Genomic DNA, 43,491 nt, shown 5'->3' on the forward strand with positions numbered 1-43,491 from the left:
CGGGCCTTGCGGGAGCCGTAGTTCGTGTAGAAGACGAACCCCTGCTCGTCGAAGTGCTTCAGCAGCACCGTGCGCGCGCTGGGCCGCCCCTCGGCGTCGGCGGTGGAGACGACCATCGCGTTCGGCTCGAACAGGTGCGCCTCGGAGGCGGCCTGCTTGAACCAGCGGGCGAACTGCTCCACCGGGGTCGCGGCAAGGGCGTCCTCGGCAAGGCCCTCCGCCCGGTACTGCGTACGCATCGCGGCGGGATCGGGGGAAGCGGCGTCGTGGTCGTTCACGCGGTCATCCTGCCGCATCCGCGGGCGCGCGCGGGGTGGTCTGCCGGAACGCGCACGCGCGCGGGACCGCCGGACGGCCCAGGCATGCCCCGGCGTTCCGCCGGGCACCCTTTGGGTGGCACTCAGTGCCGTACGACCTCCCCAAGGGTGACACCCGGGGATATGGTGCTGATGCCGCACAGCGGGAGCCGCAACCGGCTGTGCGCGCCCGGAACCAGCAGCACACAAACAACGGCACGCGAACAGCAGCACGCGAGAACGACTCACCCCGCGCGCGCCCGCGAGGACGATCGCTCCCCGCGCGCGGACCACCGCCGCCCACCGACCCGGCCCGCCCGCGAACGCCGGCCGCACCCCGGAACGACCCGTACCCGCCCGCCCCACACATCGAGGAGCCGCCTGATGTCCGACTTCGTACCCGGTCTCGAAGGAGTCGTCGCGTTCGAGACGGAGATCGCCGAACCGGACAAGGAGGGCGGCGCCCTGCGGTACCGGGGCGTCGACATCGAGGACCTGGTGGGGCACGTCTCGTTCGGCAACGTCTGGGGCCTGCTGGTCGACGGCGCGTTCGACCCCGGCCTGCCGGCCGCCGAGCCGTTCCCGATCCCGGTGCACTCCGGGGACATCAGGGTCGACGTGCAGTCCGCGCTGGCCATGCTGGCCCCTGTGTGGGGCCTGAAGCCCCTCCTGGACATCGACGAGGGCCAGGCCCGCGACGACCTCGCGCGGGCCGCTGTGATGGCCCTCTCGTACGTCGCGCAGTCCGCGCGCGGACAGGGGCGGCCGATGGTGCCGCAGCGGGAGATCGACAAGGCGCGCTCCGTCGTCGAGCGGTTCATGATCCGCTGGCGCGGCGAGCCGGACCCCCGGCACGTCGCCGCCGTCGACGCGTACTGGACGTCCGCCGCCGAGCACGGCATGAACGCCTCGACGTTCACCGCGCGCGTGATCGCCTCCACCGGCGCGGACGTCGCCGCCGCGCTCTCCGGCGCCGTCGGGGCCATGTCCGGCCCGCTGCACGGGGGCGCGCCCTCGCGCGTGCTGGGCATGATCGAGGAGATCGAGCGCACGGGGGACGCCGACGCGTACGTCCGCCAGGCGCTCGACCGGGGTGAGCGGCTGATGGGCTTCGGCCACCGCGTCTACCGCGCCGAGGACCCTCGCGCGCGCGTGCTGCGCCGCACCGCGCGGGAACTCGGCGCGCCCCGGTTCGAGGTCGCCGAGGCCCTGGAGAAGGCCGCCCTCGCCGAACTGCACGCCCGCCGGCCCGACCGGGTGCTCGCCACCAACGTCGAGTTCTGGGCGGCGATCGTCCTCGACTTCGCGGAGGTCCCGGCGCACATGTTCACGTCGATGTTCACGTGCGCGCGTACAGCGGGCTGGTCGGCGCACATCCTGGAGCAGAAGCGGACGGGACGGCTGGTGCGGCCCTCCGCGCGGTACGTCGGTCCGGCGGGCCGCGACCCGCGCGAGATCGACGGGTACGACGGCCTCACCGGCTGACGCCGACCGGAGCACGCGCGCGCGACGCCGACGGGAAGGCACGCGCGCGCGAGGCGTTACGCCGGGGACAGCAGGTCCGCGTGGTGCCGCTCCGCCACCAGCGGGTGCGCGCGCAGCTTGCCCTTCAGCTCGTTGAACCCGTACTCCGCGAACAAGGGGTTAGCCGGGTCCGTCGTCACCCCGCGCGCGGACGTCGCGTGCGGGAACACCAGCGGCTCCACGCGCGCGTCCAGGCGCGGGTTGTAGAAGAACGGCACGGAGAAACGTTCCACGGCCGTCGGCGGGGAGACGACGCGGTGGTTGGTGGCGAGCAGGTAGCCGTTGGTCGCGACCTCCAGCAGCTCGCCCAGGTTGACGACGAACGCGCCCTCCAGGGGCGGCACGTCGTGGAAGAGGCCGTCCTCGCGCTGGACCTGGAGACCGCCCACCTGGTCCTGGAGGAGCAGCGTGAGGAAGCCGTAGTCCTTGTGCGCGCCGACGCCCTGGTCGGCGCCGTTCCCGGCGTTCCCGGGGTAGCGGACGAGCTTCAGGTGCGGGTGCGCGTGCGCGCCGAACGCGGAGTCGTAGAAGCCGGGATCGGCGCCTATGGACGCCAGCAGCTCGCGCAGGAGCTTCGCGGAGACGGCGCTGAGGCGGTCGATCCAGCGCAGTGCCGCGGTACGCAGCTCGGGCAGTGCGGCGGGCCACTGGTTGGGGCCCTCCAGCCACCAGTACGGCGCCTCGCCGGGGCCCGGCACGCGCGCGGGGCGTTCGGCGCCGATGTCGAGCTGGTCGCGCCAGTCCTGGCGGCCGGCGGTGCGCTCGTCGCCCGTGCGCGTGTAGCCGCGGAAGTGCGGCGAGTTCACGTTGTCCAGGGCCAGGCGCTCGGCCTCCGGCAGCGCGAAGAAGCGGCGCATCGCCGTCAGCAGGGCGGCCGTCTCGCCGTCCGGCACGCCGTGGCCCACGAGCTGGAAGAAGCCGACGTCGTGCGCGGCGCTGTGCAGGCGCTCGTGCAGCCGCGCACGCGCGCGGGGGCCCGCGTCCGCCGCGGAGAGGTCGATGATCGGGAGCTGCTGGTACGACGGGTTCGTCATGGTGCGTCCGTAGGTGTACGGGGGCCGGCCCGCCGCCGTGGGTGGGGCGCGGGCACGGGTGCCGGGTGAGCAGGAGGCGACAGCCGAACGGGGCGGCCGGGAATGCGGGGCTGGAGGCTCAGACGGAGCGTCGACAGCCCATGCTCGTGACGCGGACGTAGTCCACGTGGCGGCGTCGGACGAGCGGAAGCATGAAGCCGAGGTTACCGCTCGGCGAAAGATTCGTGCGTGGCGCAGGTCACTCCCCGGAAATCCTCCGGGAACGCAGGCGACCCGCGAGTCGGGTTCCTCCGTGGAGGAGCCGGCCGGACGTACCGGCGACTCGCGGGTCGGGTGACTGCTTTGGGACTGGGCCGGCGGCGCGCAACGCTCACGCGCGAGTCCGGCACCGCACTGCGGGTGACGGGCGCTAGCCCGCAGTCACCTCACGCGTCCGGTTTCCATACATCTGCCGAACCACCTCCCTTCTCGTGTGCCTCACACCCTAGGAACCACCTCCGGGACACCTCAACCGGTTTTTTTCTGTACGCCGATGAGGCACGCGGCTGAGGCACCCGGGGTCACAGCGCGTGCCCGCCCGCGACCTGGACCACCTGCCCGGTGATCCACCGCGCCTGGTGCGAGGCGAGGAACACCACCGCGTCCGCGATGTCGCCCGGCTCCCCGACCCGCCCGAGCGGCACCAGTGCCGCGACCTCCGCCGCGAGCGCCTCGTCCATCCAGCCCGTCTGCACGGGCCCAGGAGCGACCGCGTTGACCCGGATGCCCCGCGGCCCCAGATCGAGCGCCAGAGCCCGTGTGAGGGCCTCCAGGGCCGCCTTGGAGCTGCCGTAGCCGAGCTGGCCGGGGAAGGCGCGGGCGGCGTCCGTGGAGACGTTCACGACGACCGGCGGGGGGCCGCCGGCGTGCCGTCGGGCCACCTCGGCGATCAGCAGTGCCGGGGCGATCGTGTTGACCCGGTAGTGCCGTTCCAGGGATGCGGCGGTCAGGGTTCCGGCGTCGTCCGGGGTTTCGCAGTGGGCCGCGTTGTTGACCAGGACGTCGACCGGGCCGGTGGCGTCGAGCAGGCGGGGCAGGTCGTCGGGGTGTGACAGGTCCGCGCCGGTTGCGAAGGAGCCGTTGCCCAGTTCCCGCGCCAGCGCCTCGGCCGCCGCCGCGCCCGGTGTGACGTGGGCCCAGGAGACGCCGTCCGGCGCGGGCGGGTCCTCGGGGAGGTGGTGGACCGCCACGCGCGCGCCCTGTGCGGCGAACGCGCGGCTGATGGCGGCGCCGATGTTGCCCGCGCCCCCGGTCACCAGGACGTTCTTTCCGGTCAGGCGTGTGTCGATCATGTGGGGCTCCTCGATGCGGTGGGCGTCTCACGTTGACACGCGCGCGGGTGCGTGTTCGGCTCTGAGGGTGATCGGCTTCCGTATCGAACCAGCCGTCGGCGAGCAGCAGTTGGAACAGTGGCGGCACGTCCACAACACCGTCGTGCCGCCCGCCGCGCTGTCCCTGGCCGAGGTCGAGGAGCGCGCGGGACGCTACCGGCTGGAGAACGCGTACGCCGACGGCGTGCTCGTCGGCTGCTCGACCGTCAGGCCCCCGCGCGAAGGGACCGCGACCGTCATCGCGCGCGTGCTGCCCGAGTTCCGCGGGCGCGGGTACGGCGGCACGCTGTACCGGCACGCCCTCGCGCACGCGCGCGAGCTGGGCGCCGAGGTGATCGAGACGTGCGTGCTGGCCGTGAACACCGACGGCCTGGACTTCGCCCGCGCGCGGGGCTTCGCCGAGGTCGAGCGGTACACCCTGGAGGACGATGGCGACGACTGGTGGGTCGATCTGAGGATCACGAATCTCGCACCGGCTTCCGGGAACACAGTGTGGGCTGAGTCACGTTCCAGTTGAATGAAGGGCGAGTGAGCGAACCGACGCTGGCAGGGGGTCCAGGTGAGCGCTTCCCGGCGTAGGGGGACCACCGACGAGCTGGGCCCGGACGAGCCCGGCAGGGACGGGCCGTACGGGTTCGACCTGCTCGCCGCGCTGCTGGACGGCATGGACGCGGCACTGTGCGCGTTCGACGCCGACGGGGTCGTCACGCACTGGAACCGCGAGGCGGAGCGCATCCTCGGGTGGAGCGCCGAGGAGGCGGTGGGCCGGCACGGCTTCGCGGGCTGGGCGGTGCGCAGCGCGGACGCCGAGGAGGTCGAGGGCCGCCTGATGGCCGCCATGCACGCGGCCGGGCGCCAGGTGCACGAGTTCGCGCTCCTCACCAAGGACGGCGGCCGGGTCCTCGTACGCACCCAGTCGTCCGCCGTACGCGGGCCCGACGGCAAGCCCGCCGGGCTGTACTGCGCCTTCAGCGAGGTGCACGCGCAGATCGACCTGGAACGGTCCATCGCGCTCAGCGAGGCCCTGTTCGAGGACGCCTCCTGGGGCGTCGTCCTGATCGACGCCGACCTGCGCCCCGCCGTCGTCAACACGCACGCCGCGCGGGCGCTCGGCACGGGCCGTACGGCCGTCCTGGGCCGCCCGCTGGGCGAGCTGCTCACCTACGGCGTCCAGGAGCTGGAGAGCGCCCTCACGCACGTCCTCGCCGAGGGCGCCCCGCCCGCGCCCGCCGAGATGTGGATCGGCGTGCGCACCCCCGACGGCGAGAAGCGGCGCTGCTGGCGCAGCGGCTTCGTACGGCTCTCCTCGCCGCTCGCGGAGGAGCCCGTGCCGCTCGGCGTCGGCTGGCTCTTCCAGGACGTCACCGAGGCCAAGCAGGGCGAGCAGGAGGCGGCCCTGCTGCGCTTCCGCGCCAACCAGCTGCACCGCGCCGCGCGCGCTGCGGCCGAGTGCGAGGACCCCGCCGAGGCCGCGAGCGTCCACCTCGACTTCGCGCTCGCCGGCTTCGCCGACCACGCCTTCCTGGACCGCGTCCACGGCAGCCCGCGCGCGGACGGCGACCTCGTCACGCCCGTACGGCTCGTGCGCGTCGCCGCCACCCCCGCGGGCGGCCCCGGGCCGAGCGCCCTGAGCGCCCACCCCGGGCTCCCCGTCGGCTACCCCGAGGGCCACCCGGCGCTCCAGTGCGTCGCCCGCGCGGGCACCGTCCGCGCCGGAGCCGCCGGCCTCCCCGCCGACCAGGCCCGCGTCTGGGCGCGCACGCGCCAGTGGCCCGAGGACACCGTCCACGCCCTGTCCACCGTCTTGCGCAGCCGGGGCCGCACGCTCGGCGCGGTCACCTTCCTGCGCGGGCGCGGGCGTACGGCCTTCGAGCGCACCGACACGACATACGCGGAGGACGTCGCCGTACGGATCGCGGCGGCGCTGGACCTGGCGGGAGTGACGGGGGAGGGGCCGAGCTAGCGGGTGCAGTGGGGTCCGCCGCTCAGCTCCGGTAGAAGATCCGGTCGCCGTACTCCTCCAGCACGCGCGCGTTCCACTCGTGGCCGCCGTCGACGTTGCCCGAGCGCAGGAGGGGCGGTTCCACGCCGCGTGCGGCCAGCGCGGCGGCCGTCGTCGCCGCCACCGCCTGGAGGAGGGCCGAGGTGACGGCCGTGGAGGCGGGCGCGAAGGGGGCGGGGACGCCGGCGAGGGTCAACTCGGCGTCGCCGACCGGGATCTTGGAGTCGAGGACCAGGTCGCAGTGGTCCTTCAGGAACGTCCCCGAGGAGTGGCGGGAGGCCGTCTCGGCCGCGTACGCGAGCGACGTGACGCCGATGACCTTCACCCCGCGTGCGCGCGCGTGGAGGGCCATCTCCACGGGGAGCGGGTTGCGGCCCGACAGGGACACGACGATCAGCGCGTCGCCCGCGCGCAGGGGCGAGGTCTCCAGGACGACCTGGGCGAGGCCGTCCACGCGCTCCAGCGCGGAGCCGAGCGTCGCGGGCCGGACGTCCACGCCGACCAGGCCCGGCACGGACAGCAGGTTCATCACCGCGAGGCCGCCCGCGCGGTAGACGAGGTCCTGCGCGGCGAGCGAGGAGTGGCCCGCGCCGAAGGCGAACAGGCGGCCTCCCTCGACGACGGTGTCCGCGAGCAGCTCGCCCGCCGCCTCGACCGCGCCGGCCTCCTCCGCGCGCACGCGCTCCAGCAGTGCGAGGGCGGCCTCGAAGAACCGCTCACCGACCCCTGACCCACCCATCCCCGAGCCCCTTCGCGCCGTACCCGCCGTTCCGCGGATCACCGTGCGGTCTGGACCAGTGCGGTGTCAATACGGGGGCGAGCGGACCGGGGACCGGCCGAGGAGTGCGCGGAGGGTCGGCGGACGGCCGGGATGGGGTGTTCGAGGGGCTGCGCCCCTCCTCGGAGGTGTCTCGTGGGAAGGGGTTTCGCCGGCGCGGCACGGTTGTCAGTGGTATCCGGCAGAATTGGGGACAGGGCCAGCGCACGCGCCGAGAGCCGTCGAGCCTTCGGCAGAGCAAATCGAGGGGCACGAATGTCCGGACTGATCGACACCACGGAGATGTATCTCCGCACCATCCTCGAGCTGGAGGAGGAAGGTGTGGTCCCCATGCGCGCCCGGATCGCCGAGCGCCTCGACCAGAGCGGACCGACGGTGAGCCAGACGGTCGCGCGCATGGAGCGCGACGGCCTCGTCTCCGTGGCCACGGACCGGCACCTGGAGCTGACCGACGAGGGACGCCGTCTCGCCACGCGCGTGATGCGCAAGCACCGCCTCGCCGAGTGCCTCCTCGTCGACGTCATCGGCCTGGAGTGGGAGCAGGTCCACGCGGAGGCGTGCCGCTGGGAGCACGTGATGAGCGAGGCCGTCGAGCGTCGCGTCCTGGAGCTCCTGCGCCACCCCACCGAGTCGCCCTACGGCAACCCCATCCCCGGCCTGGAGGAGCTCGGCGAGAAGGACGGCGCCGACCCGTTCCTCGACGAGGGCATGGTCTCCCTCGCCGACCTCGACCCCGGCACGGAGGGCAAGACCGTCGTCGTACGCCGCATCGGCGAGCCCATCCAGACGGACGCGCAGCTCATGTACACGCTCCGGCGCGCGGGCGTCCAGCCCGGTTCCGTCGTCAGCGTGACCGAGTCCGCAGGCGGGGTCCTGGTCGGCAGCGGCGGCGAGGCGGCGGAGCTGGAGTCGGACGTCGCGTCCCACGTGTTCGTGGCCAAGCGCTGAACCGACGGGGGCGACGGGGTTCGGCCGAGGCCGAGGCCGAGTGCGTGGGCCGAGGCCGGGCTCCGGTGAGGCGAGGGCCGGTCCGGGGGGCGGGTGCCGTCGCCGGGGGCGCGCGCGGGGCTTCGGGATGGTGTCGTGCGCCGGGTCGAGGGCGGGGCCGGTGCTGAGTGGGCGGGTGTCCGCGGCGGGCCCGGTGTGCCGTGCCGGGGCTCTGCGAGCGCCGCGTACCTGCGGGCGTGCGGGGCTCGATCGTGGGGCATGGTCAACTCCTGAGCCGCTCGCGGCGGTTGGGTTCCCTTCGGGGGGCTCGAAGCCGAAGATTCCCTGTGCCGAATCGCAGCGCTCGGGCGCCGCGCGTGCGAGGCTGTCGCGTGAGGCATATGACCGGAGGGGGCGGGAAGATGTGCCGCAGACGTGAGAAGGGCCCCGGTGCCGTGAAGCACCGGGGCCTGTCCTCCCCTGTACCGACCCGGAGCCCCGAGCTCCCAGGGTCGTTCCCCTCGGACCGGTTTCCCCGGCCGGTCCGCCTCCCGCTGAAGATCTCCCCTCGGCAGCGGCGATCATTCCTTGAGCACTGTCACTCGAACGAGCGGTGTTGCCGCCGGAGACTCCGTTTCTCGAATGTGCATTCGATACGCTGCGGGTGAGGGGCCGCACAAGCGGAGGCCGCGCTTCGGGCGGGAGGGGGCGGGGCGGTCCGGTGGCGGGAGCAGGACACGGCGGTAGTGGTACGACGGCAGACACGAAGCGGTTGACTCGGACCGGTGGGCTCGAGCGGGAGCGGGCGGGCCGAGCGGAGCCAGGGGGGTGCCAGATCGATGGCGCGACGCATCGAGGTGACCGGGGCCGGTGGGGTACGTCTCGCGGCCTGGGAGTTCGGTGACCCGCCCAAGCCGATTCCGGACCAGCCGGGGGCGCGGGGCCCTTCGGGGAACGGGCGGGGGGCATCGCCGGCCGAGGGGTCGCCGGGGGCGGGCGGTTCAGGGAGCGGCTCCGCGCGGGGCGCTCTTTCGGGTGGTTCTCACGAGGGCGGCGGCTTCGGGGGCATGGGCCCTGAGGGCGTGGGCCTGCCAGAGGGCGTGGGCCTGGAGGGCGGCGGCGGGCCGGAGGACGGCTCCCGCCAGGACGGCTCCCGCCAGGACGGCGTACTCAGGGACGGCGCTCGCGAGGGCGGCGTACCCCGTGCCGGTGCCCCCGAGGGCGGCGTACCCCGTGCCGGTGCCCCCGAGGGCGGCGTACCCCAGGATGGCGCTCGCGGCGGCCGGGAAGGCGCCGGTGCCCGTCCGGGTGGCGCGTCCCGGGGCGATGCCGGTGAGTCCCGGACCGGTGTGCTCTTACTCCACGGCCTCATGGGCCGCGCTTCGCACTGGGCGTCCACCGCCCGCTGGCTCTCCGAGCGGCATCGCGCGGTGGCGCTGGACCAGCGGGGGCACGGGCAGAGCGAGAAGCCTCCGGAGGCCGCGTTCACGCGTGAGGCGTACGTCGAGGACGCCGAGGCGGCGCTGGAGCAGCTCGGGCTCGGGCCCGCCGTACTCATCGGGCACGCGATGGGGGCGCTCACCGGGTGGCAGCTCGCCGCGAAGCGGCCCGATCTCGTGCGGGGGCTGATCGTCTGTGACATGCGGGCGTCCGCGCTGGGGGCGGCGTCGCAGCGGGAGTGGGCGGATTGGTTCAGGTCGTGGCCCGTGCCGTTCGCGACGCTCGCGGACGTCCGCAAGTGGTTCGGTGAGGACGATCCCTGGGTCGAGCGGCCCAATCCCGCGCGCGGGGCGTTCTACGCGGAGGTCATGCACGAGTCCGCGGACGGCTGGCGGCCCGTCTTCGAGCCCGAGCAGATGCTCAAGTCCCGGGAGACGTGGGTGTACGACGCTCACTGGGAGGAACTCGCGCAGGTCCAGTGTCCGTCCCTCGTGGTCCGCGGCCTCGACGGCGAACTCGGCCGCGCGGAGGCCCAGGAGATGGTCCGCGTCCTTCCCCGGGGGCAGTACGCGGAAGTCTCCGACGCCGGTCACCTCGTCCACTACGACCAGCCGGAGGCGTGGCGGGCGGCGATCGAACCGTTCCTGGAGGGGGCGTTCGCGGAGTGAGGGCAACCGTCCGGGAACAGGATCGGGGGCGGTGGGGCTGAGGCGACTGCCCGCAGCTACGGCAGGCGCGCAGAACAACCACTCAAGCCCTCGGCCCCCATACACCCCTCGGTCGGGCCCCGCCCCAGGTCCCCGCGTCGGCGTGGACCTCCGGCCCGTCGGGCCCGACCAGTTCGAATGAACACCCTGGTGAACAGACCGGAGTTACCGGTCCCGGCCGCACGCGTAGGCAAGCGGTGAGATCAGCTCCTCCGCGTCGGGGAGCCAACGGTTCGCGGCGGTGGGACGGCAGGCCCACTGGACGGCGCGGGAGCCGAGACGCGTCGGCGGAGCGGCGACGTACGAGCCCTCCCCGAGGACGTCGAGGTCGAGCGCGCCGATCGACCAGCCGATGCGCCGCAGCAGGTCGGGAACCTTGGCCGAGGCCCCGGGAAGGACGAAGAACTGCATGCGTCCGTCGGGCGAGAGGGTCACGGGCCCCAGAGTCAGCTCCATCCGCTCCATCCGCGCGAGCGCGAGGAACCCCGCGGTCTCGGGCACGGAGATCGCGTCGAAGGTGCGCCCGGTCGGCAGCAGGATGGACGCCGAGGGCTGCTTCTGCCACATCCTGCGGGCGACGGTCGCACTCCCCGTCGCCTGGGACGCCCAGTCGGGGCGCACGGGATGTGCGCCGGGAGCGGCACACTTGGCGTCACCGCAGGAGCAGCGCTGCACTCCGTCGACGGCTTCCAGCCAGGTGCCGGAGAACACGTCCCAATGGCGCTCCTCGGCATAGCGGACGGCGGTTTCCAGCAGCGTTTCCCCGCGCTGCTTCGGGATTTGGGTGGCTTCGGCGACGCCGGCAATGGTCTCTTCCACGGTGAGCACAACTCTAGCGGTCACGAGGGGTTACGCGTGCCCGAAAGCTCGGGCGGAAGCGGGGTCCAGGACGGCTCTGACGGATGTTCAAGTGCGCGGGGGAGAGCACCGCTTCGGCCTTCGGGGCGCATGGGTGCACGTCCGGGGGCGCGGGGCAGGAAAGCGCCGCGGAACGGGTAGTCACAAATCGGGGGGAACGGGGAGTCACGTCCAGGGCAGCGCTCTGTCCAGGTCCGGCCCGCCACCCCGGCAATCCTCGCAAGTCCCGCATTTTCGTCAGGTCAGCGGGGCACTGATCTTCACGGCCGGATTTTTTCGGTTACGGGTCCGGATCCTGAACAGCCGGACCCGAGGACGACCAACCCGGAGCCGACCGGTGGAAGACACGTCAACTCGGTGCGTGGCAGGCACCGCAGCCACAGGGGGTTACGCCATGGCCGCAAGGCCGCTTGTCGCGCGGCAGCCGAACGAACGGTTGCAGGCGCTCATCCAGGAGGCGGGGTGCTCGAACGCCGGGCTCGCCCGCCGGGTCAACATGTGCGGGGCGGAGCACGGCCTCGACCTGCGCTACGACAAGACGTCCGTCGCCCGCTGGCTGCGCGGACAGCAACCGCGGGGCCGCGCACCGGCGATCATCGCCGAGGCGCTGGGCCGCAAACTCGGCCGTACGGTCACGATCGACGAGATCGGCATGGCCAACGGCAAGAACCTCGCCTCGGGCGTCGGCCTCCAGTTCTCCCCGACGGTCCTCGGCGCGATCGAGCAGGTCTGCGAGCTGTGGCGCAGCGACGTGGGCCGGCGCGACTTCCTCTCGGGCTCCTCGGTCGCCGCCTCGGCGCTCGTCGAACCCAGCCGCGACTGGCTGATCTCCGCGCCGGACGCGCAGGTCGCCCGTACCGCCGGCCCGCGCGTGGGCCAGTCCGACGTCGCCGCCGTCCGCGCGATGACGCAGGCCCTCGTCGACCTCGACCACCAGTACGGCAGCGGGCACGTGCGCCCCGTCGTCGTCCACTACCTCAACAGCGTCGTCTCCGGACTGCTCGCCGGCTCCTACCGGGAGGCGGTGGGGCGGGACTTGTTCGCTGCGGTCGCCCGACTCACCGAACTGGCCGGTTACATGGCCGTCGACACGGGCCAACCGGGCCTCGCGCAGCGGTACTACATCCAGTCGCTGCGGCTCGCGCAGGCGGCGGGGGACAGAGGCTACGGCGGGTACGTCCTGGCCGCGTCCATGAGCCACCTCGCCGCCCAGCTCGGAAACCCGCGCGAGATCGCCCAGTTGGCGCGCGCCGCGCAGGAAGGGGCGCGCGGGCGCGTCACCCCGCGCGCGGAGTCGATGTTCCACGCCGCCGAGGCCCGCGGCCACGCCCTCCTCGGCGACGTCCGCGCCGCCCAGCTCTCCTCCTCCCGTGCCCTGTCCGCGCTGGAGGCCGCCGACACCGACACCGGGGACGACCCGCCCTGGATCGCCCACTTCGACGAGGCGTACCTCGCCGACGAACTCGCCCACTGCCACCGCGACCTCGGCCAGGCGGACGCCGCCGCCCGCTGCGCCGAACAGTCCCTCGCCGGCCACCCCGCCACGCGCGCGCGCCGGCGCGCCATCGGGTACGTCCTGCTCGCCACCGCGCAGGTCCAGCAGCGCGAGATCGAGCAGGCCTGCCACACCGGCCTCAAGGCGGTCGACCTGCTGGAGACCCTCCGCTCCAACCGGGGCGCGGAGTACCTCGACGACCTCCAGCAGCGCCTGGAGCCCTACCGGGACGAGCCCGTCGTCCGGGAGTTCGGGGCCCGCCTCGACCTCCAGACGGCGGCCTGAGCACGCGCACCGGACCGCCGTACCCACCAGTACGGCGGTCGGCGCTGTTAGCGACGTCACAGGACGCCAGGTCACGGCCTGAGCTGTGTGGTACGGGATTCCGGGGACCCGGTAGCGTGAGCCGACGACTGTCGTGAAGTCCCCCGTTCGGAGGAGTCCCCGTGGCGCAGAGTGGACAGGGCGAGGAGCCCTCGGCGCGGCCCGCGCGCGAAGGCATCGTGCTGCCCTCCGACGGCGGTGAGCCGCTGCTGCCGGGCATGACGGGCGCGGCGGCGCTCCCTCCGCCTCCCCGCTACGCCCCCCAGCCGGACCCCGCCGCGCCGGTCGCCGGCCAGGGCTGGACCCAGCCCCCGGCCCAGCCGTCCCACCCGACCACCCAGAGCTGGCCCCTGCCCCCCGAGGGCGGCGACTCCCCGGTGACGTACGGCGGCCAGGGCGCGCCGACGTACGACCAGACCCCCTACCAGCAGCCGTACGAGCCCCCCGCCGCCTACGGCCAGAGCGCGCCGCTGCCGCCGATGGACGAGGGGGCGACCCAGTACATCCCGCCGGTGACGGACGGCGGCTACCCGGGCCAGGCCCCGAACGCGGGCGCCCTGCCGGGCCAGAACCCGGGCATGGGCGGGGGCCCGGGCGTCGGTGGATATCCCGGCCAGGCCCCCGGATTCCAGGGCTCCGAGGGCGCCACGCAGTACCTGCCCCCGGTCGTCGACGGCCCGAACCCGGCCGCCGGGGCCGGGTACGCGCCGGACGGCGCGACGCAGTACCTCCCGCCCGTCCCGCCCGTAGAGGAGGGCGCGACGCAGGTCCTGCCGCCGGTCACGCCGGGCGCGTTGCCGCCGGAGATGGGCGGCTACCCGGGCGCGATGCCGTCCCCCGGCGACTCCGAGGCCACGCAGGTCATCCCGCCCGTGCCCGCGGGCGGCGGCGCCCCCGCCGGGTTCGAGAACCTGTTCCGCGACGGCCCCGGGGCGGCCCCGTCCGGGGGAATCCCGCCGCAGCAGGGTTACGGATACCCCCAGCAGGGGTACGCCCGTCCGCCGCAGCCCGCCCCGTACGGCGGGCAGCAGCCCCCCGCGCCGCACGCCCGGCAGCCCTCGCACGACTACGACTACGACGACGACGCGCGCGGCCGGGGTGGCCGCAGCCGCTCCAAGGTGCCGTTGATCATCGCGGCGGGCGTCGCGCTCGCGGCCGTCGGGATAGGCGCCGGGGCCCTGATGGGCAGCGGCGGGAACGACGACAAGGCGGGCAGCACGAACGTCGCCGCGTCCGCCGACCCGGGCGAGGGCGCCGGCACGAAGGCCGGGGACGGCGCCGAGGCGCAGGCCGCCGCGCTGGACAAGCTGCTCGCGGACAGCGGCAGCAGCCGCGCGACGGTGATCGGCGCGGTCGCCGACGTCAAGGCGTGCGACAACCTGGACAAGGCCGCCGCCGACCTGCGCGCCGCGGCCGGGCAGCGCAACGACCTGGTGACCAGGCTGTCCGCCCTGTCCGTCGACAAGCTCCCCGACCACGAGGCCCTCACCGGCGCCCTCACCAAGGCGTGGCAGGCCTCCGCCGCCGCCGACGACCACTACGCAGCCTGGGCCGACCAGGTCGCCGGCGACAAGAAGGGCTGCCGCAAGGGCCAGGCCCGTACGACGCCCGAGACGGCCGCCGGGAACCGGGAGAGCGGTACGGCGACGCAGCAGAAGGCGAAGGCGGCGGCGCTGTGGAACGTCATCGCGAAGAAGTACGGGCTGACGGAGCGCCAGCCGACGCAGCTCTGAGGTTCTCGGGAGCTACCGCAGGCTCGCCGCCTGGAGCGACTTCGTCACGTCCACGAAGTCGTCGCGGGCGGCCACCAGCCGTCCCCCGCGCACCACTTGCAGCGTCACCGCCGCGTTGACCATCCGGGGGAAGCCGACCGACCCGAGGCGCCCGGAGAACTCCCAGTCGAGGGTGGGAGTGAGCCCGCCCGTGCCGGCCTTCAGCCCGTCGTCGAGAGCGCTCCGCAGCGAACTGGCCGTCACATCTTCACCCTTGAGGGACTCGACGGCCTGTTTGAGGACCGTGAACGCGAGGTATGTCGTCTGCACTCCCGTGTCCTCCGCGTCGATCCGCGTGTCGGAGAACGCCTCCTCCTTGATGATCTTCTTCATCTCGTCCCACCGCCTGTCGCTCGCGACGGGATACCAGCCGGTGACGTACGCCCCCTCGTACGGCCCGTCCGCCCCGCCCGTCGAGTCGATCTCCGGCTGGTCGACGCTGCCGAGCACCGACGCCGTCCGCACCTCGGGGTACTCGTCGCGGACCCGGCGGAAGGAGTCCATGAAGATGCTCGTCCGGTCGCCGAGCGCCGGTACGACACACCCCTCCTTCGCCTTCTTCGCCGCGGACCCGCCGGTCGCCACCTTGAGCGCGGCCTCGGCCGCCGTACCGTACTCGGCCGCGTCCTCGGCGGCCCGCTGGTCGTCCGCCGCGGCGTGGCCCCCCGTCTCCAGGCCCGCGTCCAGCATCACCGGCTGCGAGTCGCCCGCGATCGTGTCCGGCCGGACCAGCGCGATCCGCCCGCAGGACCTCGCCAGTTCCTCGCCGAGCCCCGCGAGCAGGGCCGGCTGGCCGCCGTTCACCGGGTACGACAGGGGGCTCTTGAACTCGTCCTCGGTGACGCCGTAGCCGCCTATGTACGGGACGCCCGCGCCCTCCAGCGGCGGGAAGAACGACTTCGAGTACTGGCTGTACGAGCCGACGACCGCGACCGCGCCCTCCTTGACCGCCCGCCGCGCGCACTGCGCCGCGCCCACCGTGTCGTTGTGGTCGTTGCAGGTCAGGATCTTGAGGTCACGGCCGCCCAGGCCGCCGTGGTCGTTCACCCAGCGCGCGTACGCCTGCGCGAAGGCCGGCATCCCCGGCTTGTTCGTCGCGCCGGTGTCCTGCGGGGCCCACGTCATCACCACGACGGGCCCGTCCCCGGCACCCCCCGTGGTACCGGGGACGACCCCGCATCCGGCGACCAGCGACGCGCCGGCCACCAGCGTCGCCGTTCTCGTTCTGACAGACCTGGTGAAGCGGCCGGTCCCGGGGAGGAAGGTGCTGCGCGTGCGTCGCCTGCCGGTCATGGGCACACACGCTTCCGTCACATCCCCAACTCCGGAGTTACCCGCGGTCGACATGAGGTGACGCGGAGGTGAATTGCGCGGGGAGGGCGGGGCGGGGGTGGCGGGCTGGGCCGTACGGGGTGTCGGCGATCATAGGATCCATGACCTTGCAAGGACCGGAGAACCCTTCCCGTCGGGGCCGTCGCTCATCCACCATGGGCGTCATGCCACTCAACGACATGCCGTGGTGGCGCTGGCGCAGCAATGTGCGCTCCGCGCTGCACATGCTCTCCGATCCCGGTTTCCAGCGGGGCGTCTGGCTCGCCGGCGCCGAGGGGTACGGCGACGTCACCGACGCCGTGTACCGCCTCGTCGAGGACACCTGGCTCGACAACTGGTCCGCCGAGAAATACGTCGGCACGATCTTCCGGGACTCCCAGGAGGCGGCCCTCGTCGACACGGCCGTCCTGCGGGTCCTGCGGATCATGCACCAGGTGGGGCCGGACGCGCCGGTCTCCGCCTACCTCGACCACGCCGGGTGGGGCGAGGCGGTGCGCGCGGCGCGGGACGCGCACGTACGGATGGCTGTCGCCGACGGGGAGGATCCGGAGGCGGCGCCGCAGACGCTGGAGGTGCTGCGGATCGTCACGCGGGCGGTCTAGGGGGTGCGGGCCGGTGCTTTCAGGGGCGCGGGACTCTGCTCGATGTGCGGCTGCCGCCGCGCGGGCGCGAGCGGCCACCGCGCACCCGCACCCGCCCACGGACTGAACCCCCCGACCCGGCGGGCGCGCCTTATGGGACCCTGTCCGACATGAACGCGCAGTCCAGCCCCGCCGCCGCTCCGGCCCGGCAGTACATCCTCACGCTCTCCTGCCCCGACAAGGCCGGCATCGTGCACGCCGTGTCCAGCTACCTGTTCATGACCGGGTGCAACATCGAGGACAGCCAGCAGTTCGGCGACCACGACACGGGCCTGTTCTTCATGCGCGTCCACTTCTCCGCGGAGGAACCCGTCACCGTCGACAAGCTGCGCGCCAGCTTCGCCGCGATCGGCGACTCGTTCCACATGGACTGGCAGATCAACCGCGCCGACGAACGCACCCGCGTCGTCCTCATGGTCAGCAAGTTCGGCCACTGCCTGAACGACCTGCTGTTCCGCGCGCGCACCGGCGCCCTGCCCGTCGACATCGCCGCGGTCGTCTCCAACCACGCGGACTTCGCGGAACTCGTCGGCTCGTACAACATCCCCTTCCACCACATCCCGGTGACGAAGGACACGAAGGCCGACGCCGAGGCCCGCCTCCTGGAGATCGTCCGCGCCGAGCACGTCGAGCTGGTGGTCCTCGCGCGCTACATGCAGGTCCTCTCGGACGACCTCTGCAAGCAGCTCAGCGGCCGGATCATCAACATCCACCACTCCTTCCTCCCCAGCTTCAAGGGCGCGAAGCCGTACCACCAGGCGCACACGCGCGGCGTGAAGCTGATCGGCGCCACGGCCCACTACGTCACCGCCGACCTCGACGAGGGCCCGATCATCGAGCAGGAGGTCGAGCGGGTGGGCCACGACGTCACCCCGGACCAGTTGGTGGCGATCGGCCGCGACGTGGAGTGCCAGGCGCTGGCGCGCGCGGTGAAGTGGCACGCGGAGCGGAGGATCCTGTTGAACGGGCGCCGGACGGTGGTGTTCGCGTAGAGGGGTGGGTGGTGCTGGTGGGTGGGCGACTGCGGGGTGTGTGTGGCTGCTCGCGCCCACGGATCAGTCGCCACCCCCTACATCCGGCTCAACGCCGCCGCGGCGAACAGCACGTCCCTGATCGCCTCCCGGTCCCCGACCTGCCCCGCAGCCGCGTCCTGCGGCGTGATGTGCCCGGCGGCGAGCTGGCAGAACTCGACCCCGTCGAGGGCGATGTGAGCGACCTCGTACTCGGCGGACCCGACGGCCGCGGGTGAGTCGAGCGGGATGAACCACTCGCCCCCGCCGAGCCCCTCGATCTCCAGCCGAAGGCTGCGGCCGGGGTGCCCGGCGGGGACGAGGTGACGGGTACGCCCGGGCGACGCGAGCCCGGCGAGTCGCCGCTCCGCCAGCGCGGCAGGCAGCATCCGCGCGGCCAGCTCGATCATCGCGCGCAGATGACGCGGCGCGGGCGGGTCGTACGGATAGTCCACGGCCTGCGCGATGTCGTCCGCGTGGACCCAGCACTCGAAGGCCCGGTCGAGCAGCGCGTCCCGCAGGGGCAGCTCGAAGTCGCCGTAGGACACCCCGAGCCCCCCGGCGGAGCCGCCCGTGAAGGACGCGGTCCGCACGATGTCGTGCGCCTGGGCCCGCCAGGGTGCGCGCACGGTACGAGTGTGGGGGAACCGGGAGCTGCGCCAGGAGTACTCGGTCCGGGCGACGGGCCCGCACCCCACCTCGCCCGGCCCGCCGCGCAGCGGATCGTCGAGCCCGAGGGCGACGGCGACGAGCCCGTCGACCGCGTGGAGGTGCGCGATGACCCCGGCGACGGTGGTGCGCCGGCTCTCCTGCCGCTCCCCGGCGAACCACCGCAGCCGTACGGGCGCGTGCCACTCGGAGTCCCCGAAGTCCTGGAGCAGCGCGTCGAGCCGGGCGGCCTCCGCGTCGTACGACAGGGCCCACTCCGGCACGGGGATGCGCGGCGGACGCCGTTCGAGGCAGCTCGCGAGGACCCGCGTACGCAGCCCGGGGTCGAGGTCGAGCGGCTCGGGCCGCTGGAGCAGTCCGACGGCCTCGCGCAGCCGGCGCGCCTCGTCCGCGCAGGCCCCGCACCCGCCGAGGTGTTCCTCGACGGCCTCGGACTCCTCCGCGGAGCACGCCGCCAGCGCCCACGCGCCGAGCAGTGACTTGAGCACCGGGTGCTCCAGAGGGGGTGTCGGCGGTGCGGGGACGGCCCCGCCTTCCTGTCGTACGGCGGGGTACGCCTCGTCGTCCTCGGCCGCGGCGCGCGGCAGCGGTATCCGGGGCGACGGCTGGGCGGGGCCGGGGGTGCTGGGGGTGCCGGGGGTGCCTGAGGTGCCGTACCCGTCCGGGTCGAAGGGGTCCTCGGCGTGCCGGTCGGCGTTGGTCATGCCGCACCCCCGTAGCCGGGCGGTGCACCGGGCGCGGCGCTGTCGTGGGCCGTGGAGAGCAACTGGAGGCCGAGGCGGAGCCGGCGACGCGCTTCGTCCTCGGTGACGCCGAGGTCGGCGGCGGCCTGGCGGTAGTCGCGGCGCTGGAAGTAGGCGAGTTCGAGGGCGCTGCGCAGGGGCGTCGGCATGGACTGGACGATGTAGTCGGCGCGGGCGGCGACCGAGGCGTGCCGGACGCGGTGTTCGAGGTCCTCGGGGGAGCCGGAGCCGCCGTGCGCGAGGTCGGCGGCGCCGGTGTCGCGCAGGTGCTGGACGGCGAGGCGGTGGGTGAGGGCGGCGATCCAGGTGCGCAGGGGGCCCTGCTTGGGGTCGTACGCGTCGGGGTGCTCCCACACGTGCGTGAAGACCTCGCGCGTGATGCGGTCGGCTCCGCGCTCGTCACCGAGCACGCGGTGGGCCAGGCCGTGCACGAGCGAAGCGAATCGGTCGTACAGCTCGCCGAGCGCCGCCGCCTCTCCGCGCGTCAGCCGCTGCTGCATCTTGCGGTCCCAGCGGGGCAGTGCGTCCTTCTTCGCCATGCGGCCCCCTCCACCCGTGTCTGCCGTCACCTCGAATGTAGTCGCCCCCTCTGACATCGCACGCTCGTTTGTCGCATTGTGCTCCCCGGACCCGTCATGAGGTGATAAAGGGGCTCTCCCGTCCGCCACCTACCCCGGTCCGACACGATCAAGCCATGATCGAAACAGATCATTTACGACCGATCATGTACGGATCGCGCACCGATAGTGCCCGGACATGACTCGATGAGAACCGGCCTCCTTCGTCCGGTGTCCGTTTCCCGTCCGGTGTTTCGGGGAACGGCCGCTGGGCAGCCGCGGTGCAGGAAACGAGGGGAAGCGAAGGGACCGCTTCCGGGGAACGGCCGTTTCCGGACCGGCGAGCGAAGGGCGTGGTGGTGGCGATCAAAGTGACCGGTGAGGAGCGGGGCCGTTGGGCCGTGCTCCACGTGGCGGGCGAACTGGACCTGGTCACCTCGACCAGCCTGCGCCGGCGGGTCCACGACGAGGTGGCCGAGGGCCGTCACCTCCTCGTCCTCGACCTCTCCGGCGTCCGGTTCTGCGACTCCAGCGGCGTGGGCGTCCTCATCGCCGCCCGCCGCCTCCTGCGCTCCTGCGGCGGCCGGCTGCGCCTCGTCCTCCCGGCGGGCGGCGGCCAGGACGCGCACGTCAACAAGGTCTTCGGCGCGCTCGGCGTGCGCCGGCTGTTCGACGTGTACGCGAGCCTCGACGAGGCGACGACGGAGGAGGAACAGCCGAGCCAGGTGTCGGCGTAGCCGATCGCCGCTCCGGCTCTGCGCCGCTCCGGCTCTGCGCCGCTCCGGCTTCCTGGTGTGTGGCGACGTCCCGGCGCAGGCGGCCCTGCCCGAGGCGCCCCTCGTGCCTGTTCACGGCGCTCCCGCGCTCCGGCGCTACAGCGTCCGCCCGGCCTCGGTCACGAAGGCCGTCACCGCCGCGCGCGTGATGTCGCGGCGTCTCTCCAGCTCGGCCCGGTCGGGGGCCCTGTGTAACTGGTCGGTCAGCTCCAGAGCCTCGCGCGCCCGCGCGACGAGCGCCTCGTCCGGCGTGAGCATCTGGACGCGGAACAGTGCCTCCTGGACCGTCGTCCGCTGCGCGTACCCCTCCAGGCGGGCCCGGTGCGCCTCTTCCGGCTGGTTGTCCGCGTGCAGCCGGAACCAGCGGTCCAGCAGCACCCGCCGGTAGGTCACCAGCGCCCCCGCGTACGCGGAGTACGCGGCCATCCGCTCCTGCCGCAGCCGCTCCTCGCGCGTGAAGCGCTCCGCCCGCTCGGCCGCCCGGACCTGGAACCGGTGGGTGAGCCCCGCACCGAGCAGGGTCCCCAGCACCGCCACGAGGCTCGCCGTCAACGTCTCCACGCCGGACAGTTGATCACACGGACCCGGCCCCTCTTCAACTCCCCGAATACCGCTCCCGCAGCTTGTACTTGAGCACCTTGCGCAGCGTCTCGTTGCGCGGCAGCGCCTCCACCACCTCCAGCCGCTCCGGCAGCTTGTGCGGCGCGAGCCCCTGTTCGCGCAGGTAGGCGACGACCTCCGCCAGGCTCAACTCGCCCTGCGCGTCCGCCGGTTCCACCACCGCGCACACCAGCTCCCCGCGCTCCGCGTCCGGCAGCCCGACCACCGCGGCCTCCCCGACGCCGGGGTGCGCCGCGAGGAGGTCCTCGATCTCCTTCGCGGAGACGTTCTCGCCCTTGCGGATGATGACGTCCTTCAGCCGGCCGGTGAGGACGAGGTGCCCGGTGGGGGTGACGTACCCGAGGTCGCCGGTGCGCAGGAACCCGTCCGCGTCGAACGCCTCGGCGGTCTGCTCCGGGTCCAGGTACCCCTGGCAGACGGCCTCGCCGCGCAGCCGCACCTCGCCGTCGACGATGCGTATCTCCATCCCTTCCGGCGGTCTGCCTTCCGTCGTCGCCAGGTTCTCCGGGGTGTCGTCCGGCGAGCCCATCGTGATCATCGGTACCTCGGTCATGCCGTATCCGTGCGTCAGCTGCACCTCCAGCTCCCGTACCACCGCGTGGTACACCTCCGGCGGCTTCGGGGCGCCGCCGCCCGCGAGGAGCCTCAGCGTCGGGATCACCTTCGCCCCCGGCCGCTTGCGCTGCTCCGCGAGGAACATCGAGTAGAACGCCGTCGACCCGCCCGCCACCGTCACGCCGTGCCGCCGGAACTCATCGAGCGCCTCGGGGAGGGCGAACCGCTCGAACATCACCGCCGGGAAGCCGTAGAGCAGCAGCATCACCGTGTAGTCCGGCCCCGCGATGTGGGCGTACGGGAAGGCCATCGACCCCACGTCCGTCTCCGACAGGCGCAGTGCGTGGGCGAGGCAGGCACCCCCGGCGATGAGCGAGCGGTCTGTGTGGAGAACGCCCTTGGGGTCCGAGGTCGTTCCCGAGGTCCAGTAGATCCACCGAACGGAGTAACCGTCGTCCGGCGGAGCGGGCAGTACGGCCGGATCGCCGGCCGGCAGAGCGTCGTACGCCTCGAAGATCCCCTTCGCGCCGAGCCGCCGCGCCATGCCGGTGTGGTCGAAGTCCCGCCAGACGCCCGGCACGGCGAAGAACTCGGCCTTGGACTCCCGCAGCGCGAAGCCGACCTCGCGGTCCCGGCAGAACGGGATCACCGGGCTCTGGACGGCGCCCAGGCGCGCGAGCGCGAAGGTCAGGACGGCCGTCTCGATCCGGGTGGGGAGCTGCCAGGCGACGACCGTGCCGGAGCGCACCCCCATGCCGTACAGGCCGGCCGCCGTGCGCTCGGCGCCGTCGCGCAGTTCGCCGAACGTCAGCGTGCGGTCGTCCTGGAGGAGCACCGGGCGGTCGGGGGTGAGGGCGGCGCGGCGGTCGAGGAGTTCCCAGAGGGTGCGGGCGGAGCTCAGCGCGTGCGCGGTGTCGGTCACTTCGGGCCCCCTGCGTCTCTGGCGGGTCGTCAGATCGTAGGGGCGTGCGCCTTGTCGGTCCAGGGGTGCGGGGCTAGTCTGCGCGTGACGACAGGATCTGACGGTCCATCAGATATCGGGAGTGGGGGCCTCATGGGCGAGCTGCCGCGCATCGTCAGCGTCGACGACCACGTGATCGAGCCGGCGCACCTCTTCGAGACCTGGCTGCCGGCGAAGTACCGGGAGCACGGGCCGAAGCCGCTGACCGCCGGGATCGGTGAACTGGCCTACATCGGCGGCAAGTACCAGATCACGATGGACCCGGACGGGCCGCCCGCCGACTGGTGGATCTACGAGGGCCTCAAGTTCCCCTACAAGCGCGTCATCGCCGCCGTCGGCTTCGACCGCGACGACATGACCCTGGAGGGCATCACGCGCGCGGAGATGCGCCCCGGCTGCTACGACCCGGTCGAGCGGCTCAAGGACATGGACCTCAACCACGTCGAGGCGAGCCTGTGCTTCCCGTCCTTCCCGCGCTTCTGCGGGCAGACCTTCGCGGAGGCGCAGGACAAGGACGTCGCCCTCGCGTGCGTGCGCGCCTACAACGACTGGATGGTCGAGGAGTGGTGCGGCGGCAGTGGCGGACGGCTCATCCCGCTCTGCCTGATCCCCCTGTGGGACATCGGCCTCGCCGTCGAGGAGATCCGGCGCAACGCCGCGCGCGGGGTGCGCGCCGTGACGTTCTCCGAGATCCCCACCCACCTCGGCCTGCCGTCCATCCACTCCGGCTACTGGGACCCCTTCTTCGCGGCCTGCCAGGACACCGGGACGGTCGTCAACATGCACATCGGCTCGTCCTCCCAGATGCCCGCCGCCTCCCCCGACGCGCCTCCGGCCGTCCAGGCGTCCCTGTCGTTCAACAACGCCATGGCGTCGATGATGGACTTCCTCTTCAGCGGCGTCCTGGTGCGCTTCCCGCGCCTCAAACTCGCCTACTCCGAGGGGCAGATGGGCTGGATCCCGTACGCCCTGGAGCGCGCCGACGACGTCTGGGAGGAACACCGCGCGTGGGGCGGCGTCCGCGACCTGGTCCCCGAGCCGCCGTCGACGTACTACTACCGGCAGATCTTCTGCTGCTTCTTCCGCGACAAGCACGGCGTCGCCTCCATCGACGTCGTCGGCCGCGACAACGCCACCTTCGAGACGGACTACCCGCACGTCGACTCGACGTTCCCGCACACCAAGCAGATCGCCCTGGAGCACGTCGAGGGACTCGACGAGGAGACGACGTACAAGCTGATGCGCGGCAACGCGATCCGCATGCTCGACCTGGACCTCGACAAGTAGCGCCCATGGACCTCGCGTACACGCCCGAGGAGGAGGAGTTCCGTGCGCGCCTGCGCGCGTGGCTGACGGAAACGCTGCCCCAGCTGCCCCCGAAACCGCCCCCGGACGACTGGCCCGCGCGGCGCGCGTACGACCTCGGCTGGCAGCGCAGGCTGTACGACGCCGGCTACGCGCACGTGCACTGGGACGCCTCCCCGACGGTCCGCCTGATCTTCCTGGAGGAGACCGAGCGGGCCGGCGCGCCCTACGTGGGCGCCGGGTTCGTGGGCCTCCTGCACGCGGGCCCGACGATCGCCGCCGAGGGGACGGCCGCCCAGCGCGAACGCTGGCTGGGGCCGATCCTGCGCGGCGAGGAGGTCTGGTGCCAGGGGTTCAGCGAACCGGGCGCCGGTTCCGACCTCGCGTCCCTGCGTACGCGCGCGCGGCGTGACGGCGACGTCTACCGGGTCACCGGCTCCAAGATCTGGACGTCCCACGCGGAGGTCGCCGACTGGTGCGAACTCCTCGTGCGCACCGACCCGGACGCCCCCAAGCACCGGGGGATCACCTGGCTCGCGATGCCGATGGACGCCCCCGGGATCACCGTACGGCCGCTGCGCACGCTCGCCGGGTCCGCCGAGTTCGCCGAGGTGTTCCTCGACGACGTGCCGGTGCCGGTCGCGGGCCGGGTCGGCGACGAGAACGACGGCTGGCGCGTCACGATGGTCACGCTCTCCTTCGAGCGCGGCACCGCCTTCGCCGGCGAGGTGGTCGCCTGTCGCCGCGTGCTGGCCGAACTCGCCCGCGAGGCCCTGGCGGTCGGCCGCTGGGACGATCCGGCCCTACGGCGCCGTCTGGGGCGCCTGGACGCCGAGCTGCGGGCCCTGTGGCGGCTCGTCCAGTGGAACGTCTCGGAGGCGACCGCGAACGGCGTGCCCGGGGTGGGCGGCTCGGTCTTCAAGCTGCGCTTCTCGCACGCGCGCCAGGAGCTGTACGACGCCGCCGCCGAGGTGCTCGGCGACGCGGCGCTCGATCTGGACCGGCCGTGGGTGCTGGAGCGGCTGTCGTCGCTGTCGTACACGATCGCGGCGGGGACGTCGCAGATCCAGCGGACGATCGTGGCGGAACGGGTGCTGGGGCTGCCCAAGGGGCGCTGACGGGGAGGGACTTGTGAGATTCCGGCTGACCGACGATCAGCGTGCCCTGCGCGCGGGCGTGCGTGAGGTGCTCGACCGGCGCTTCGGGGCCGAGGCGCTGCGGGCCGCCGTGGGGAGACCCGCGCTCGACCGGGGGCTGTGGCGGGCCCTCGGGGAGGCCGGGTTCTTCGCGCTGCGGCTGCCGGAGGAGGCCGGCGGGGTCGGACTCGGGCTGCCGGAGGTGGTGCTGGCCTTCGAGGAGGCCGGACGGGCGCTGCTGCCGGGGCCGTTGGTGGCGACGCACCTCGCGGCGGGGACCGTGCCGGGCGCGGCGGAGGGGGTGACCGTCGTCGCGATGGTCGACGGAGGGCTCGTGGAGTGGTGGGAGGAGGCGGACGTCGTGATCGGGGAGGAGGGCGCGATCGGGAAGGGGGGCGCGATCGGGGAGGGCGGTTCAGGGGCGGTCGCCGTGCGGTCGGTCGATCCGCTGACGCCGCTGCACCGTGTTTCCGGCGCCGTCCCGCGCGCGGGTGACCCCGTTGCTGTCCTCCTCACCGCCGCCGAGCAGCTCGGTACGGCCGCGCGCGCGGGTGAGCTGGCCGTCGAACACGCGCGTACGCGCGAGCAGTTCGGCCGTCCGATAGGCGCGTTCCAGGCGGTGCAGCACCTGTGCGCCGAGGCGCTGGTGCGGGTGGAGGTCGCGCGCGCGGCGGTGTACGCGGCGTCGGTCACCGGGGACGCCGCCGACATCGCGGGCGCGCGGGTGCTCGCGGACGAGGCCGCCGTACAGGGCGCGCGGGACTGCCTCCAGGTGCTCGGCGGGATGGGGTTCACCTGGGAGGCGGACGTACATCTGTCGCTCAAGCGCGCGTGGGTGCGCGCGCGGCGTGCGGGAGGGGCGCGGGAGAGCGAGGAACTGCTCGCGCGGGAGCTGCTCTCCGGGGCCGGCTGACACCGCCGTGGCCTGCGAGGACGGTGCCGCGCGCGGGGGCGCGGTGTACGGATGTCGACGATTGTGGCAACGGATGATGACGGTGTGTCGATACCTGGTTGTGTCCCGCGCGTGACCCGTCACGGTGCGGAGTCGGGGATTCGCTCCGGTACCTTCGGGGGATGCGAGTGGTTCCGGGTGTGAGCCGCCCCGGTGTCGCCTGTCCGACTTCCGCAGAGGGGGGTCGCACAGTATGCCGCACGGGTACTCCTTCGCGCTGGAATATGCCCGAAGCGCTCGCCGGGGTGACGGAACGTCGATCAAGCTGTTCTGCAAGGGATTCACGTTCTGTCACGACGCCTCGGGCGGTTGCCGGGGGCGCGCGGGAAATGGCTACGATCGTGGCCCTCGTCGTCATGGGGGGCACCTCGCCGTCGTGGCGCGCGGGGCTGTGTCCGCCGGTTCGGATGGTGTGAGCGGTGCAGGTGCTTCAGACGCAGTTGGAGATCCGGCCCGACCCCGCGGAGGTGGGGCGGGCCCGCAGATGGGCGTGCGCGCGCCTGGCCGGGTCGGCCCTGGCCGACGACGACGCGCTCGCCGAGACGCTCGCGCTGATCGTCTCCGAGCTGGTCACCAACGCCGTCGTGCACACCGGCCGGCCGGCCGTCCTGAGCCTTCGTCTGCCCGGTGAGGCGGCCGGCGCGGCCACGGTGCGCCTGGAGGTCGCCGACGGCAGCGAGAGGGCTCCTGTGCCCCGCTGCGCGACCGACGACGCCACCGGCGGGCGCGGCCTCGCCCTCGTCGACGGGCTCGCCGACCGCTGGGGGTGGGCCGCCGAGGGCGCGGGCAAGCGGATCTGGTGCGAACTCGACCGTCCCGCGCGGGCGCGGGGGCAGGTCGCGGCGGAGTGCGGGCGGGCGCTGGGGATCTTCGAGGGGCTGGCCTACGGCGCCGTGTGACCCGCGTGCGCGTACGTGTGCCCGGCCCGCTCTGCGAGGGCCGGCGGTGCGCCCGGCCGTGCTTCTGTGCGCGCCCGGCGCGAAGCGGGCTTACAACCACAAAACCCCGAGAGGGTGTTGACGCGAGGTGTCCGTTTGATCACGCTTGTGGTCAGCGATTCGCCGCGAGGGGACGGCGAGGGCTTCGGTGACGGAAGTCCTCGGCGAGTGTGGGTCGTTGATTCGGCGTCGGTTCCCTCTCGGGGAGAGGGGACGCGGGGCGGGCGCGCCGAGTCCGGACGGCGGTGCGCGGTGCCGTGCTCGGGGCGGGCGCGGCGTGCCGCCGTCCGGTGCCGTACGGGGACGTCTCACGCGGCCGGCTCAGAGGACCGCCACCGGTGCCACGGGCGTGCCGGTCGCGCCGACGAACGGCTCCGGCATCGCCGACAGCAGGAACGCGTACCGCCCGCTTTCTCCACAGGCTGTGGACAACTCCTCCAGGTTCCAGTTCTGCCCCTGGAGCATCCCCATCTCGACCAGGTCGAGCGCGTGCACCGGCAGCCACAGGTTCTCGATCTCCGGCGGGAAGATCTCGAAGGTCAGCGTGTCGTTCGCGACGGCGGCGACGTCCCGCGCGTGGAACCACTCCGGCGTGCGCACCGACAGCCCCGGCGACGGGTACGCGTACGCGTGCCGGTCCCCGCCGAGATACACCCGCACCTGCCCGGTCCGTACGAGGACGATGTCCCCCGCGCGCACGCGCACCCTGCCGAACTCCTCGGCCGCCGCGAGGTCCTCCGGCGTGACCGCGTGCCCGCCGTCCAACTGCTCGACGCCCCGCGCGCGGGCGACGTCGAGCAGCACGCCCCGTGAGACGACGTGCCGCGCGGTGGCGATGCCGCTGAAGGCCGCGCCCGCATGCGCGGTGATCGTGTCCGCCGGGCGCCCGTTGTAGATCCGTCCCGAGTGCGAGACGTGCGTCAGCGCGTCCCAGTGGGTGCCGGCCTGAAGGCCCATGGTCACCGCGTCGTCGCTGCACGCCACCGTGCCGGGGCCGAAGATCTCCTGGTTGATCTGCGTCATCGCGTGCAGCGGGTTGACGCGCCCGGGGATCGCCCCGGTCTGCACGCCGTCCTCCCTGAGGGGCAGCGCGAGCGGCACCCGGCGCCCGTCGCGCACCTCGGCGGCGGCCCGCCGTACGACGTCGCCGGTGATCAGGTTGAGCGTGCCGATCTCGTCGTCCGCGCCCCAACGCCCCCAGTTGTTCACGCGCCCCGCGATCTCGTGGAACTCCTCCGGCAGTGCCATCCGGTGCCTCCCCGGGGCTTGTCCTCGGCGGTTGGCCGCGCCATAAAATCTAACGGTCCGTCAGAAACCGTGGAAGGGGCGGGTCGTGGGGAACTTCTTGGCCGGCAAGGTCGTCGCCGTCACGGGCGCGGGACGGGGGATCGGACGGGCCGTCGCGCTGGCCGCCGCGCGCGAGGGCGCGCGGGTCGTCGTCAACGACTACGGCGTGGCCGTGGACGGCGCCTCGCCCGCGAGCGAGGTCGCCGAGGGAGTCGTCAAGGAGATCGCCGCCGCCGGAGGGGAGGCCGTCGCCGTCGCCGACGACATCTCGACGATGGCCGGCGGGCAGCGGGTCGTCGACGTCGCGCTGGAGACGTACGGGCGGCTCGACGGGGTCGTGTGCGTCGCCGGGATCCTGCGCGAGCGCATGCTGTTCAACATGACCGAGGACGAGTGGGACCCGGTCGTCGCGACGCACCTCAAGGGCACGTTCACGGTGTTCCGGGCCGCCTCGGCGGTGATGCGCGAGCAGGGCTCCGGGTCGCTCATCGGGTTCACCAGCGGCAACCACCAGGGCTCCGTCTCGCAGGCCAACTACAGCGCCGCGAAGGGCGGGATCATCTCGCTGGTGCGCAGCGCGGCGCTCGGGCTGCACAAGTACGGCGTGATCGCCAACGCCGTCGCGCCCGTCGCCCGGACCCGGATGTCGGCCGGGGTACCGATGGAACTCGCGGAGATGGGCGAACCCGAGGACGTCGCCGCGATGGTGATTTTCCTTTTGTCCGACCGGGCGCGCGACCTGTGGATAACCGGGCAGGTCTATACGGTCGCCGGTGCCAAGATTGCGGTGTGGGCGCAGCCGAGGGAAGTGCGGGCGGCGTTCTCGCCGGGCGGCTGGACGCCGGAGCGGATCGCCGAGGTGCTGCCGGGGAGCGTCGGGGCGGAACCGATGCCCCTGCTGGAGAAATTGGCGGAGATGAGGAAAGCGGCGGCGGAGGGAAACCGTCCCAACGCGTGAGGAGAGGAAGGGCCATGGATTTCGAATTCGGTGCCGACGACTTCCGTGCCGAGGTGCGCGCCTGGCTCTCCGAGCACGTCCCGTCGGCCGTGGACCGGCGCTCCTGGGAGCGCACGCTCGGCGCCGCCGGGCGGATCGGGATCGGCTGGGGCGAGGGCGGCTACGGCAACCGGCCCGAGCCCCTGGCGAGGCAGGTCGTGTGGGCCGAGGAGTACGCGCGCTCGGGCGCCCCCGCGCGCTCCGGGCACATCGGGGAGAACCTCCTCGCGCCCACGCTCCTGGCGCACGGAACTCCCGCGCAGAAAGCCAGATTCCTGCCCCCGATAGCCGCCGGCGAGGAATTGTGGTGCCAGGGCTACAGCGAACCCGGCGCGGGATCCGACCTCGCCGGAATCCGCACCCGCGCCGAATCCCACGAGGGCGGATACCGGATCACCGGCCAGAAGATCTGGACCTCCCTCGCGCACGACGCCGACTGGTGTTTCGTCCTCGCCCGCAGCGACCCGGAATCGACGCGCCACAAAGGGCTCACTTTTCTTCTCGTCCCCATGGACCAGCCGGGCCGGATCGACGTACGGCCCATTCGCCAGATGACCGGCACCAGCGAGTTCAACGAGGTGTTCTTCGACGGGGCCCTCGCCGCCGGGGAACACGTCGTCGGGGCCGTCGGAGACGGCTGGCGGGTCGCCATGAGCCTCCTCGGCTTCGAGCGGGGCGTCTCCACGCTCGCCCAGCAGATCGGGTTCGCCGAGGAGCTGGGGCGGGTCCTGGAGACGGCGGCGCTGACCGGGGCCGACCGCGATCCCGTCGTCCGCGAACGGCTGGTGCGCGCGTGGGCCGAGCTGCGGGTCATGCGGTGGAACGCGCTGCGCACGCTCGGCGGCGCGCAGGAGGCGGGCGCCACCAGCGTCGCCAAGCTGCTGTGGGGCGGCTGGCACCAGCGGCTCGGGGAGCTGGGCGTGCTGGTGCGGGGTGCCGGGGCCGCCGTCGGGCCCGGCGCGTGGGCGCCCGAGGCGCCGTACGAACTCGACGAGGGGCAGCGGGAGTTCCTGTTCTCGCGGGCCGACACGATCTACGGCGGCTCCGACGAGGTGCAGCGCACGATCATCGCCGAGCGGGTGCTCGGTCTGCCGAAGAGGGGAGCGGTGCGATGAGGGGTGTCGTGTTCGACGGGAGCCGCGTCGAGGTCGTGCGGGACCTCGACGTGCGGGAGCCGGGGCCGGGGGAGGTGCTGGTCGCGATCTCCGCCGCGGGGCTCTGCCACAGCGACCTGTCCGTCGTCGACGGCACGATCCCCTTCCCCGCGCCGGTCGTCCTCGGGCACGAGGGCGCGGGCGTCGTCGAGGCGGTCGGCGCGGGGGTGGCGCACGTGGCGCCCGGCGACCACGTCGCGCTCTCGACGCTGGCCAACTGCGGGGCGTGCGCGGAGTGCGACCGGGGCCGCCCGACGATGTGCCGGCACTCCATCGGCCGCCCGAAACGCCCCTTCACCCGCGCGGGCACGCCGGTCCACCAGTTCGCCGCCAACTCGGCGTTCGCCGAACGCACCGTCGTCAAGGCCGTCCAGGCGGTCCGCATCCCCAAGGACGTCCCCCTCACCTCGGCCGCCCTCATCGGCTGCGGCGTCCTGACCGGCGTCGGCGCCGCCCTCAACCGCGCCCGCGTCGACCGGGGCGACCGCGTCGTCGTCATCGGCACCGGCGGTATCGGCCTCAACGTCCTCCAGGGCGCCCGCCTGGCCGGCGCCCTGCGCATCGTCGCGGTCGACACCAACCCGGCGAAGGAGGAGGCCGCCCGCACCTTCGGCGCCACGGACTTCGTGACGTCGGCGGAAGCGGTGCGGGACCTCCTCCCGGCCGGCGCCGACCACGTCTTCGAATGCGTGGGCCGCACAGCCCTGGTCCGCGCCGCGATCGACCTCCTGGACCGCCACGGCCAGGCGATCCTCCTCGGCACCCCACCCCCCACCGCCGAGGCGTCCTTCCAGGTCACCTCCCTCTTCCTGGACAAATCCATCCTCGGCTGCCGCTACGGCTCCTCCCGCCCCCAGCGCGACATCCCCCTCTACGCCGACCTGTACCGCTCCGGCCGCCTCCTCCTGGACGAACTGGTCACCCGCACCTACCCGATCGAGGACTTCGAGAAGGCACGGGCCGACGCGGAGGAGGGGAGGGTGGCCCGGGCGGTGCTGACGTTCTGAGGAAGGCCAGGACGGGCCGTCGGCACAGGCGTTGACATGCGCACACTCGGAGTTGTCCACAGGCTGGGAAAAATTACGGAGCGTTGTCGGTCCCGGCACCTACCGTTGTCGCATGAGCTACCGAGACCTCGCCACCCGACCGGCCCTGACCTGGTCCGCCGTATCCGTCGGCGCGCGGATGCCGGTGGCCATGGCGCCGCTCGCGCTGGTGTTCCTGGCCCGGGAGCGGCCCGGGGGTTACACGCTGGGCGCGGTGCTCGCGGCGGCGTTCGTGCTCGGCGAGATCGTCGGGGCGCCGGTGCTGGGGATGCGGCTGCGGACGGAGCGGGCGCGGGCCCAGCTGGCCGCGGGGCTCGCGGGCGGGGCCCTCGGCTTCGCGGGGCTCGGCGTCCTCCCGGGGGCGCACCCCGCCGTCCTCGTCGCGTTCGCGTTCCTGGCCGGGGGCGCGCCCGCCGCCTCCGCGGGCGGACTGCGGACGCTGCTGACCGAACTGGTCCCGGAGCGGGCCGCCGCCCAGGCGCTGTCCGCCGAGTCGATGCTGATGTCCGGCGTGTGGGCGCTCTCCCCGGCCGCCGTCGCCGGTCTCGCCCTCGGCGTCGCCCCAAAGGCCCCGCTGCTGCTCGGGGCCGCCCTGATGGCCGCCTCGGTCGCGGGCCTGTGGCTGCTGCCGGCCGCGTGGGGCGTCGGCGGGGCCGAGCGGGCGGAGGGTTCCCGCGCGCGAGTGCTGGCCGGGGCCTGGCCGGTGTACGTCACGGGCGCGGCGAGCCTGACGATGCTGGGCCTCGCCGAACTCACCCTCCCCGCCCTGCTCGAACAGCGCGGCATCGGCGTCGGCTGGTCGGGCCCGCTCCTGGCGGCGATGGCGGTCGCCGCCGGGCTCGGCGCGTTCGTGTACGGGCTGCGGAACTGGCCGGGGCTGCTGCGGACCCGAGGGCTGGTGCTGACGACGGCGATGGCGGCCTGCGTGACGCTGGTCGCCCTGGCCACGCACCCGCTGGCCGTCGGGGCGGCGCTCTGCGCGGGCGGCATGTTCCAGGCGGGCGCGACGGTCACCCGCAACCTGGCCCTGCGCGACGCCCTCCCGCCGGGCGCGCTGGCCGCCGGCTACTCGGTCATGTACGCGGCGGCGGGCGCGGGGTACGCGGCGACCGGCTCCCTCGCCGGGCTCCTGCTGAAGGTCATGGAACCGTCCTCGGCGGTGCTGGCCGGGGTGGTGCTGATCCTGCTGCTGAGCGTGGTCGGGTGGGCCGGGGAGGCGCACCGCGCGGGGCGGTCAGCGCACGGCGGCGCCGTGGTCGCGGGGGCCGGCGGGGACGCGGGGAGTGCCGCCGGTGTCCCGGTCCCCCCGGAACGTACGGCGATAGGCCGACGGCGTGACGCCCAGGGAGGTCTGTAGATGCTGGCGCATCGACTGGGCGGTGCCGAAGCCCGCGTCGCGGGCGATGCGGTCGATGGAGAGGTCGGTGGATTCGAGGAGGTGACGGGCGTGGGCGATGCGTTGGGCGGTGAGCCACTGGCCGGGGCTGACGCCGGACTCCTCGCGGAAGCGGCGGGTGAAGGTGCGGACGGACATCGCCTCCTGCGCGGCCATGTCGCGCAGCTGGATCGGCTCGTGGAGGCGGGCCAGCGCCCACGCGCGGGCGGCGGCCGTGCTGGCCTGGCGGGGGTCGGGGACGGGGCGCTCGATGTACTGGGCCTGGCCGCCGTCGCGGTGCGGGGGGACGACGGTGCGGCGGGCGACCTCGTTGGCGACGGCGGCGCCGTGGTCGCGGCGCACGATGTGCAGGCACAGGTCGATCCCCGCGGCGACACCGGCCGAGGTGAGGACGTCGCCGTCGTCGATGAACAGGACGTTCGGATCGACGTCCACGCGCGGGAAGAGGCGCTGGAGGTGCTCGGCGTCGGCCCAGTGCGTCGTCGCCGGGCGCCCGTCGAGACAGCCGGCGGCGGCCAGGACGTACACGCCCGTGCAGATCGACGCGAGCCGCGCGCCGGGGCGTACGCGGGCGAGCGCCGACTCCAGTTCCGGGGTGAGGACGCCCTCCTCGAAGACCGGCCCCAGCTGGTAGGAGGCGGGGACGATCACGGTGTCGGCCTCGGCCAGCGCTTCCGGCCCGTGCTCCACCATGATCGAGAAATCGGCGTTCGTACGGACCGGGCCGGGCGGGCGTACGGAGCAGGTGATCACCTCGTACAGATGCCGGCCCCGTGCGTCCCGGGGGCGGCCGAAGATCCGGTGCGGGATGCCGAGTTCGAAGGGAAGGATGCCGTCGAGGGCGAGGACGACCACGTGGTGCGGGCGGAAGGCCCGTGCGCTTCCGGGGCTCATGGCCCGATCCTAGCGAACCATGTCCTTCGGGCCAGTCGATGCGGGGGAGCGGGGGGCCGATGCTGAGTGACGTGACTCAGACAACCGAGACTCCAGCGGACGGGTCGTACACGACCGGGTGCTCCGCGACGGGACCGTCCGGAGCCGGGCCCGCTGCTGCCGGCGCGCGCGTGGCGGAGGCGCCCGCGACCGGGCCGTCCGCGACCGGACCCTCCGCAACCGCGCAGCCCCGCGCGCCGCGTGGGAAGTGGCGTGTGCATCGTGCGTGGTTCGTGGCCGCCGTCACCTTCGTCACGATCATCGGCGCGGCGGCCTTCCGGTCGCTGCCGGGTCTGCTGATCGACCCCCTGCACGACGAGTTCGGCTGGTCGCGCGGGACGATCGGCGCGGCCGTCTCCGTCAACCTCGCGCTGTACGGCCTGACCGCGCCGTTCGCGGCGGCGCTGATGGACCGCTTCGGCATCCGCAGGGTCGTCGCGATCGCGCTGACGGTGATAGCGATCGGCTCCGGACTCACCGTATGGATGACGGCGGCCTGGCAACTGATGCTGTACTGGGGCCTGTTGGTCGGCCTCGGCTCCGGCTCGATGGCGCTGGCGTTCGCGGCGACCGTCACCAACCGGTGGTTCACCGAGCGCCGCGGCCTGGTCAGCGGCATCCTCACCGCCGCGTCCGCGTCGGGCCAGCTGATCTTCCTGCCGCTGCTGTCCTGGATGGTGACCCGCTACGACTGGCGCCCGGCCGCGGTGACCGTCGCGCTCGCCGCGCTGACCGTCGTCCCCTTCGTCTGGCTGCTGCTGCGCGACCACCCGGCGGACGTCGGCATGGCGCCGTACGGCGCGAAGGGGTACGCCGAGAAGCCGCCGCCCGTCACGGGCGCAGCGCGGCGCGCGCTGACCGTCCTGTTCCAGGCGGCGCGCACCGGCCCGTTCTGGCTGCTCGCGGGCAGCTTCGCGATCTGCGGCGCGTCCACCAACGGCCTGATCCAGACCCACTTCGTGCCCGCCGCGCACGACCACGGCATGCCCGTCACGGCCGCCGCCTCGCTCCTCGCGGTGATCGGCGTCTTCGACGTCGTCGGCACGATCGCCTCCGGCTGGTTCACCGACCGCTTCGACGCGCGCCGCCTCCTCGCCGTCTACTACGCGCTGCGCGGCGTCTCGCTCCTCTTCCTGCCGATGCTGCTCGCGGCGACCGTCCACCCGCCGATGATCTTCTTCATCGTCTTCTACGGCCTCGACTGGGTCGCCACCGTCCCGCCCACCCTCGCCCTGTGCCGCGAGCAGTACGGCGACGACTCGGCGATCGTCTTCGGCTGGGTCCTCGCGTCCCACCAGGTCGGCGCGGCCCTCGTCGCCTTCCTCGGCGGCGTCGCCCGGGACGCCTTCGGCTCGTACAACGTGGTCTGGTACGCGTCGGGCGCGCTGTGCGCGGCGGCGGCGCTGATGGCGCTGCTGATACGGCGGCGGGGGGTGACGCTCGCGACGGTGTGAACCGGAGTGAACCGGCGCACGGGCGGGGCGGGCAGGCGTCGCCGGAAAGCAGTGGCGCCGATTCCGGCGAGGTGCGCGATGGCGCGCGGAGGCATCGATGCCGTGCGGTCCAGTCCCACTCCACCGCCGGAGTCCCTAGACGAACCGCCCCCGGTGGAACAGCAGCGGTCCCCGTTCGCCGTCCGTCGTCCCCAGCGCGTCCACCCGCCCTACGACGATGAGGTGGTCGCCGCCCGTGTGGACCGCGTGGATCGTGCAGTCCACCCACGCGAGCGCGCCGGCGAGGCGGGGGGACCCGCTGGCGGGGGCCGCGTCGTACGGCACCCCGGCGAACTTGTCCGTGCCGCTGCGGGCGAAGGCGCGGCACAGGTCGGACTGGTCGTCCGCGAGGACGTTGACGCAGAAGACGCCGGCGCGGGCGATACGGGGCCAGGTCGTGGACGTGCGGGCGACCATGAACACGACGAGGGGCGGGTCGAGGGAGAGGGAGGCGAAGGACTGGCAGGCGAATCCGGCGGGGGACGCTCCTTCCGTTTCGGCGGGAGCCGGTGCCGTGACAACGGTCACCCCGCTCGCGAAGTTCCCGAGCACGTGCCGGAAGACCGCCTGGTCGACCGGCGCGCCCTCGCCGTCCCGCACGCACCGCAGCTCCGGGCGCGGCCCCGGCGGCCCCTCGGCCGCCCCGCCGCCCGGCAGGGCCCTCAGATAGCGGACTGCGGCAGCCGCAGCGCCTGCGTGTCCCATCACCCTCCCATTGAAGCTGACGGATCGTCAGGTCGGAAGGGGTGGTGAACGCTTCTTTGAAGGGGTGGTGAACCCTTCTTCGCGCGCCCCGCATACGCTCCCCCTCATGAGGCGGGGGACCTTCCGGGCGGTCCGGCTGAGCTGGACGCCTGCCGACACACATGTGGCCGCGGCGACGGCGGCGGCACAGATTCCGGCCGCCCTGGTCGCCTGGCTGGCCCTGTCCTCGGGCCAGGACGACTACGGCATCCCCCCGCCCACCCTCGGCTGGGCCTGTGTCCTCCTGTTCGCTCCGCTGTGGGTACCGGTCACCGGCATGCTCCAGACGGCCCTGCTCACCCGCCCCGCCGGAACGCTCGCGGCCCTCAAGGGTGGGTGGTCGTACTACCTGGGAGCTACGGCGCTCGTCAGCGCGCTGTGGGCGGTGCTCGCGACCCTCACCCTGGGCGCTCCTCTCCTGCCGACCGCCGCCGCCTTGACCGCGCTGGGCATCCTCCCGATGCTCGCGGTCCTGGTACTACGCCGCAGGAGCTACCCGTGGTCGGCCGGAGGCGTGTGGTGGCGCTCGGTCCCCGCCTCGGTGGCCCTGTTCGGCGTAGCACTCGCGGGGATGCTCGCGGCTGACGCGGCAGGTCTAGTACCGGAGTACGAGCCACCCCGGCTCTCCGCCGACCGCCTCACCGGCGTCTGGCGCGGCCCGGACGGCGCGGAACTGACCCTGCGCCCAGGAGGCCACGCCGAGGCGAACGCCCTGCCCGCCCAGCGGCCCGACGGGGACTGGTCCGCCGACAAGGTCTACGACGTCTGCGACGCGACCGGCACATGGTTCCTCGACACCGAGGGCCGCCATGACGGGTACGCCGGCGAGGGTCCCGAGGAACGCGATGGCGCGGTCGTACGCCTTGAGGGGTGTGGGGCGGAGACGTACTGGGTCGTCGGCGGTACGGCGGACTCGCCGGAGTTGTTCGTGCTGTTCGGGGATCCTGACGCGGGCGATCTGCGCATCCTCAGGCCCGTCTGAAGGCATGTCTGACAGGACACCTTCCGGGGTCAACGCCCCCTGAACTCAGGGGATCTGCGCTCGACGAACGCCCGCAGTCCTTCCCTCGCGTCCGCCGTCGTCATGTTGATCTCCTGCGCGGCGGCCTCGGCGGCGAACGCGGTGGCCCGGTCGGAGTCGAGGGAGGCGTTGACGAGTTGCTTGGTGAGGGCGAGGGAGCGGGTGGGTGCGGTGGCCAGCCGGGCCGCCCACTCCTGTGCCGTCTTCGCCAACTCCCCGTCCGGGACAACCCTGTTGACCAGACCGAGCCGCTCGGCCTCCGGCGCCGACAGTGAATCCCCGAAGAACATCAGCTCCTTGGCGCGATGCGGCCCGATCAGCCGGGGCAGCAGATAGGCGCCGCCCGCGTCGGGAACGAGCCCCCGACGCACGAACACCTCGATGAAACGGGCCGATTCGGCGGCGAGCACGAGATCGCAGGCGAAGGCGAGATGCGCCCCAAGCCCCGCCGCCGTCCCGTTCACCGCCGCGATCACGGGCTTCTCGCAGTCGAGTACAGCGGCGACGAGCCGCTGCGCACCCAGCCGCAGCGTCCGCGACACGTCCCCGGGCAGCACCTCTCTCACGGGGCCGCCCCGCAGGTCGGCACCCGCGCAGAAGCCGCGACCGGTGCCGGTCAGGACGACGACGCGTACGGCGGGGTCGGCCGAGGCGTCCGCCAACTGGCCGATGATCGCGTCCCGTTGGGGCGGCGTCAGGGCGTTCAGGGACTCGGGCCGGTTGAGGGTGAGGCGGGTGATGCCGCGGTCGTCGGTGGAGTGGAGGAGGGGGGATTCGGGGGCGGTGCGGGTTTGGGGCGCAGGAGTGGGGTGGGGTTCGGGGCCGGCGTGGGCCTCGGGATTGGCGTGGGCTTCGGGGGCGGCGCCGGTTTCAGGGGAGGGGCTGGAGGCGGCCTGGGCCTCGGGCGAGGCGTCGGTTTTCGAGGCGGCGTGGGTTCTGGGCGCGGCGTCGGTGCCGGGCCCGTCCGGCCGGGGCGTGCTCACCGGCACACCGCCAGCGCGTCCAGCGCCACCGCCCCCTGGCCCCGGGGCAGCACGATCAGCGGGTTGATGTCCAACTCCGCGATGTCGTCGACGAGTTCGAGCGACATCCGCTGCACCCGCAGGATCACCTCGACCAGCGCGTCCAGGTCCGCAGGCGGCCTCCCCCGTACGCCGTCCAGCAGCGCCCGCCCCCGCAGATCCGTCAGCATGTCCCGCGCCTGCGTCTCCCCGAAGGGCGGTACGCGCACGGCGGTGTCGTGCAGGACCTCGACCAGGACTCCGCCGAGCCCGACCGTCACCGTCGGCCCGAACAGCGCGTCATGACTGACGCCGACGACCATCTCCACGCCCTGCGCGACCATCTGGCAGACCAGGACGCCGTCCAGTGCGACGTCCTCGTACCGGGCGATATCTGTCAACTCGCGGTAGGCGTCCCGGACTTGGCTGGCCGAGGTGAGGCCGATCTTCACCAGGCCGAGTTCCGTCTTGTGGGCGATGTCCGCGCCGGACGCCTTCATCACGACCGGGTAGCCGACGAGGCTCGCCGCCCGTACGGCGCCCGCCGCGCTGGTCACCAACTGCTCGCGCGGCACCCGGATCCCGTACGCGCGCAGCAGTTGCTTGGCCGCGTGCTCGCTCAACTGCTGTCCGGGGCGCATGAGTTCGCGGGCCTTGCGGAAGGAGGGCGAGGGGGTGCGGGGGGCCTGGTCGAAGGGGGAGCGGTAGTCGCGGGTGAAGCGGTGGTGGTCGAGGTAAGCCCGCACCGCGTTCAGGCAGTTGGGAACCGTACGGAACGTCGTGACCCGGCGCGAGCCCAACAGCACGTCCCGGTACGCCTGTTCGGTGCCGACCGGCGAACCCCACACCACACACACCAGCTTGTCCGTCTCCTCGGCCGCCGCCACCAGGTCCTCGACCAGGCGGTCGCTGAGCGGCGGGAACGGGCCGGTGATCGGACAGATCAGCACCCCGACCGACGGATCGGCGAGGATCGCGTCGATGATCTTCCGGCCCCGGTGGTCGCCGACCGGGTGTCCGCCGTTGTCGATCGGGTTCGCGACGCTGAGGAACTCCGGTATCCACTGGTGGAGTTCGGCCTGCTTGGCGGCGGAGAGGGGCGGCAGGTCGAGGCCCGCCGTCGTCGCGAGGTCGGCGACGTGGGCACCGGTGCCGCCCGAAATGGCGTACACGGCAACGCCGTTCGCCACCGGGGGCTTCGCGCGGGCCAACAAGGTTGCCGTGTCCTGGAGTTCGTCGAGCGCGTCGACGCGGATCACGCCGTACTGCCGCATCGCGGCGTCGACCACGTCGTCGGCGCCGGTGAGTTTGCCGGTGTGCGAGGCCGCCGTGCGGGCGCCGGTCTCGGTGCGGCCGACCTTCACCGCGACGACGGGCACCTTGCGGCGGGCGGCCCGGTCGGCTGCGAGCAGGAACGCGCGACCGTCCTTGAGGCCCTCGACGTAGCACGCGATCGCGCCGGTCTCGGGCCGCTCGGCGAAGTACGAGATGAAGTCGGCCGTTTCGAGGTCGGCCTCGTTCCCGGTGGGCGCCCAGTGGGAGAGGCGCACACCCAACTCCTGGAGGGAGAACACCGGTCGGCCCTGGTGGCCGGACTGGGTGATGAGGGCGATCGCCGGCCCGCCGAGGTCGTCGCGGAACTCCTCGAAGGCGTTCAGGTTGGTGTTCGGGCCGAGGAGCCTGAGGCCCGCGCGCTCGACGGCCGCCGTCAGCCTCGCCTGGGCGGCGGCGCCCTCCTCGCCGGTCTCCGCGAAACCGGACGCGAAGGCGACCGCGAACTTCACCTTCGTCTCGGCGAGTTGCTCGATCACCGGCAGCGGGTCGGACACCAACAGCACGGCCACATCGACCTGTTCGGGAAGGTCGGAGACCGATGCGACGCAGGGAATGCCGAAGACCTCAGGACGGGTGGGGTGCACCGGGTGCAGCCGGGCCCCCACCCGCTTCGACCAGGCCAGCAACTGCCTGGTGATCCCGGTGTTCGGCCGTCCCTCGGCGTCCGAGGCGCCGATGACCGCGACCGACTCGGGCCGGAAGAATCTCTCCAGATCGGGCACGTCCGCGTACAGCGGACGCCCGCTGACGTCCATGCCGTCCACATCGGCCGGCCTGCCGTGCACGGCCGGTCCGGGCTGCTCGCCGCACGCGATGACCCGGGCCCGGCGGGAGTCGGTGGTGAGGGTGCCGTGGGTTGATCCAAGCATCGGTCCGCCCGCCTCCTTGACTTAGCTGACGCACTGTCAGATTACAGAACTGATGGTGTGTCAGGAATGGGGGTGCGGTGAAAGGTTGGCGGGTGGCCGGGTCGGGTCGGTGCTGGGAGGTCAGTCCTGGAAGGTGTACACGGTGAAGTCCTCGACCGGCCGGTAACCGATCCGCTGGTACAGGGCGTTGCTCGTCTGGTTCGCCAAGTCCGTGAAGAGCAGCACCTCTTCGGCCCCGGCCTCGCGGGCGCGGCGGCTCGCCTCGGCGGTGGCGGCGCCCGCGTACCCCTTGGCGCGGTGCTCGGGCGGGGTGTAGACCGTGACGATCCGGATCTGGCCCGCGATCAGGCCGGTCGCGCTCGCCATCGACACCGGGGTGCCGTCCGGGGTCTCCCAGAGCGTGAACGAGCCCGCGGCGATGCGGGCGGTCAGCAGGGAGTCGGCCATGGTGTGGGGGTGGCCGATCTCCGTCGTGAACTTGTCGTTCCAGGCCCGCAGCAGAGCGTGGTCCGCCGGGGTCGCGGTGCGGGACCGACCCGGCGGGATCGGCTGGGGGTGCGTCAACTCCTCCAGCCTGTAGAGGCGTTCACGCCGGAACACGGTCTCGGTGGCGTTCGTTCCGCGCTTCCAGGCCGCCACGAACGCCTCCACCGTCTTCGTGTCCGAAGTGACGCCGGACAGCGGGTGGTTGTGGTCCAGGAGCGCTTCGGCCAGCGACTCGGTGCGGCGCGGGGTGAGGTGGGTGACGTTGAGCGGGAACGGCGGGGTCTGGAAGAAGGCCGCCGCCACCTCGCCGTCGGCGCCGGTCAGGACACCGAAGAGGGGACGGCTGCCGCCGTACAGGTCGGTGCCCTGGGCGCGCAGGTTCTCGGTCACGGTGAGCGGGACCGTGTGGTGGACCGGCCGGGAGCGCAGGAACGGGCCTGCCGTGTCCAGGAATTCGGTCAGGTCGGTCGTCAACTGCCAGTGTTCGTAGGTCATGTGCTCTCCCCGTTCGGTTCAGGATCGGTGGCCAGGCGGGCATGCAGATGCATGTCGCGGAAGGCGTCGTGGCGGCCCGCGGCGAACGTCGCGTCACGCAGGGTGCCCTCGTAGCGGAAACCGCAGCGCTCGGCGATGCGGCAGGAGACGCCGTGCCCGTCCGCGTGGTCCAACTCCAGCCGGTGCAGGCCGAATTCGGTGAGCGACCAGCGGGCTACGACGGTCAGGGCGCGGGTCGCGACACCCTGCCCCCGCGCCTCGGGCAGCACCCAGTACCCGACCCGTGCGCTCCGGGTGACCCGGTTGACGACGTTCAGCCCGATCTGCCCCAGCGTCTCGCCCGTCACGGCGTCGGTGACGCGGAACGGCATACCGGTGCCCTGCGCGGCTGCCTCCACTTTCGACCGCAGGTGAGCGCGGGCCGAGTCGGGGTCCGTGATCGGCATGAGGGGGGTGTTCCAACGCCGGAACTCGTCGTTCGCCTGCCCCCGCAGCCAGGCGTCGACGTCCGTGGGGGAGCCGGGGTCCCAGGAGCGCAGGACCAGGCCGTGGCCGTACAGGCGGGGTACGAGGGCCGGGGGTACGGGTAGGGGGTCGGTCGCTCGGGGCATGGGGCCATTGAAACCGGGTCCCTCTTGAGGGGCACCCCATTTGATCTACGCCTCGGGAGCTACCTCTCCGGAGCTACCCCTCGGGAGTTACTTCCCTGGGGCCACCTCTACCGGGCCACCCCTCAGGCGCGCCCGGGCGGCCCGAACACCGGCACGCCTTCCCGGAAGCTCACCGCCAGCTCCATCCCCGGGTGGAGTTCCGCAGGCGCGCATCCCACGACCTCCGTCATCATCCGGGGCCCCTCCTCCAGGTCCACCACAGCCGCGACATAGGGCGTGCGGTCGCGGAAGGGTGGGAGGTCGTTCCGGTGGACGGTCGACCAGGTGTACAGGCCGGCCCGCCCGCTCGCCTCCTCCCAGACGACGTCCTCGCTCCAGCAGTGGGGGCAGAACTCCCGAGGGTAGTGGTGAGGGCGGGAGCAGGCCGTGCAGCGCCGGATCAACAGGCGGCCCTGGGCAGCGGCGTCCCAGTAGGGGAGGGTGAGGGGGTCGGTCTCAGGTATGCCGTACGCGGGTATGTCGTACTTCCGAGGGACTCCTGGATTCTCGGCCATGTCTCAGAACCACCCCAGCGCACTGTCCACGGACCAGCTCTGCCACGACATCCCGAACAGGCCCACCACCGACATGAGCCCCATCATCGAGTTCTGCCCCTGCTCCGCCCAGTCGTGGATCATGAGGACGAAGTAGAGCCCGTTCAGCAGGAGCCCGCCGACCAGGGCGACGGGCGTGAGGAACCCGAGGATGAGGCCGAGCCCCAGGGCGAGTTCGGCGTAGGCGACGACGTACGCCATCGTCCGGGGCCGGGGCGTGACGGTGACCGCGAAGCCGCTGCGCACGGCGGACCACCGGTGCTTGGCGGCGATGTCCGCCGCCCAGCTGATCCCCCCGCCCTGGAACCACGTCTTCTTGTCCTTGTGCCGCCAGCTCTCCAGCCACCACAGCCCGAGCCCGATCCGCAACACGGCCAGCCACTGCGCACCGTCGAGCCAGATCGTGTCCATGGGACTCCCTGCGGGGTCGGGCGAACGAGGTCGCGAATCTGACGGTACGTCAGTTCTAGAAGCGGGAAGAAAGTTTGGCAAGGGGCGGCTCTACTCACCCGCACGACCACCCACTCGCCGCGAGACGGTTGACGTACGGCGACTCCTGGCGCCGGAAACTGGCCTCGACGTCCTCGCGGGCTGTGCACGGAAGTCTGATCCCGTGTCGGCCAGATGGGGCCTACCCGGACGCCCCGCAGCGCCGTGCGCTGGCAAAGGCGTTCGGGTGCGCGCGGGTGGTGTGGAACGACTGCCTGCGCGACCGGAAGGAGGCGCATGCGGCGGGGTTGCCGTACGTGACGTCGGCGGAGTTGTCCCGGCTTCGCATCACCCAGGCCAAGCGCACCGAGGAGCGTGCCTGGCTCGCCGACGTGTCAGCGGTCGTGCTTCAGCAGTCCCTGCGGGACCTGGACACTGCCTACAAGAACTTCTTCGACTCGGTCAAGGGCAAGCGGCAGGGCCGCAAGGTCGGTCCGCCCCGGTACAAGTCGAAGAAGGACACTCGGCAGTCGGTCCGTCTCAACACCAACGCCTTCTCCCTTCAGGAGAACGGCACGGTGTACGTGGCCAGGGTCGGCAAGCTCAAGGTCACGTGGTCGCGTCGGCTCCCGGCCGCGCCCACGTCCCTGACGGTCACCAGGGACAGCTGTGGCCGGTACTTCCTCAGCTTCGTCGTGGACGCCGAGCCGGACATCCTCCCCGAGGCGGAGGCCGACACGGGTATCGACCTTGGCCTGTCCGCCTTCGCGGTCCTGTCCGACGGGACGAAGATCGCCAGTCCGCGTTTCCTGCGCCGGGCCGAGAAGAAACTCCGGCGCCTCCAGCGGGAGCTGTCCCGCAAGGCCAAGGGGTCGAAG

General features: G+C 73.0%; 38 protein-coding genes and 1 pseudogene (1 of these 39 only partly in view). 20 read left to right on the forward strand and 19 right to left on the reverse strand.

Annotated elements, in window-relative coordinates; genetic code table 11:
* On the reverse strand, nucleotides 1-296 hold the 5' end (the start) of the coding sequence (pdxH, locus tag PV682_RS27380) for a pyridoxamine 5'-phosphate oxidase (RefSeq protein WP_319734427.1). It extends 391 nt beyond the left edge of the window; only the first 296 of its 687 coding nucleotides appear in the window; its start codon is at nucleotides 294-296; the stop codon falls past the left edge of the window.
* A 384-nt stretch (nucleotides 297-680) separates the two neighbouring features.
* On the opposite strand from pdxH, the gene PV682_RS27385 reads away from it, so the two are divergent.
* A complete protein-coding gene (locus PV682_RS27385; RefSeq protein ID WP_109362048.1) occupies nucleotides 681-1,781 on the forward strand; it encodes a citrate synthase 2 in 1,101 nt (366 codons plus the stop codon).
* Between the two features lie 56 nt (nucleotides 1,782-1,837).
* On the opposite strand, the gene PV682_RS27390 is transcribed toward PV682_RS27385, so the two are convergent.
* Nucleotides 1,838-2,854: an isopenicillin N synthase family dioxygenase gene (locus PV682_RS27390; protein ID WP_319734429.1), complete on the reverse strand. Its 1,017-nt coding sequence runs from the start codon at nucleotides 2,852-2,854 to the stop codon at nucleotides 1,838-1,840.
* A 560-nt stretch (nucleotides 2,855-3,414) separates the two neighbouring features.
* Complete coding sequence (locus tag PV682_RS27395; RefSeq protein ID WP_319734431.1) at nucleotides 3,415-4,185, reverse strand: SDR family NAD(P)-dependent oxidoreductase; 771 nt, start codon at nucleotides 4,183-4,185, stop codon at nucleotides 3,415-3,417.
* A 109-nt stretch (nucleotides 4,186-4,294) separates the two neighbouring features.
* On the opposite strand from PV682_RS27395, the gene PV682_RS27400 reads away from it, so the two are divergent.
* Both PV682_RS27400 and PV682_RS27405 read left to right on the forward strand, forming a co-directional pair.
* Complete coding sequence (locus tag PV682_RS27400; protein ID WP_407705750.1) at nucleotides 4,295-4,741, forward strand: GNAT family N-acetyltransferase; 447 nt, start codon at nucleotides 4,295-4,297, stop codon at nucleotides 4,739-4,741.
* A gap of 42 nt (nucleotides 4,742-4,783) precedes the next feature.
* Entirely contained in the window at nucleotides 4,784-6,187 is a 1,404-nt protein-coding gene (locus PV682_RS27405) for a PAS domain-containing protein (protein WP_319734435.1), read from the forward strand.
* Nucleotides 6,188-6,209: 22 nt separating this feature from the next.
* On the opposite strand, the gene PV682_RS27410 is transcribed toward PV682_RS27405, so the two are convergent.
* On the reverse strand, nucleotides 6,210-6,965 hold the full coding sequence (locus PV682_RS27410) for an SIS domain-containing protein (RefSeq protein ID WP_319734437.1): 756 nt from the start codon (nucleotides 6,963-6,965) through the stop codon (nucleotides 6,210-6,212).
* A 294-nt stretch (nucleotides 6,966-7,259) separates the two neighbouring features.
* On the opposite strand from PV682_RS27410, the gene PV682_RS27415 reads away from it, so the two are divergent.
* Nucleotides 7,260-7,952 (forward strand): metal-dependent transcriptional regulator, encoded by a 693-nt coding sequence (locus PV682_RS27415; protein ID WP_010357798.1) that lies wholly within the window; start codon nucleotides 7,260-7,262, stop codon nucleotides 7,950-7,952.
* Nucleotides 7,953-9,274: 1,322 nt separating this feature from the next.
* Nucleotides 9,275-10,039, forward strand: a pseudogene (locus PV682_RS27420) (alpha/beta fold hydrolase); the annotation flags it as partial.
* Between the two features lie 204 nt (nucleotides 10,040-10,243).
* On the opposite strand, the gene PV682_RS27425 reads toward PV682_RS27420, so the two are convergent.
* A complete protein-coding gene (locus PV682_RS27425) occupies nucleotides 10,244-10,906 on the reverse strand; it encodes a bifunctional DNA primase/polymerase (protein WP_319734441.1) in 663 nt (220 codons plus the stop codon).
* Nucleotides 10,907-11,330: 424 nt separating this feature from the next.
* Here PV682_RS27425 and PV682_RS27430 point away from each other — a divergent pair, with 424 nt between their 5' ends.
* Both PV682_RS27430 and PV682_RS27435 read left to right on the forward strand, forming a co-directional pair.
* Nucleotides 11,331-12,716: a transcriptional regulator gene (locus tag PV682_RS27430; protein WP_109362042.1), complete on the forward strand. Its 1,386-nt coding sequence runs from the start codon at nucleotides 11,331-11,333 to the stop codon at nucleotides 12,714-12,716.
* Nucleotides 12,717-12,877: 161 nt separating this feature from the next.
* On the forward strand, nucleotides 12,878-14,488 hold the full coding sequence (locus PV682_RS27435; RefSeq protein WP_319734444.1) for a hypothetical protein: 1,611 nt from the start codon (nucleotides 12,878-12,880) through the stop codon (nucleotides 14,486-14,488).
* A gap of 12 nt (nucleotides 14,489-14,500) precedes the next feature.
* Here PV682_RS27435 and PV682_RS27440 read toward each other — a convergent pair whose 3' ends face one another.
* On the reverse strand, nucleotides 14,501-15,820 hold the full coding sequence (locus PV682_RS27440) for an ABC transporter substrate-binding protein (RefSeq protein WP_319734446.1): 1,320 nt from the start codon (nucleotides 15,818-15,820) through the stop codon (nucleotides 14,501-14,503).
* A gap of 140 nt (nucleotides 15,821-15,960) precedes the next feature.
* On the opposite strand from PV682_RS27440, the gene PV682_RS27445 reads away from it, so the two are divergent.
* Both PV682_RS27445 and purU read left to right on the forward strand, forming a co-directional pair.
* A complete protein-coding gene (locus PV682_RS27445; protein ID WP_055721585.1) occupies nucleotides 15,961-16,461 on the forward strand; it encodes an SCO4402 family protein in 501 nt (166 codons plus the stop codon).
* Between the two features lie 149 nt (nucleotides 16,462-16,610).
* The gene (purU, locus tag PV682_RS27450; RefSeq protein WP_319734448.1) at nucleotides 16,611-17,492 is read left to right on the forward strand and encodes a formyltetrahydrofolate deformylase; all 882 of its coding nucleotides are present in this window, start codon (nucleotides 16,611-16,613) and stop codon (nucleotides 17,490-17,492) included.
* 77 nt (nucleotides 17,493-17,569) lie between these two features.
* On the opposite strand, the gene PV682_RS27455 is transcribed toward purU, so the two are convergent.
* Entirely contained in the window at nucleotides 17,570-18,883 is a 1,314-nt protein-coding gene (locus PV682_RS27455) for a zf-HC2 domain-containing protein (protein ID WP_319734450.1), read from the reverse strand.
* Nucleotides 18,880-19,461, reverse strand: coding sequence for an RNA polymerase sigma factor (locus tag PV682_RS27460; protein ID WP_319734452.1), 582 nt, complete (start codon nucleotides 19,459-19,461; stop codon nucleotides 18,880-18,882). The genes PV682_RS27455 and PV682_RS27460 overlap by 4 nt, the downstream gene beginning before the upstream one ends.
* A 371-nt stretch (nucleotides 19,462-19,832) precedes the next feature.
* On the opposite strand from PV682_RS27460, the gene PV682_RS27465 reads away from it, so the two are divergent.
* Nucleotides 19,833-20,216, forward strand: a complete 384-nt coding sequence (locus PV682_RS27465) for an STAS domain-containing protein (RefSeq protein ID WP_055723419.1) — start codon at nucleotides 19,833-19,835, stop codon at nucleotides 20,214-20,216.
* 135 nt (nucleotides 20,217-20,351) lie between these two features.
* On the opposite strand, the gene PV682_RS27470 is transcribed toward PV682_RS27465, so the two are convergent.
* Complete coding sequence (locus PV682_RS27470; RefSeq protein ID WP_319734455.1) at nucleotides 20,352-20,816, reverse strand: cation:proton antiporter; 465 nt, start codon at nucleotides 20,814-20,816, stop codon at nucleotides 20,352-20,354.
* A 34-nt stretch (nucleotides 20,817-20,850) separates the two neighbouring features.
* Entirely contained in the window at nucleotides 20,851-22,353 is a 1,503-nt protein-coding gene (locus PV682_RS27475; RefSeq protein WP_319734457.1) for a class I adenylate-forming enzyme family protein, read from the reverse strand.
* A 132-nt stretch (nucleotides 22,354-22,485) separates the two neighbouring features.
* On the opposite strand from PV682_RS27475, the gene PV682_RS27480 reads away from it, so the two are divergent.
* The 4 genes from PV682_RS27480 to PV682_RS27495 all read left to right on the forward strand — a co-directional run bounded on the left by PV682_RS27480 (nucleotide 22,486) and on the right by PV682_RS27495 (nucleotide 26,684).
* A complete protein-coding gene (locus PV682_RS27480) occupies nucleotides 22,486-23,679 on the forward strand; it encodes an amidohydrolase family protein (protein ID WP_319734459.1) in 1,194 nt (397 codons plus the stop codon).
* Nucleotides 23,680-23,684: 5 nt separating this feature from the next.
* Complete coding sequence (locus PV682_RS27485) at nucleotides 23,685-24,815, forward strand: acyl-CoA dehydrogenase family protein (protein WP_319734461.1); 1,131 nt, start codon at nucleotides 23,685-23,687, stop codon at nucleotides 24,813-24,815.
* Between the two features lie 13 nt (nucleotides 24,816-24,828).
* Nucleotides 24,829-25,746, forward strand: a complete 918-nt coding sequence (locus PV682_RS27490) for an acyl-CoA dehydrogenase family protein (RefSeq protein WP_319734463.1) — start codon at nucleotides 24,829-24,831, stop codon at nucleotides 25,744-25,746.
* A gap of 458 nt (nucleotides 25,747-26,204) precedes the next feature.
* Nucleotides 26,205-26,684, forward strand: a complete 480-nt coding sequence (locus PV682_RS27495; protein ID WP_319734465.1) for an ATP-binding protein — start codon at nucleotides 26,205-26,207, stop codon at nucleotides 26,682-26,684.
* A 360-nt stretch (nucleotides 26,685-27,044) separates the two neighbouring features.
* Here the strand turns inward: PV682_RS27495 and PV682_RS27500 are convergent, their stop codons facing one another.
* The gene (locus PV682_RS27500; RefSeq protein ID WP_319734467.1) at nucleotides 27,045-27,971 is read right to left on the reverse strand and encodes a cyclase family protein; all 927 of its coding nucleotides are present in this window, start codon (nucleotides 27,969-27,971) and stop codon (nucleotides 27,045-27,047) included.
* A gap of 85 nt (nucleotides 27,972-28,056) precedes the next feature.
* Here PV682_RS27500 and PV682_RS27505 point away from each other — a divergent pair, with 85 nt between their 5' ends.
* Genes PV682_RS27505 through PV682_RS27515 form a run of 3 tightly spaced genes read left to right on the forward strand, consistent with a single transcriptional unit; the run spans nucleotide 28,057 to nucleotide 31,168 of the window.
* Nucleotides 28,057-28,968 (forward strand): SDR family oxidoreductase, encoded by a 912-nt coding sequence (locus PV682_RS27505; RefSeq protein ID WP_319734469.1) that lies wholly within the window; start codon nucleotides 28,057-28,059, stop codon nucleotides 28,966-28,968.
* 14 nt (nucleotides 28,969-28,982) lie between these two features.
* Nucleotides 28,983-30,122, forward strand: coding sequence for an acyl-CoA dehydrogenase family protein (locus tag PV682_RS27510; RefSeq protein ID WP_319734471.1), 1,140 nt, complete (start codon nucleotides 28,983-28,985; stop codon nucleotides 30,120-30,122).
* Nucleotides 30,119-31,168 carry a Zn-dependent alcohol dehydrogenase gene (locus tag PV682_RS27515; protein WP_319734473.1) on the forward strand — a complete coding sequence of 350 codons (1,050 nt, stop codon included), beginning with the start codon at nucleotides 30,119-30,121 and terminating at the stop codon, nucleotides 31,166-31,168. The genes PV682_RS27510 and PV682_RS27515 overlap by 4 nt, the downstream gene beginning before the upstream one ends.
* Before the next feature lie 1,273 nt (nucleotides 31,169-32,441).
* On the opposite strand, the gene PV682_RS27525 is transcribed toward PV682_RS27515, so the two are convergent.
* Nucleotides 32,442-33,497: a GlxA family transcriptional regulator gene (locus PV682_RS27525; RefSeq protein WP_319734474.1), complete on the reverse strand. Its 1,056-nt coding sequence runs from the start codon at nucleotides 33,495-33,497 to the stop codon at nucleotides 32,442-32,444.
* Nucleotides 33,498-33,556: 59 nt separating this feature from the next.
* Between PV682_RS27525 and PV682_RS27530 the strand changes: the two genes are divergently transcribed.
* Nucleotides 33,557-34,990 carry an MFS transporter gene (locus PV682_RS27530; RefSeq protein WP_407705746.1) on the forward strand — a complete coding sequence of 478 codons (1,434 nt, stop codon included), beginning with the start codon at nucleotides 33,557-33,559 and terminating at the stop codon, nucleotides 34,988-34,990.
* A gap of 135 nt (nucleotides 34,991-35,125) precedes the next feature.
* On the opposite strand, the gene PV682_RS27535 is transcribed toward PV682_RS27530, so the two are convergent.
* Complete coding sequence (locus tag PV682_RS27535; RefSeq protein ID WP_319734478.1) at nucleotides 35,126-35,734, reverse strand: flavin reductase family protein; 609 nt, start codon at nucleotides 35,732-35,734, stop codon at nucleotides 35,126-35,128.
* A 106-nt stretch (nucleotides 35,735-35,840) separates the two neighbouring features.
* Between PV682_RS27535 and PV682_RS27540 the strand changes: the two genes are divergently transcribed.
* Nucleotides 35,841-36,755, forward strand: a complete 915-nt coding sequence (locus PV682_RS27540) for a hypothetical protein (protein WP_319734480.1) — start codon at nucleotides 35,841-35,843, stop codon at nucleotides 36,753-36,755.
* Nucleotides 36,756-36,784: 29 nt separating this feature from the next.
* On the opposite strand, the gene PV682_RS27545 is transcribed toward PV682_RS27540, so the two are convergent.
* The 6 genes from PV682_RS27545 to PV682_RS27570 form a co-directional block, all read right to left on the reverse strand.
* Nucleotides 36,785-37,534 (reverse strand): enoyl-CoA hydratase/isomerase family protein, encoded by a 750-nt coding sequence (locus PV682_RS27545; protein ID WP_319734498.1) that lies wholly within the window; start codon nucleotides 37,532-37,534, stop codon nucleotides 36,785-36,787.
* Between the two features lie 239 nt (nucleotides 37,535-37,773).
* Nucleotides 37,774-39,999 (reverse strand): acetate--CoA ligase family protein, encoded by a 2,226-nt coding sequence (locus PV682_RS27550; RefSeq protein ID WP_319734482.1) that lies wholly within the window; start codon nucleotides 39,997-39,999, stop codon nucleotides 37,774-37,776.
* Between the two features lie 120 nt (nucleotides 40,000-40,119).
* Nucleotides 40,120-40,980: a GNAT family N-acetyltransferase gene (locus tag PV682_RS27555; RefSeq protein WP_319734484.1), complete on the reverse strand. Its 861-nt coding sequence runs from the start codon at nucleotides 40,978-40,980 to the stop codon at nucleotides 40,120-40,122.
* Nucleotides 40,977-41,591, reverse strand: coding sequence for a GNAT family N-acetyltransferase (locus PV682_RS27560; RefSeq protein ID WP_319734486.1), 615 nt, complete (start codon nucleotides 41,589-41,591; stop codon nucleotides 40,977-40,979). The genes PV682_RS27555 and PV682_RS27560 overlap by 4 nt, the downstream gene beginning before the upstream one ends.
* Nucleotides 41,592-41,713: 122 nt before the next feature.
* A complete protein-coding gene (locus tag PV682_RS27565) occupies nucleotides 41,714-42,145 on the reverse strand; it encodes a Zn-ribbon domain-containing OB-fold protein (protein WP_319734488.1) in 432 nt (143 codons plus the stop codon).
* 3 nt (nucleotides 42,146-42,148) lie between these two features.
* Entirely contained in the window at nucleotides 42,149-42,595 is a 447-nt protein-coding gene (locus tag PV682_RS27570) for a DoxX family membrane protein (RefSeq protein ID WP_319734489.1), read from the reverse strand.
* Between the two features lie 194 nt (nucleotides 42,596-42,789).
* Here PV682_RS27570 and PV682_RS27575 point away from each other — a divergent pair.
* Nucleotides 42,790-43,491: RNA-guided endonuclease InsQ/TnpB family protein (locus tag PV682_RS27575; protein ID WP_319734499.1), on the forward strand; the 702-nt coding region annotated here is incomplete at its 3' end.

Source organism: Streptomyces niveiscabiei (assembly GCF_033794345.1).
GTDB classification, from domain to species: Bacteria; Actinomycetota; Actinomycetes; order Streptomycetales; family Streptomycetaceae; genus Streptomyces; species Streptomyces niveiscabiei.

What these genes read in the sequence shown, in the direction of transcription:
- purU (WP_319734448.1), top strand. Translation starts at nt 16,611, where the DNA reads ATGAACGCGCAGTCCAGCCCCGCCGCCGCTCCGGCCCGGCAGTACATC.
- PV682_RS27430 (WP_109362042.1), top strand. Translation starts at nt 11,331, where the DNA reads ATGGCCGCAAGGCCGCTTGTCGCGCGGCAGCCGAACGAACGGTTGCAG.
- PV682_RS27540 (WP_319734480.1), top strand. Translation starts at nt 35,841, where the DNA reads ATGAGGCGGGGGACCTTCCGGGCGGTCCGGCTGAGCTGGACGCCTGCC.
- PV682_RS27525 (WP_319734474.1), bottom strand. Translation starts at nt 33,497, where the DNA reads ATGAGCCCCGGAAGCGCACGGGCCTTCCGCCCGCACCACGTGGTCGTC.
- PV682_RS27510 (WP_319734471.1), top strand. Translation starts at nt 28,983, where the DNA reads ATGGATTTCGAATTCGGTGCCGACGACTTCCGTGCCGAGGTGCGCGCC.
- PV682_RS27455 (WP_319734450.1), bottom strand. Translation starts at nt 18,883, where the DNA reads ATGACCAACGCCGACCGGCACGCCGAGGACCCCTTCGACCCGGACGGG.
- PV682_RS27570 (WP_319734489.1), bottom strand. Translation starts at nt 42,595, where the DNA reads ATGGACACGATCTGGCTCGACGGTGCGCAGTGGCTGGCCGTGTTGCGG.
- PV682_RS27485 (WP_319734461.1), top strand. Translation starts at nt 23,685, where the DNA reads ATGGACCTCGCGTACACGCCCGAGGAGGAGGAGTTCCGTGCGCGCCTG.
- PV682_RS27445 (WP_055721585.1), top strand. Translation starts at nt 15,961, where the DNA reads ATGACCTTGCAAGGACCGGAGAACCCTTCCCGTCGGGGCCGTCGCTCA.
- PV682_RS27415 (WP_010357798.1), top strand. Translation starts at nt 7,260, where the DNA reads ATGTCCGGACTGATCGACACCACGGAGATGTATCTCCGCACCATCCTC.
- PV682_RS27560 (WP_319734486.1), bottom strand. Translation starts at nt 41,591, where the DNA reads ATGCCCCGAGCGACCGACCCCCTACCCGTACCCCCGGCCCTCGTACCC.
- PV682_RS27530 (WP_407705746.1), top strand. Translation starts at nt 33,557, where the DNA reads ATGCTGAGTGACGTGACTCAGACAACCGAGACTCCAGCGGACGGGTCG.
- PV682_RS27480 (WP_319734459.1), top strand. Translation starts at nt 22,486, where the DNA reads ATGGGCGAGCTGCCGCGCATCGTCAGCGTCGACGACCACGTGATCGAG.
- PV682_RS27385 (WP_109362048.1), top strand. Translation starts at nt 681, where the DNA reads ATGTCCGACTTCGTACCCGGTCTCGAAGGAGTCGTCGCGTTCGAGACG.
- PV682_RS27395 (WP_319734431.1), bottom strand. Translation starts at nt 4,185, where the DNA reads ATGATCGACACACGCCTGACCGGAAAGAACGTCCTGGTGACCGGGGGC.
- PV682_RS27555 (WP_319734484.1), bottom strand. Translation starts at nt 40,980, where the DNA reads ATGACCTACGAACACTGGCAGTTGACGACCGACCTGACCGAATTCCTG.
- PV682_RS27440 (WP_319734446.1), bottom strand. Translation starts at nt 15,820, where the DNA reads ATGACCGGCAGGCGACGCACGCGCAGCACCTTCCTCCCCGGGACCGGC.
- PV682_RS27535 (WP_319734478.1), bottom strand. Translation starts at nt 35,734, where the DNA reads ATGGGACACGCAGGCGCTGCGGCTGCCGCAGTCCGCTATCTGAGGGCC.
- PV682_RS27410 (WP_319734437.1), bottom strand. Translation starts at nt 6,965, where the DNA reads ATGGGTGGGTCAGGGGTCGGTGAGCGGTTCTTCGAGGCCGCCCTCGCA.
- PV682_RS27390 (WP_319734429.1), bottom strand. Translation starts at nt 2,854, where the DNA reads ATGACGAACCCGTCGTACCAGCAGCTCCCGATCATCGACCTCTCCGCG.
- PV682_RS27460 (WP_319734452.1), bottom strand. Translation starts at nt 19,461, where the DNA reads ATGGCGAAGAAGGACGCACTGCCCCGCTGGGACCGCAAGATGCAGCAG.
- PV682_RS27550 (WP_319734482.1), bottom strand. Translation starts at nt 39,999, where the DNA reads ATGCTTGGATCAACCCACGGCACCCTCACCACCGACTCCCGCCGGGCC.
- PV682_RS27565 (WP_319734488.1), bottom strand. Translation starts at nt 42,145, where the DNA reads ATGGCCGAGAATCCAGGAGTCCCTCGGAAGTACGACATACCCGCGTAC.
- PV682_RS27515 (WP_319734473.1), top strand. Translation starts at nt 30,119, where the DNA reads ATGAGGGGTGTCGTGTTCGACGGGAGCCGCGTCGAGGTCGTGCGGGAC.
- PV682_RS27500 (WP_319734467.1), bottom strand. Translation starts at nt 27,971, where the DNA reads ATGGCACTGCCGGAGGAGTTCCACGAGATCGCGGGGCGCGTGAACAAC.